At 56.8% G+C, this 57,671-nt stretch carries 45 protein-coding genes and 1 tRNA gene (1 of these 46 running past the window's edge); 16 read left to right on the top strand and 30 right to left on the bottom strand.

What is annotated here, in order from left to right:
• Nucleotides 1–699: 699 nt before the first annotated feature.
• From ACRCYW_RS03970 to rfbB, 14 genes are all read right to left on the bottom strand, one after another.
• Nucleotides 700–1,848, bottom strand: a complete 1,149-nt coding sequence (locus ACRCYW_RS03970; protein WP_438548868.1) for a glycosyltransferase family 4 protein — start codon at nucleotides 1,846–1,848, stop codon at nucleotides 700–702.
• Complete coding sequence (locus ACRCYW_RS03965) at nucleotides 1,845–2,450, bottom strand: acyltransferase (RefSeq protein WP_438548867.1); 606 nt, start codon at nucleotides 2,448–2,450, stop codon at nucleotides 1,845–1,847. Before ACRCYW_RS03965 ends, ACRCYW_RS03970 begins: the two co-directional genes overlap by 4 nt.
• Nucleotide 2,451: 1 nt before the next feature.
• The gene (locus ACRCYW_RS03960; protein WP_438548866.1) at nucleotides 2,452–3,279 is read right to left on the bottom strand and encodes a glycosyltransferase family 2 protein; all 828 of its coding nucleotides are present in this window, start codon (nucleotides 3,277–3,279) and stop codon (nucleotides 2,452–2,454) included.
• Entirely contained in the window at nucleotides 3,276–4,625 is a 1,350-nt protein-coding gene (locus ACRCYW_RS03955) for a hypothetical protein (RefSeq protein WP_438548865.1), read from the bottom strand. The genes ACRCYW_RS03960 and ACRCYW_RS03955 overlap by 4 nt, the downstream gene beginning before the upstream one ends.
• A 533-nt stretch (nucleotides 4,626–5,158) precedes the next feature.
• The gene (locus tag ACRCYW_RS03950) at nucleotides 5,159–6,091 is read right to left on the bottom strand and encodes an NAD-dependent epimerase/dehydratase family protein (RefSeq protein WP_438548864.1); all 933 of its coding nucleotides are present in this window, start codon (nucleotides 6,089–6,091) and stop codon (nucleotides 5,159–5,161) included.
• Nucleotides 6,092–6,093: 2 nt separating this feature from the next.
• Nucleotides 6,094–7,797 carry a thiamine pyrophosphate-binding protein gene (locus tag ACRCYW_RS03945; protein ID WP_438548863.1) on the bottom strand — a complete coding sequence of 568 codons (1,704 nt, stop codon included), beginning with the start codon at nucleotides 7,795–7,797 and terminating at the stop codon, nucleotides 6,094–6,096.
• A 55-nt stretch (nucleotides 7,798–7,852) separates the two neighbouring features.
• Complete coding sequence (gene rfbH, locus ACRCYW_RS03940; protein ID WP_438548862.1) at nucleotides 7,853–9,166, bottom strand: lipopolysaccharide biosynthesis protein RfbH; 1,314 nt, start codon at nucleotides 9,164–9,166, stop codon at nucleotides 7,853–7,855.
• 120 nt (nucleotides 9,167–9,286) lie between these two features.
• A complete protein-coding gene (rfbG, locus tag ACRCYW_RS03935) occupies nucleotides 9,287–10,375 on the bottom strand; it encodes a CDP-glucose 4,6-dehydratase (protein WP_438549024.1) in 1,089 nt (362 codons plus the stop codon).
• A complete protein-coding gene (gene rfbF / locus ACRCYW_RS03930) occupies nucleotides 10,366–11,139 on the bottom strand; it encodes a glucose-1-phosphate cytidylyltransferase (RefSeq protein WP_438548861.1) in 774 nt (257 codons plus the stop codon). The genes rfbG and rfbF overlap by 10 nt, the downstream gene beginning before the upstream one ends.
• Nucleotides 11,140–11,151: 12 nt before the next feature.
• Nucleotides 11,152–12,123 (bottom strand): FAD-binding oxidoreductase, encoded by a 972-nt coding sequence (locus ACRCYW_RS03925; RefSeq protein WP_438548860.1) that lies wholly within the window; start codon nucleotides 12,121–12,123, stop codon nucleotides 11,152–11,154.
• 3 nt (nucleotides 12,124–12,126) lie between these two features.
• Nucleotides 12,127–12,675, bottom strand: a complete 549-nt coding sequence (gene rfbC, locus ACRCYW_RS03920; protein ID WP_438548859.1) for a dTDP-4-dehydrorhamnose 3,5-epimerase — start codon at nucleotides 12,673–12,675, stop codon at nucleotides 12,127–12,129.
• A 35-nt stretch (nucleotides 12,676–12,710) separates the two neighbouring features.
• Complete coding sequence (rfbA, locus tag ACRCYW_RS03915) at nucleotides 12,711–13,592, bottom strand: glucose-1-phosphate thymidylyltransferase RfbA (protein ID WP_438548858.1); 882 nt, start codon at nucleotides 13,590–13,592, stop codon at nucleotides 12,711–12,713.
• Nucleotides 13,593–13,714: 122 nt separating this feature from the next.
• Nucleotides 13,715–14,602 carry a dTDP-4-dehydrorhamnose reductase gene (rfbD, locus tag ACRCYW_RS03910; RefSeq protein ID WP_438548857.1) on the bottom strand — a complete coding sequence of 296 codons (888 nt, stop codon included), beginning with the start codon at nucleotides 14,600–14,602 and terminating at the stop codon, nucleotides 13,715–13,717.
• Nucleotides 14,602–15,687: a dTDP-glucose 4,6-dehydratase gene (gene rfbB / locus ACRCYW_RS03905; protein WP_438548856.1), complete on the bottom strand. Its 1,086-nt coding sequence runs from the start codon at nucleotides 15,685–15,687 to the stop codon at nucleotides 14,602–14,604. Before rfbB ends, rfbD begins: the two co-directional genes overlap by 1 nt.
• Before the next feature lie 831 nt (nucleotides 15,688–16,518).
• On the opposite strand from rfbB, the gene ACRCYW_RS03900 reads away from it, so the two are divergent.
• Nucleotides 16,519–17,193 (top strand): response regulator, encoded by a 675-nt coding sequence (locus ACRCYW_RS03900; RefSeq protein ID WP_438548855.1) that lies wholly within the window; start codon nucleotides 16,519–16,521, stop codon nucleotides 17,191–17,193.
• 37 nt (nucleotides 17,194–17,230) lie between these two features.
• Nucleotides 17,231–18,589, top strand: a complete 1,359-nt coding sequence (locus ACRCYW_RS03895) for an ATP-binding protein (RefSeq protein WP_438548854.1) — start codon at nucleotides 17,231–17,233, stop codon at nucleotides 18,587–18,589.
• A gap of 429 nt (nucleotides 18,590–19,018) precedes the next feature.
• On the opposite strand, the gene glk is transcribed toward ACRCYW_RS03895, so the two are convergent.
• Entirely contained in the window at nucleotides 19,019–19,987 is a 969-nt protein-coding gene (gene glk / locus ACRCYW_RS03890) for a glucokinase (protein ID WP_438548853.1), read from the bottom strand.
• Between the two features lie 348 nt (nucleotides 19,988–20,335).
• Between glk and ACRCYW_RS03885 the strand changes: the two genes are divergently transcribed.
• Complete coding sequence (locus ACRCYW_RS03885; protein WP_349918565.1) at nucleotides 20,336–21,190, top strand: MurR/RpiR family transcriptional regulator; 855 nt, start codon at nucleotides 20,336–20,338, stop codon at nucleotides 21,188–21,190.
• 162 nt (nucleotides 21,191–21,352) lie between these two features.
• Complete coding sequence (gene pyk / locus ACRCYW_RS03880) at nucleotides 21,353–22,792, top strand: pyruvate kinase (protein ID WP_438548852.1); 1,440 nt, start codon at nucleotides 21,353–21,355, stop codon at nucleotides 22,790–22,792.
• Between the two features lie 64 nt (nucleotides 22,793–22,856).
• On the opposite strand, the gene ACRCYW_RS03875 is transcribed toward pyk, so the two are convergent.
• From ACRCYW_RS03875 to ACRCYW_RS03860, 4 genes are all read right to left on the bottom strand, one after another.
• Nucleotides 22,857–23,891, bottom strand: coding sequence for an efflux RND transporter periplasmic adaptor subunit (locus ACRCYW_RS03875; protein WP_438548851.1), 1,035 nt, complete (start codon nucleotides 23,889–23,891; stop codon nucleotides 22,857–22,859).
• A 14-nt stretch (nucleotides 23,892–23,905) separates the two neighbouring features.
• Nucleotides 23,906–26,968 (bottom strand): efflux RND transporter permease subunit, encoded by a 3,063-nt coding sequence (locus ACRCYW_RS03870; protein WP_438548850.1) that lies wholly within the window; start codon nucleotides 26,966–26,968, stop codon nucleotides 23,906–23,908.
• A 162-nt stretch (nucleotides 26,969–27,130) separates the two neighbouring features.
• Nucleotides 27,131–29,455 carry an acyl-CoA dehydrogenase gene (locus ACRCYW_RS03865; RefSeq protein ID WP_438548849.1) on the bottom strand — a complete coding sequence of 775 codons (2,325 nt, stop codon included), beginning with the start codon at nucleotides 29,453–29,455 and terminating at the stop codon, nucleotides 27,131–27,133.
• Nucleotides 29,456–29,502: 47 nt separating this feature from the next.
• Entirely contained in the window at nucleotides 29,503–30,156 is a 654-nt protein-coding gene (locus ACRCYW_RS03860; RefSeq protein WP_438548848.1) for a TetR/AcrR family transcriptional regulator, read from the bottom strand.
• Nucleotides 30,157–30,624: 468 nt separating this feature from the next.
• Here ACRCYW_RS03860 and ACRCYW_RS03855 point away from each other — a divergent pair, with 468 nt between their 5' ends.
• The 3 genes from ACRCYW_RS03855 (at nucleotide 30,625) to ACRCYW_RS03845 (ending at nucleotide 34,465) form a co-directional block, all read left to right on the top strand.
• Nucleotides 30,625–31,365 carry a phosphatase gene (locus ACRCYW_RS03855; RefSeq protein ID WP_438548847.1) on the top strand — a complete coding sequence of 247 codons (741 nt, stop codon included), beginning with the start codon at nucleotides 30,625–30,627 and terminating at the stop codon, nucleotides 31,363–31,365.
• Between the two features lie 82 nt (nucleotides 31,366–31,447).
• Nucleotides 31,448–31,523, top strand: a tRNA-Thr gene (locus ACRCYW_RS03850).
• A 248-nt stretch (nucleotides 31,524–31,771) separates the two neighbouring features.
• Complete coding sequence (locus ACRCYW_RS03845) at nucleotides 31,772–34,465, top strand: AAA domain-containing protein (RefSeq protein ID WP_438548846.1); 2,694 nt, start codon at nucleotides 31,772–31,774, stop codon at nucleotides 34,463–34,465.
• A 397-nt stretch (nucleotides 34,466–34,862) separates the two neighbouring features.
• Here ACRCYW_RS03845 and ACRCYW_RS03840 read toward each other — a convergent pair whose 3' ends face one another.
• The 4 genes from ACRCYW_RS03840 to ACRCYW_RS03825 form a co-directional block, all read right to left on the bottom strand.
• On the bottom strand, nucleotides 34,863–35,858 hold the full coding sequence (locus ACRCYW_RS03840) for a sulfate ABC transporter substrate-binding protein (protein ID WP_438548845.1): 996 nt from the start codon (nucleotides 35,856–35,858) through the stop codon (nucleotides 34,863–34,865).
• Nucleotides 35,859–36,199: 341 nt separating this feature from the next.
• Nucleotides 36,200–37,615 carry an efflux transporter outer membrane subunit gene (locus tag ACRCYW_RS03835; protein ID WP_438548844.1) on the bottom strand — a complete coding sequence of 472 codons (1,416 nt, stop codon included), beginning with the start codon at nucleotides 37,613–37,615 and terminating at the stop codon, nucleotides 36,200–36,202.
• Entirely contained in the window at nucleotides 37,608–40,757 is a 3,150-nt protein-coding gene (locus tag ACRCYW_RS03830) for an efflux RND transporter permease subunit (protein ID WP_438548843.1), read from the bottom strand. Before ACRCYW_RS03830 ends, ACRCYW_RS03835 begins: the two co-directional genes overlap by 8 nt.
• A 17-nt stretch (nucleotides 40,758–40,774) precedes the next feature.
• Nucleotides 40,775–41,968: an efflux RND transporter periplasmic adaptor subunit gene (locus ACRCYW_RS03825; protein ID WP_438548842.1), complete on the bottom strand. Its 1,194-nt coding sequence runs from the start codon at nucleotides 41,966–41,968 to the stop codon at nucleotides 40,775–40,777.
• Nucleotides 41,969–42,123: 155 nt separating this feature from the next.
• Here ACRCYW_RS03825 and ACRCYW_RS03820 point away from each other — a divergent pair, with 155 nt between their 5' ends.
• The 3 genes from ACRCYW_RS03820 (at nucleotide 42,124) to ACRCYW_RS03810 (ending at nucleotide 44,866) form a co-directional block, all read left to right on the top strand.
• The gene (locus ACRCYW_RS03820; RefSeq protein WP_438548841.1) at nucleotides 42,124–42,765 is read left to right on the top strand and encodes a TetR family transcriptional regulator; all 642 of its coding nucleotides are present in this window, start codon (nucleotides 42,124–42,126) and stop codon (nucleotides 42,763–42,765) included.
• 166 nt (nucleotides 42,766–42,931) lie between these two features.
• On the top strand, nucleotides 42,932–43,570 hold the full coding sequence (locus ACRCYW_RS03815; protein WP_438548840.1) for a class I SAM-dependent methyltransferase: 639 nt from the start codon (nucleotides 42,932–42,934) through the stop codon (nucleotides 43,568–43,570).
• A gap of 117 nt (nucleotides 43,571–43,687) precedes the next feature.
• Nucleotides 43,688–44,866, top strand: coding sequence for a dicarboxylate/amino acid:cation symporter (locus ACRCYW_RS03810; protein ID WP_438548839.1), 1,179 nt, complete (start codon nucleotides 43,688–43,690; stop codon nucleotides 44,864–44,866).
• 47 nt (nucleotides 44,867–44,913) lie between these two features.
• On the opposite strand, the gene ACRCYW_RS03805 is transcribed toward ACRCYW_RS03810, so the two are convergent.
• The 7 genes from ACRCYW_RS03805 to rnm all read right to left on the bottom strand — a co-directional run bounded on the left by ACRCYW_RS03805 (nucleotide 44,914) and on the right by rnm (nucleotide 50,592).
• Nucleotides 44,914–45,285, bottom strand: coding sequence for a glyoxalase superfamily protein (locus ACRCYW_RS03805; protein WP_438548838.1), 372 nt, complete (start codon nucleotides 45,283–45,285; stop codon nucleotides 44,914–44,916).
• Between the two features lie 28 nt (nucleotides 45,286–45,313).
• Complete coding sequence (gene tesB / locus ACRCYW_RS03800) at nucleotides 45,314–46,186, bottom strand: acyl-CoA thioesterase II (protein ID WP_438548837.1); 873 nt, start codon at nucleotides 46,184–46,186, stop codon at nucleotides 45,314–45,316.
• A 241-nt stretch (nucleotides 46,187–46,427) separates the two neighbouring features.
• A complete protein-coding gene (gene rluB / locus ACRCYW_RS03795; protein ID WP_349918632.1) occupies nucleotides 46,428–47,351 on the bottom strand; it encodes a 23S rRNA pseudouridine(2605) synthase RluB in 924 nt (307 codons plus the stop codon).
• Between the two features lie 105 nt (nucleotides 47,352–47,456).
• A complete protein-coding gene (scpB, locus tag ACRCYW_RS03790) occupies nucleotides 47,457–48,041 on the bottom strand; it encodes an SMC-Scp complex subunit ScpB (RefSeq protein WP_438548836.1) in 585 nt (194 codons plus the stop codon).
• 35 nt (nucleotides 48,042–48,076) lie between these two features.
• Nucleotides 48,077–48,955 (bottom strand): segregation and condensation protein A, encoded by an 879-nt coding sequence (locus ACRCYW_RS03785; protein WP_438548835.1) that lies wholly within the window; start codon nucleotides 48,953–48,955, stop codon nucleotides 48,077–48,079.
• Nucleotides 48,948–49,568: an L-threonylcarbamoyladenylate synthase gene (locus ACRCYW_RS03780; RefSeq protein ID WP_438548834.1), complete on the bottom strand. Its 621-nt coding sequence runs from the start codon at nucleotides 49,566–49,568 to the stop codon at nucleotides 48,948–48,950. Before ACRCYW_RS03780 ends, ACRCYW_RS03785 begins: the two co-directional genes overlap by 8 nt.
• A 142-nt stretch (nucleotides 49,569–49,710) precedes the next feature.
• Nucleotides 49,711–50,592, bottom strand: a complete 882-nt coding sequence (gene rnm, locus ACRCYW_RS03775; protein WP_438548833.1) for an RNase RNM — start codon at nucleotides 50,590–50,592, stop codon at nucleotides 49,711–49,713.
• 425 nt (nucleotides 50,593–51,017) lie between these two features.
• Between rnm and ACRCYW_RS03770 the strand changes: the two genes are divergently transcribed.
• The 6 genes from ACRCYW_RS03770 to trpA all read left to right on the top strand — a co-directional run.
• Entirely contained in the window at nucleotides 51,018–52,688 is a 1,671-nt protein-coding gene (locus tag ACRCYW_RS03770; protein ID WP_438548832.1) for an anthranilate synthase component 1, read from the top strand.
• A gap of 80 nt (nucleotides 52,689–52,768) precedes the next feature.
• Entirely contained in the window at nucleotides 52,769–53,368 is a 600-nt protein-coding gene (locus ACRCYW_RS03765) for an aminodeoxychorismate/anthranilate synthase component II (RefSeq protein ID WP_349918642.1), read from the top strand.
• Between the two features lie 10 nt (nucleotides 53,369–53,378).
• Entirely contained in the window at nucleotides 53,379–54,392 is a 1,014-nt protein-coding gene (gene trpD / locus ACRCYW_RS03760; RefSeq protein WP_438548831.1) for an anthranilate phosphoribosyltransferase, read from the top strand.
• A gap of 83 nt (nucleotides 54,393–54,475) precedes the next feature.
• Nucleotides 54,476–55,897 carry a bifunctional indole-3-glycerol-phosphate synthase TrpC/phosphoribosylanthranilate isomerase TrpF gene (trpCF, locus tag ACRCYW_RS03755; protein ID WP_438548830.1) on the top strand — a complete coding sequence of 474 codons (1,422 nt, stop codon included), beginning with the start codon at nucleotides 54,476–54,478 and terminating at the stop codon, nucleotides 55,895–55,897.
• Between the two features lie 75 nt (nucleotides 55,898–55,972).
• Nucleotides 55,973–57,166 (top strand): tryptophan synthase subunit beta, encoded by a 1,194-nt coding sequence (trpB, locus tag ACRCYW_RS03750; RefSeq protein ID WP_438548829.1) that lies wholly within the window; start codon nucleotides 55,973–55,975, stop codon nucleotides 57,164–57,166.
• On the top strand, nucleotides 57,163–57,671 hold the 5' portion of the coding sequence (trpA, locus tag ACRCYW_RS03745) for a tryptophan synthase subunit alpha (RefSeq protein WP_438548828.1). It continues 301 nt past the right edge of the window; the window shows 509 of its 810 coding nt (coding positions 1–509); its start codon is at nucleotides 57,163–57,165; the stop codon falls past the right edge of the window. Before trpB ends, trpA begins: the two co-directional genes overlap by 4 nt.

Here is a 57,671-nt window from a genome sequence, read left to right as displayed (position 1 = left end):
AATAATGCTATCAACGAAACAAATAAAATCACATACTTAAAATTATAAACTTTATTGCTAATGGAGCTTTTATACAATAAATATATTAAAAAAACAGATAGAATTGCCGTCTTTGAACCATGTAAGTATATTACAATTAAACTAAGTGAACATGAAATAATAATTATAAACTTGTATCGATTATAGCTATATAGACAAAACAGCAATGACAACAATGCCAATAAATTAGATGTGAAGAATGATAATCCGTAGCCAGTTCTTGTCAGTTCATATATTCGCCTGGGACTTGCCAAATAATCTTTAAATTCAATAATAATTGGCAAATACAATAGAAAACCAAGTAAAGATGACAATACCGCCAATACCATATAACACTGTGACAACCTATAGTCACTATATCGATTCATTATTCTTTGTTGGAATATAATTATTTTATTATTAATAGAGTATATATACCCTAAAACCAGTGCTACAACAGAAAATGAGTATAAAGAAAAAAAATAAAAATAAGCAGATAAATTTAGGTTTTTAGGTGTCAGGTACACATAAATAAACTCGAAAAAATAACACGTAGGAAAAAAAGTAAATAGTGCTGGAGTCATGAAATTGATAGAGTTTCTTTCGACTCGGGATACAATATAATACCCGCCTATCCATAACAAAGCTGAGAATACAATAACAAATAAAACACTTAAATTATTATTGTTCTCTATCACAACTCCCCCCCCCTAAAAATGCACTCAGATCAACTCTGTGCTCATCTTCCGAATGTTTAAATTGTCTACATATGGCTAAATATTGGGGGTCTGTAAGACAATTAAATAGGCACTCAACAATAGCCTCTACATCAAGTTGAAATAGAGCACTCTCATTTAGGTAATCAACCATGCCATCAGCGTTAGAAGCGACTATTGGAATATCTAAAGCTATGGCTTCTAACATTACTAATGGCACCCCTTCAAAATGCGAGGGTATAACCAGCAAGTTAGGCTCAACAGAAACCATCCACCATTTTTCAGCCCAACCATGGAAAATAAATGCATCACTCTCTTCTGTATTGTCATGGATAGATTTCTTAAGCGAATCTAAATCTGGGCCATCACCGACAAAGTGAAATTTCACTTTTTTACCAAAGCAGTTTTTATAATGCTGAAGCAATTTTACAAATGCCTCAGCCGCAATATCCTGGCCTTTTTGTGAAAAAACTACTCGGCCAACCACAAATATATTAAAAGTGTTGCTTTTAATTATACTATTAGACGTGCACTCTATTTCATTAACCCTCTCTGGCGTAATGAAATTCCTACAAATATTTACAACAGCAGTTTTATTATAACAAAGCAATTGCTCCTTAAATACCTCGGAAATGGTTATATAGTTACAGCACATTTTGTAATAAATTTTGGCGATAACTTCTCTAATATAAGAAAACTTTAACTTTAATCGTATAGCTGAATGAGCAAAGGGCATGTATGACACCAGCGATATATTTAACATCCGACTCCAAAAGATAAAATCCGCCCCTAGTTCAATACTTCCTTGAATCAAGTAAACATTTCTATCACTTGAATAAAACGCGGCACGCTGAAGAACATCAATCACAGTGATTGAATTTTTCACATGTAAAAAATGCGTTACAGGCTTCATTTTTGAGGTGTATCCAATATACTCCTCATAATTAATATTTGCTTTAAGCAAAGCATTCTTTAGTGAAATATTATCTTTGTTGATGTAAGCTAAAACAGAAACAGAGTGGCATGTCTTTAAACTATTTATAATTTCCATAGCCATTATTTCATGGCCGCCAAAGTAAACAGAAGGAAAAACGAAAGCAATTTTTTTGCTCATGACAGCACTCTCTCTCGGAGTAGCTTAGCTGGAGCACCAACCACTATCTGATTATCAAGAACATCATGTGTTACAACAGAACCCGCAGCAATGACACACCCTGAGCCAATCGTCACCCCAGGCAATATAATACTGCCAGCACCAATCCATGTATTATCACCTATTGAGACATTCCGTTTAACATTATCCCACTCATGCTCTATCATATTCCCCCCTGAATCTACCACATGGTTTGATGCTACAATGGTGACAAATTGAGCAATCATGCAATGTTTTCCAATATAAATATCCCCTCCCGCAGCACGAATATTAGTGTATTCATTGATTGATGTCCCTTCCCCAATCCGTAGTGACGAAGTAATACCATTCGCGGACTTCTCATCCGAAACAATAATAAGAGAACCATGACCAATACAAACTTTTGGTTCAAGTGTTAACTTATACCATGAGTCGACTTGAATGATTGCTGAGGATGAACAATGACACTTAAGCTCGAAAATTCTTGCCCTTAAGATTGCCGCTTTAAAATATATAATTATAGGTATAGCCAGCTGCACCATAATGTATATAAGTCTTGACACCAATAAAGAAACACTCTTCATATTAAAATACCCTTAACGTATGAAGCCATGACTTTATTTTAAGTATTGAACGCCTAAAAATAAACCTATGCTCTCTGCGATTATCATTGATAAATGTTAGCCACTCATGTGTTTGAAGCCCTTTTTTCCGAGCAATAGTTTCTGTATCAGTATTGGAATGTCGTCTATATAAAAAACCAGGCCGCTCAATATACACAAAATCACCCGCAGATTTTTTCAAAATATCGAACGCAAACTGCAGATCACTTAGCCAGCTAAATTTAGTTAGAAACCGAACCTCTCTAATAGCAATGACTCGAAGCATCGAATTACTTGGTCCACCCAACAAATTCTGAGCCTTTTCCATACATTTAAACATTATAGCCTCAGGGTTTACTCTGAGGACATTTCTTCCTGATTCATTCAAAAACGAATAATGAATTCCACTATTAAGATCTTCATTTGTGATCATCATGGAACAGGATACGATATCGACACTATCATCGCTATATAATATATCGACCTGCTGATTTATTATATTAGGTAGCAAAACATCATCAGATGATAATATTTTCAAGAAATCATAACCAAATTCTATTGCGTATTCTATGCATAAATTATGATTAGGAATAGCCCCAACATTAATATTATTGCAAATTAATGCTACTGATTCATGTTCATTTGCAATAGTTCTTACCACATTTACACTATCATCTGTGGATGCATTATCAAACACAACCACATCAATATTAAACCCAACTGATAGCTGCTGATTCAATGCACTAAAAATGGCATCTTTGATAAATGGTGCGTTATTGAAATTCGGTATCGCAATTAATATCTTTTTCATTTTAAAGCTACACCTTGGCGATATCTAATAAAAGTAAACAATACCCAAGGGAATGATATGAATGTTGTTACTATGCAATAATATAATATTGTCATACTGTCGCTATGCAGGCTGCCAATAAATACCAGCGATGATGTAACAATACCAGAAATCAGTGAGCAATTAACTAATGGCTCCTCTTTAAATGCTCGCATGTATAGTGCCATACAGAAAATCAAGTGGTTTATAATAGTCACGAAAGATAACATAGCAATAATGTCTAATGATGGCAAACGCTGTACTAGTGGAATTTCATGCACCCCTAATAGAATAACACAAAAATCAAACAACATAACCACAATCAAATTTACTAGAGAAGACCTGAAAACTAGTGCTCGGAAAATCTCATTAACAGTTGAAAAATCCTTTTGGGCGATCAATCGACTCATTGTCGGTATTTTGGCATTAACCCAACTCATTGAAATTGACAACATTGTGGAATAAATAGTCAATGCAAGGCCGACCTTTCCCGCGACATCCGCCCCTTGATTTTTGAACAAAAATGGGTTGAACAACTGGAAAATAAGATATCCACTAAACCAACTAATTGCTAACTTTGATTGCAAAGGCCGAATATCACGCCACCACGATACTTTATCAGAAATAAACTTGTGACTACATCGATATGTATAAAATGCTTCAGGATATGATAAAGAACTGAAAGTTCTAATTACCCAAAAGGTGCTAATTAAGGCTGCAATCCCACTGACGAGGGGCAGAGCATAAAGCCCACTATTAAAGAACAACGCAGATATAAATAAAGTATATCCAACTATAGATTGAATTAAACGTATTTTGGCAACTCTGGCAACATAACCGAATCCTTCCATAACAGAAAGATATGGGCTAAGAAAAAGACACACTGCAGTAAAGAAAGTTACAAGCCCCCATACAGGCAACCATTTATATATATCCAGTGCACTATCCCAAAAAAACATTAATCCAAGAGAGAACACAACTATAAAAAAAATGGATGATATATTTATATACCATTTTGGAATTGCTTCAATCAATGAACTAACTTTATATAAAGATTTAAAGTTTCCGTCTAGCGTTAAATTATTACACACCTTAACGCCTGCCATTTCATGACTTATTGTCTGCGTTATTACAAAGTTAAATCCGAGTTCAAAAAACACTTGTAACGCAATGAGGCTAGAGATCGTAAAATAATACCCTTGTTCATCAGGAGAAAGATACGTTGGTATGATGAACAGTAATATTGCGCCAGCCAAAATGGTCCAAACTCGGTATAATAATGTCACTCCGATATCTATATCTACACCCATTTTATTTAGAAGCTTCATCAATAAACCCAGTATTATAATGTAGTGAATTGTAAACAATAGCGATAAACGCACATAATGATGAACTGAATTTAAATGCATCCTATGAAGTTATACTTGATTGTACAATTTTCTATACAACACTATAACTCTTGAAAACACACTTACTCTAGATAAGCTCTATACCCAGATTGCACGTTGATACTATTCAGATAGTGGCAATGCTGAAAATGACCTAAGAGATATCCTCTTTGTCTTGAATAACAACAAACGAAATAACACTTTGACCGCGGCTACGCCAAATACAGTAAGATATAAACAACTTAACAGCTTAATTTAATATGAAAGTACAAAAACTCTTCATAAAAAGAGTCGATTAACATGGCATGACTCAGAAAAAATAACAATAATAGCATAATAAACATATACGAACTTTATTCATATCATTACATCAATACTACACTCCGAGAGATAACTTAATACATAATATATGCCACACAAGAAAATTTACCATTTGATAGCATATATGCGTAAAAATGTAAAAAGTGATATCGCTAGGTGCCCAGTATTGCAGATACTTCCATTACTATATTTTCTAAAGATGTATACTTAGGTATGAATCCAAACTCAACCAATTTATTATTTTTGCTAAAATAGTTAACTTTGTTTCCAGTGGCACAAATTACATCTGGATTGTCTAAAATACAGTATTGCAATCCAAACCTGTTTTTCATTTCTGCAAGCAGGTGGAATTTATCTATTTCACCTGCAGAATAACAGTCTACAGCCAAGTTCACTTTTGGAGAGGACAATATACAATCGATTATCTGCTTGAAATCCTCCGGATGTAAATAGTCTCTGACCATAACCTCTGCGCTAACTTCACATTTTTTATTGCTTTGTATTGCTCTTACCAAGTCAGATAAAAAAAATCTAGTTGATAGGTCTTGATTTCGACTGAAAAAGCTAAAAACTCTGATATCAACAATTGAAAGATAGTGTAAATCTCTGTGTTTTACTTCAGTAATGAATTTTGCGAGACTATATTTCTCGCTACTGACACTAGAGTTTATATTGAAGGTTGCCATTTTACTTGGTGTTGCAGGTTTAGAAAAATCATGACCGTAAACGGCACCACTACTTAAGAATAAGTATTTACAGCTTGGCCTATCCTTTAAGTAGCTAATTACTAAATCATCATAAAAAGATGTTATTGATAATATACTCCCCCCCATTTTCTTGGCCTTCGCAGGGTCTCCCACACCAATGAAGTTAATAATTGCATCATAATCACCATCCATAGGAAATAGATTTAAATCTAATGGAAAAATATCTATTCCTTCATAATTTATCTCATGAATAAACTTATTAACCTTTTCTACATCCCTTGCATAAAGATGGATTTCATGGTTTACCCCACAAATAACCCACTGCCTTAGTAATTCTTGGGCAATAAAACTTGTCGCACCCATTATAGCTATTTTCATCATTAACCTTTTGGTGGAAATTGTTTGTCAATCGGCTGACCAAATGCAAGGCGGGGGCGACACTCTCTCGCATCGCTCATCAATATTTCAATTAACATTGGTTCCGATTGCTCGGCAAACTTAGCTAACAATGTATTTAGCTCATCCATATAGGAAGTAGCAAACGACTTGATGTTGTACGCGCGCCCAATGTTGCAAAATGATGAACTATAACCATTCCAATATGTTGATTCATTTCTACCGTCAAAATACATCTCTTGGAATGCACGCACCATGCCTAATGACTCATTATTAAACACTATGGTTAACACCGGCAGTTGTTCGCGTGAAATAATATCCAGCTCTTGAATATTCATCTGAGCGCCACCATCACCGGTTAACGCAACCACAGGTAAACCATTAGCATAGGTCACACCAATCGCAGTTGGGATGGAAAAACCCATTGAGCCCAAGCCACCCGAGTGATGCAGCGCTTGCTCTTCGCCTAGCAAAATCGAGTGTGCGGCCCACATCTGGTTGTTGCCAACATCGGCAACATAATGAATCGGTTTATTTTTAAATGCACGTTCTAAACTCTTACAAACCTGAAAGGGGCTAACACTCCAATCTTGATACTCATCGACATAATTCTGCTGCCAGTGTTGCTGCAAAGATTCCGACCATGTTTTATCCATCTGTTGAACAGATGCAGGAACATTGATAAATGATGAAAAGAAACTTTCACAATCTGCATGAATATCAATATTTGCCTTCACTCTGTTGGCTAGTTGTTCTGCATCCAAATCAATTTGAATAATCTTGGCATTACGTGCAAAATCTTTAATATCCGCTCCAGTCTGCCGTACATCCATCCGGCTGCCTAACACTACTAACAGATCGCAGTGTTGAATGGCATAATTTGCCGTACGTGTGCCATAACTGCCAATCATGCCAAAGTAATTTGCTAGTGACTGACACTTCTCGCTACCTTTTAAACTTGAGACATGTGGAATCCCAACTTGAGCAACAGCCTTCTGCCAGCGTACAAAGTTATCACAATTAATGGCCCCCCCCCCAATTAAAAACAGCGGCTTTTTCGCTTGGCTCAACGCATCTAACACTGCAGAAAAATATGTTAAGTCAACTTGCTTTCCTACTGTTTCTACTGATTTATTAGTTAAATAATCAATCACATTATCCGGCAACTCGGCGCGCTGTAAATCCATTGGAATGTCTAACAGCACAGGGCCTGGGCGACCACTCTTGGCGATATCAATCGCCTGTTGCAGCATTGGAACAAGCTCATCGGCCGACTTAATTTGATAGGAGAATTTGGTAATGCTTTTTACAATACTAACAATATCTAATTCTTGAAAACCCTGCTGACGAATATTGCGGTCACCCTTCAATTCATTGGTATTAACTTGGCCAGTTAAAAAAATACATGGGTAATTATCCAACCAGCAATCAGCAATACCGGTAATTAAATTCGTCGCTCCTGGACCACTAGTACCCAAAGCCAAACCAATTTGGCTATTATTGGTTGCTCGCGCAACGCCCCCCGCAGCAAATGCCGCAGATTGCTCATGATGCAAAGAGACTAACTTAGTTTCACCAATTAAGTTAATGCTATCAACCAAGTGTGCAATCATGCCACCAATTAATTCAAAGCCATGAGTGACATTATTTGCACCCAGTACATGAGCAACTGCGTCTGATGCTTTCATTCAAAACCTCAAAATTAATAAGAGCCAGCTAATGCTGGCTCTAAAATAATTGCTATTAGAAGCTTACACCAAAAAACTCTTCAAACTTGGCAATCACATAATCCAGATGATCATGGGTCAGCCCCGGATAGATACCGATCCAGAAGGTCTGATTCATAACACGGTCAGTGTTGATCAGCTCGCCAACAACACGATATTCACGACCAGCGAAATAGGGTTGACGGGTCAGGTTGCCAGCAAACAGCAAGCGAGTGCCGATCTTGGCCTCGTCGAGGAACTTAATCAGCTCAACACGGCTGACGCCCGCAGTGTCTTTCAGAGTGATAGGGAAGCCAAACCAAGATGGCTCTGAATTATCGGTGGCTTCTGGCAGTTCGAGGACGTCGACGCAGTTGGCCAAGCCCGCCTTCAAATAGGCAAAGTTTGCCTTACGTTGCTCAACAAACTCTTCTACTCGCTCCAACTGAGCCAAGCCACAAGCCGCCTGCATATCGGTGATCTTGAGATTATACCCCAAATGGGAGTAAGTGTATTTATGATCATATCCTTCTGGCAAGGAACCCAGCTGTTGGCTAAAACGCTTGCCACAGGTGTTGTCACAACCTGGAGCACAGTAGCAGTCACGACCCCAATCTCGGAAGGACTCGATGATCTTCTTCAGTTCGCCTGACTTGGTGAATACCGCCCCACCCTCACCCATGGTGATATGGTGTGCTGGATAAAAGCTGACGGTGCCAATATCACCGAAGGTGCCAACCATTTTTCCATCGTAACGAGTACCTAGGGCATCACAGCAATCTTCAATGAGCCACAGGTTGTATTTATCGGCAATACGACGGACTTCGGCTAGGTTGAACGGGTTTCCCAAGGTATGGGCGACCATGATGGCTTTGGTTTTATCTGTTACAGCGGCTTCAATCAGCGCTGGGTCAATGTTATAGGTCGGGATGTCTACATCCACGAACACTGGGATCATGCCATTCTGGATGGTCGGGTTGACTGTGGTCGGGAAACCAGCAGCAACAGTGATCACTTCATCACCCGGTTTGAGTGCACGTTCACCCAGTTTATGGGAAGTCAGCGCAGTCAGGGCCAGCAGGTTGGCAGAAGAGCCTGAAGTGGTAGTCAGCACATGGGGAACGCCGATGTATTCACCAAGCTTCTTTTCGAAAGCATCGTTGAAACGGCCGGTGGTCAACCAGCCATCCAGCGAAGCCTCAACCATCAACTGCAGTTCACGGGCACCGATCACCTTTCCGGATGGCGGGACGACGCTGCTGCCAGCTACAAATGGCTTGGGAGCCATAGCTTGTTCAGCATACTGAGCTACCAGTTGGGAAATTTGTTCACGCAGAGCTTGTGCACTCATTTATCTCTTCCTGTTAAAAGTCTTGCCAATGCCATGTTCTGGCAATGGATCATTGTTCGTCAATCAAGGGGGCTGGATGTTACCTAGCTAAGTGGGGAAAGTCATCCAGACCGATAGGCATCACTGAGCAGCCATGTAGTCACGGATCTCACGCAAGGTCACCTCACGCATATCCTCACCTGCCAGCCAAGCCTTGTGCCACTTGATGATACGCCCAAGGGTAGTGACCAGATCCCAGCGTGGCTGCCAGCCCATCCGCAGCTTAGCCTTGGAGCAATCGAGCTTTAGGTAATGAGCCTCGTGAGGATGATCGGTACCATCGAGTTGCCAGCTGGCATTGCCGCCCCACAACTGCACCATCTTCTCGACGATAAACTGCACCGGCTGAGCATCGTTGTCATTGGGCCCGAAGTTCCACCCTTCTGCATAGGAACAACCATCGCGATAGAGATGCTGTGCAACCAGCAAATAGCCTGACAAGGGTTCAAGCACATGCTGCCACGGTCGGATTGAATGAGGATTGCGAATAACCACCGGCTGGTCGTTCTGGAAAGAACGTAGGATATCCGGGATCAAACGATCTTTGGCCCAATCACCGCCCCCGATTACATTACCAGCACGTACCGATGCCAAAGCCACGCCATGACGTGCATAGTCCTTCGGATTAAAGAATGAGTTGCGGTACGCAGATGCCACCAGCTCGGCACAGCCTTTGCTGTTGGAATAGGGATCATAACCACCCATGGCCTCATCTTCACGATATCCCCATACCCATTCGCGATTTTCATAACACTTGTCGCTAGTAATATTGACTACAGCCTTGACACCACCGACCGCTTTGATGGCTTCAAGCACATAGACGGTACCCATCACATTGGTGGAGTATGTCTCGATAGGATCATCATAAGAGAGTCGCACCAGAGGCTGGGCTGCCATATGGAATACGATCTCGGGTTTGAAATCGATCATGGCTTCACGCAGATGGAAGAAATCACGAATATCCCCATCTTCCGATAACAACCCCTGCCGAACCTTGGCTACCTCAAAGAGACTGGGTTCAGTAGGGGCAGGAAGGGAGTAGCCACGCACAATGGCCCCCATTTCCTCCAGCCACAACGCCAGCCAGCCGCCTTTAAAACCAGAGTGCCCGGTCATAAAGACCCGTTTGTTTTTCCAGAAATCAGGATCGATCACGGCCATTACTTCCATACTTTCCAAGGTGCTTTACCTTTTTCCCAAAGTCCTTCGAGGTAGTGCTTATCACGTAAGGTATCCATGGGTTGCCAGAAGCCACTGTGCTCATAAGACATCAGTTGTCCCTGTTCTGCCAGTGCCATCAGTGGCTCTTGCTCCCAAGTCGTCGCATCATTTTCAATCAAGTCAATAACTTTGGGACTTAATACAAAGAAGCCCCCATTGATCAAGGCACCATCACCTCTTGGTTTTTCCTTGAATGAGAGTACCTGATTATTCTGGATATCCAGTGCACCAAATCGGCCTGGCGGATAAGTAGCCATAAGTGTCGCCAACTTTCCGTGACTCATATGGAAGTCGATACTCGCTCCAATATCAACATCGGATACGCCATCTCCATAAGTAAACAGGAATGCTTCATCATCTTTCACATATTCAGCAACACGTTTGAGACGACCACCAGTCATGGATGCATCCCCTGTATCAACTAGGGTCACATTCCATGGCTCTGCACGTTTTTCATGCACCTCCATTCGGTTTTCTGCCATATGGAACGTGACATCAGACATGTGAAGGAAGTAGTTGGCAAAGTATTCTTTGATGACATACCCCTTATAACCACAGCAAATGATGAAATCATTGATACCGTGAGCGGAGTACATTTTCATGATATGCCAGAGGATTGGCTTACCACCAATTTCAACCATCGGCTTTGGTTTGACAACAGTTTCTTCACTCAGACGGGTGCCCAAGCCACCGGCAAGAATTACCGCTTTCATGTTTTCTCCCACTTATTTTGATACCGTAAAGGCATCAGAAAAAAATTGTTTCTCTGAAAGCCCAACATTGATGAAATCATTTTTTGCAGCTGTGATCATTTGAGGTGAACCACAAGCATAAACACAGAAATCAGACAAATTACAAAAATCTTGCAATACTGCTTGATGGACAAAGCCTGTTCGTCCATTCCACTCAACATCATTACCGGAGACAACTGGGATGAAGGTAATATTGTCATACTTATCTTCCCACTCAGAGGGAAGCTTTGAATAGAAGTCGATAGATTTATTCATTCCCCAATAGATATTTATATCTCTTTTTGAACTACTACTTATGAGCGCTTCAACCATAGCTTTAACCGGAGCGAATCCGGTACCACCAGCCAAGAAAATGATAGGGCGATCATCCTCTCTGATGAAGAATGTTCCAATCGGACCATCTATTCTCATCAATGTATCCGGCTTGATTCCAGCAAGAAGCAGATTACTCATCGCACCATTATTGATAAGGCGGACATGGAGTTCGATTCCATCTTTACTACTAGCGTTAGCAATGGAATAACTTCGAGTAATTCCTTGATAGCTGAGATTTATATATTGCCCTGGTAAATAATCAAATTTTGCAGTAGGGGGAAGCCTGAATTTCAAAATCAAGAATTCATTATCAATTTCTGCTAATGTCACCTTACATGGCACAGTTTTACGAGAGAGAGAGGCCAACTCAGGGTAGTATTCTGCCTCAATAGTTAGCTTTTCACAGGCGCTCTTACATTGGCACGTCAAAAAATTTTGCCCTGATGAAAATGAGCGGCTTTGCTCATCAATTACTTTACCCTCTATAATTTTTGACTCACACAACCCACAAGAGCCATTCTTACAACTATGTTCCAATATTATGCCAGCGCGAATAGCTGACTCAAGGACTGTTGTATTTTCAATCGCATCAAAATTAATATCTGATGGCTTTATAATAATGGATTTCATAATTCACTCAAAAATGACAGCATCTTTTAAACAGACACCTTGTAAATCTTTGGAGGAAAGCTGTGGTTTAAAATCAAGCGGCCATTCTATAGCAATATCTATATCGTTCCATCTTATGCTAGCTTCGCTTTGAGGGGAGTAATACGCGGTTGTCTTGTATAGAAACTCGGCAGTATCACTCAAGGTTACAAAACCATGAGCAAACCCTTCCGGAATCCAAAATTGACGCTTGTTTTCAGCTGATAAATTCACTCCAACCCACTGACCAAAGGTAGGGGAGCTTTTGCGGATATCAACAGCCACATCAAATACCTCGCCAGTGACACAGCGGACTAGTTTTCCTTGGGCATGTGGGGGTAATTGATAATGAAGCCCACGGAGTACTTCTCGACTAGATTTGGAATGATTATCTTGAACAAAGGTAACAGCTCTACCAACCACTGACTCAAATTGCTGCTGATTAAAGCTCTCGAAAAAAAAACCTCTTTCATCACCAAATACTTTTGGCTCAATGATAAAAAGATCGGGAATTTTTGTTCTAATGATGTTCATTATGTCAATCCAAATAGACAGGTAAACAATACAATTTATGAAATCTTAGTGATTAACTTGAGAAGATACTTTCCATATTCATTCTTTATCAGTGGTGTGGCTAATTTCCGGACTTGATCTGAATTGATAAATTTTTGACGATAAGCAATCTCCTCTGGGCAAGCCACTTTCAACCCCTGACGAGTCTCAATCGTTTGGATAAAATTACTCGCCTCAATCAGGCTTTCATGGGTACCGGTATCCAGCCAAGCGTAACCACGCCCCATCATGGCTACCGACAGATTGCCTTGCTCAAGGTAGATACGATTGACGTCGGTGATTTCCAGCTCGCCACGAGGTGACGGCTTCAGGCTTTTGGCAATCTCAACCACACTGTTATCGTAGAAATAAAGGCCAGTAACAGCATAATTGCTCTTGGGCTCCACTGGCTTTTCTTCCAGAGAAACTGCCGTCCCTGAATTGTCAAATTCCACAACCCCATAACGCTCTGGATCCTGCACATGGTAGGCAAAAACAGTCGCACCACTAGCCTTGATTGCAGCAGCTTCCAGCTGTTTTTGCAGGTCATGACCGTAGAAGATGTTGTCCCCCAGCACCAACGCACAAGAATCTGAACCGATAAACTCTTCCCCTAAAATAAACGCCTGGGCCAGGCCGTCCGGACTCGGCTGCACTTGGTATTGCAAATTCAAGCCCCATTGGCTGCCATCCCCCAACAACTGCTCAAAACGAGGTGTATCTTGCGGTGTGCTGATGATCAGGATATCGCGAATACCCGCCAGCATCAGAGTGCTCAACGGGTAATAGATCATCGGCTTGTCATAGATGGGCAGCAACTGCTTGCTGACTGCCATGGTGACGGGATAGAGACGGGTACCTGACCCACCAGCAAGAATAATGCCTTTACGTTTCGTCATAATGGTTAGTTCTTATATTGAAATTATATAACCCATCGAAATAAGTTTAACCAGCGGCCACTCACCTCGAGTTCATTCTGTTTGTAAGGACAGGGCACAGAACCAGCACCACCCATCTTTTCCTACTTACCGAGAACCTCGGTCAGCATCCGTTCTACACCAACTGTCCAGTCCGGCAGTACTAAGTTAAAGGTGTGCTGAAATTTGCTAGTATCGAGCCGTGAGTTATGGGGACGTTTGGCCGGTGTAGGAAATGCGCTGGTTGGTACGGCATTGACCCGAGTCACAGCCAACTCGATACCGGCGTTTCGAGCCTTGGCAAAAACTAGTTGGGCATAGTCAAACCAGGTGGTGGTGCCGGAGGCGATCAGGTGATATAGACCCGCCACTTCAGGCTTGGTTCGTGCTGTGCGGATCGCATGGGCCGTGCAGTCGGCCAACAACTCCGCGCCAGTCGGCGCACCGAATTGGTCGTTGATGATCGACATTTCGCTACGTTCCTTGCCAAAACGCAGCATGGTCTTGGCAAAGTTGGCACCGCGAGCGGCATACACCCAGCTGGTGCGGAAGATCAGGTGACGAGAGCACTGCATGGCAGCCAGCTCCCCTGCCAACTTGGTCTCGCCGTAGACATTGAGCGGTGCCGTCGCATCGGTTTCAACCCAGGGGCGCTCACCACTGCCATCGAACACATAGTCGGTGGAGTAGTGCACCAGCCAGGCACCCAAGGCCTCAGCTTCCTTGGCAATTGCCGCCACACTGGTGGCATTGAGTAGCTCGGCAAACTCCCGCTCGCTCTCGGCCTTGTCGACGGCGGTGTGGGCCGCAGCATTCACAATCACATCTGGCTTGAGCAGGCGCACCGTTTCCGCCACACCGGCCGGATTGCTGAAATCGCCGCAATAGTCGACGGAATCAAAATCAACCGCGGTAACATGGCCTAACGGGGCGAGTGAGCGCTGCAACTCCCAGCCTACCTGGCCATTCTTACCGAACAACAGGATATGCATCAGGTACGCTCCCCGTAGTTTTGCTCGATCCAGGATTGATAGGCCCCGCTCTTGACGTTGCCCACCCACTGCTGGTTATCCAGATACCACTGCACCGTCTTGCGGATACCCGACTCGAAGGTCTCTTGCGGCTGCCAATCCAGCTCGGCGCTCATCTTGCTGGCATCGATGGCATAGCGGCGGTCATGACCGGGACGGTCGGCCACATAGGTGATCTGATCACGATAGGAGCCGGTTGTCGGCACCATCTCATCGAGCAGATCGCAGATGGTGCGTACCACATCCAGGTTCTGCTTCTCGTTGTGACCGCCAATATTGTAGGTCTCACCGATAACGCCACTGGTTACCACCTTATAGAGTGCGCGAGCATGGTCTTCCACATAGAGCCAGTCGCGGATCTGATCGCCTTTGCCATAGACCGGCAACGGCTTGCCATCCAGTGCGTTCAGGATCACCAGCGGTATCAGCTTCTCGGGGAAGTGGAAAGGACCGTAGTTGTTGGAGCAGTTGGTGACAATTGTCGGCAGGCCGTAGGTACGACGCCAGGCACGCACCAGATGGTCGCTCGATGCCTTGGAGGCAGAATAGGGGCTGCTGGGAGCATAGGGAGTCGTTTCGGTAAAGAGCGGTAATGTTTCACCGGGAGCCACTTCATCCGGATGGGGCAGGTCGCCATACACCTCGTCGGTGGAGATATGGTGGAAGCGGAAGGCCGCCTTTCGCGGCGCGTTTAGGCCGCTCCAGTAGGTGCGAGCCGCCTCCAGCAGCATATAGGTACCGACGATATTGGTCTCGATGAAGTCGGCAGGGCCGGTAATGGAGCGATCAACATGGCTCTCGGCCGCTAGATGCATCACGGCATCGGGCTGATGCGCTGCAAACACCCGATCCAGCTCGGCCCGGTCGCAAATATCTACCTGTTCAAAGACATAACGTTCGTTACCGGACACTGTGGAGAGAGATTCAAGATTGCCCGCGTAAGTGAGCTTGTCGAGATTAATAACAGAGTCGTTGGTATCCCGGATGATATGACGAACAACAGCTGATCCGATAAAGCCGGCTCCACCGGTAACGAGAATTTTCATATTGATAAGTACTCTGACGAGGTAACTGAGTGATATGGGGGATGTAAGATACGCACTATGTGGGCTCTCAAAAGCGATAGAGGCCATACAGCATAGTTGACGAAGGCGAGAAAAGCGTTAGCTACCGCAATGAGTTACAGCTCCCAACATGCTGCTTTTAACCTGATTGTGTGTGCTGTTGGCCATCATCTCCTCCAGCTTCTTGTATTGGTTGATGTGTCACAATGGCATCAAATGACGTTGCGCATCTGAGTATTCCGAGAGCATACATTGTTCACATCTTGGGCAACCAAGGCCCTACACCCGATTTTGGGTCAGATTCTATCTCGTTTAGCCCGAAGTTTAACAGTCAAAACATAGGAAACCATCCATCCTATATGGGATTCAAAGAATTCCTACTACTTCACCCTCTGGAATATACGTTCTCATTGCATGACAATCCTCAATACTCTGCACTTGACCAAGAGGACAGAATAGCTATTTTTTCAAACAATTACAGATGGTTAATGGTCTGACCATAACCGTTTGGGAGCTGTTACAGCCGATGCCCGCAAATAACGGAGCCCCCCAAAATGTATGAAAGCAGACGAAGTCCGTGCGATCAGAATAGTCGCGAAGCTACATCAGGACCGCAGAGTAACTGACTTAGGTATCCATGGAATCCTTCAACCCAGACTCATAAGTATTGCTCCCACAGTAAGGAGGCTGAGGCGGAAATAAAGGGGTATGCGATTCAGTCTCGATACAGGGGGGGCTATGTAGGATCCGGATTGACTCTCTTCCTCTTACCCTCTCTAATTGACAGCCTGGACCCTCATCATCATGCATCTTATGAAAATCCTATTGGTCGAAGACGACAAGCTGCTCAACCACCATCTCACCACGCTGTTGACCGAGGCCCAGAATCAGGTTCACAGCACGGACAAGGCCCAGATTGCGCTGCATTACGCTCGCGACTATCCCATCGACGTGGCCATCATAGACCTCGGCCTGCCGGACATGGATGGCCTGCACCTCATCACCCAGCTGAGAGAGCAGCAGATCCCCTTCCCCATCATAGTGCTGACCGCCCGTGGCAGTTGGCAGGACAAGGTCGAAGGGCTGGAGGCCGGTGCCGACGACTACCTGGTCAAACCGTTCCAGAAAGACGAGTTGCTGGCCCGCCTCAATGCCCTGGTGCGTCGCAGCGCCGGCTTTATCTCTCCCCGGGTGAAGGCCGGTGACTACGAGCTGGATCTCTCCCGCAAGGAGCTGACCATAGCCGGCGAAGTCACAGTGCTCACCAGCTTCGAGTATCTGATCCTGGAGTATCTGATGCGCAACGCCCGCCAGGTGGTCTCCAAGCAGCAGCTGCTGGACCAGCTCTACGGGGATGGCGAGGGGGATCCGAACACCATAGAGGTGATGGTGAGCCGGCTGCGCAAGAAGCTGGATCCGGAAGGGACCATCTCTCCCATCTCCACCATCCGTCGCCAGGGCTACATCTTCAACCTGTCATGCAGCTAAGCACGCCGTTCGCGCAGTGACCGCCATGAGAAGCCCAATGCAACTGATCCGCCGCTCCCTGCACATCAAGCTGATGATGAGCGCCATGCTGGTCATCGCCATCATCATGGCGTTTTCCGTCTATATCCTCTATCTCGGTCACACCGAGGAGCAGGCCCAGAAGGCCAGCACCCGCATGCAGGAGAACCTCTCCAAGCTGTTCTCCTCCAAGCAGCCGGATCCCCACGCCATCACGGATCTCGCCAGCATCACACCGGATGCCATCGACCCCAATCTCGATACCCTCATCTGTCGCTCTGACGGTCAGCTCAGTTGGTCCAGCCTGCACATGCCTGAGGTGATCACCATCAAGGGCACCATCTGTCAGGATCTGATGAAGTACCTGGGGGGCCTGGATCAGGATTACTTCTTCAAGCTGCACACCATCAAAAATGGCGACAGCTACTTCATCTACAGCCTGCGCTTCCTGCGCAATCACGGTGACGGTCCCACCACCTACTACGTGGTCATGGTCGACTCCGCCAAGCGCTATCAGGATCAGACCCGGGAATACCTCTATCAGTGCATCCGCCAGGCGCTGCTCGCCTACTGCCTGCTCGGTGCCCTGCTGCTGCTCACCAGCTTCTGGAGCCTCTCCTCCCTGCGCACCATGGCGCGGCAGATCAACGAGATCCGGGCCGGTCAGCGGGAGGCGCTCTCCAGCGACTATGAACGGGAACTGCTGCCGCTCACCGAGTCGGTCAACCAGCTGCTGGAAAACGAGCGCCAGCAGACCCTGCGCTACCAGCATGCCCTCAACGATCTGGCCCACAGTTTGAAGACCCGGCTGGCCCTCATCCAGATCACGGCTCAGGAGTTCAAGCTAGGCCATCCGGTGCATGACAACATCGATGAACAGATCACCACCATGGATCAGATCATCCAGTACCAGCTGCGCCGTGCCGTCACCGGCCGCAAGCGCCTCGCGAGCAAGGGTACCGAACCCGTTCCCCTCATCGAGAAACTGCTGGCGAGCCTGGCCAAGGTCTATCGCCACAAGAAGCTGCAGACCCAGTTCCAGTTCGACGACGATGTCTTCTTCCACGGTGAACAGGGGGATCTGATGGAGATGATGGGCAACCTGCTCGACAACGCCTGCAAGTTCGCCATCAGCGAGGTAAGGGTGCAGGTGCGCCGCAAGGGCAGCGGCCTGCTCATCCTGGTGGAAGACGACGGCCCCGGTATCCCCCCCGGCAAGTCGGAACAGATCTTCCAGCGCGGTGTGCGAGCCGACAGCTCTCCCGGTCAGGGCATCGGCCTCGCGGTCGTGACCGAGATAGTGCACAGCTATGGCGGCGACATCCGGGTGGATGAGTCTCCCCTTGGCGGCGCCCGCTTCCAGATGACCCTCCCCTGATCCCTCTTTCTCGTCAAGGGAAGGGCCTCTGACGCCCTTCCCTTCTGATTATTCTCAGCCTTCCGTCATCACCTCTTGCAGCGTCTCTCGACGCCTGTGGCTGTCCCGTTTATTCGATATCGATCCATATCTGATGGTGATGACGGATGACAGATGACAGATGACAGATGACAGATGACAGATGACAGATGACAAGGACTATCGGACTGCTTTCACGAGAGACAACAAGTGCGGGTGAGATTACGCAGATAAAAAAACCGGCCGCGAGGGCCGGTGAAACAGTTCAGGCTTGTCAGGTGACAAACGCACCCAGCGGATGAAGACCGGTTTCAATTCCTTATGAAGCCCCGTCCTCTTGAGTACGTGGGATCACTCTACTCCCTGGTCACTGAACCAAGACTTAACCGCCATGAAATCGTTTCCCTGGCCTCAGATCCGGATCCCGAGGGACTGGCGCAGGTAGGCGCCGGCCCCGAGCAGGCCAGGCCCTTCGTGGGTGATGAGGAACACGGGAATGTCTTTGAGATAGGGTTTGAAGCGCCCCTTGTCCTCGAAGGCAACCCGGAAGCCGGAGCCGATGAAGAACTCCTGGAAGCGGGGCACTATGCCACCGGCGATGTAGACGCCGCCGAAGGTGCCCATGTTGAGGGCCAGGTTGCCGGCGAAGCGCCCCATCAGCACGCAAAACAGGCTTAAGGTGCGGCGGCAGTCCAGACAATCCCCCGCCAGTGCTCGCTCCGTGATGTCCTTGGGGGCGAAGGCTTGTGGCTCGCGGCCATCGGACTTCACCAGACCGCGGTAGATGTTGACCAGACCCGGGCCAGACAGCAGCCGCTCCGCCGACACGTGGCCCAGTTCGGCGCGCATCACCTGCAGCACGGCGTCTTCCTCTTCGCTGTTGGCGGCAAAGTCCACGTGACCTCCCTCCCCCGGCAGGCTCAGCCACTGCCCGGCGGCCTGCACCAGGTGGGCGACCCCGAGACCGGTACCGGCGCCGTAGATGGCGATGGGTTTGCCCGCCACGGGGGCCTCGCCGCCGAGCTGGATCCTGTCCCCTTCACTCAGCACGGGCACCGCCATGGAGACGGCGGTAAAGTCGTTGATCACTTGCAGCTCGGCCAGCCCCAGGTTGGCCTGCATCTCGCGAATGGAGAATTCCCAGCTGTGGTTGGTCATGGCGACCCAGTCACCATTGACGGGGCAGGCGATGGCGATGCAGGCCTCGCTCACCCTGGCCTCATGCTCTTCCAGATAGAGGCGGATCACCGCCTCCAGGCTGGGATGAGCCAGGCCGGAGTATGTCTTGGCCTTGGAAATGGTGCCGGTTGCCAGCTCACAGAGGGCCAACCGAGCATTGGTGCCGCCGACATCGCCGACCAGCGCATGGGTATGCTGCATAACAAACTCCTTCGTTACCAACTCGGGGCGGCCCTTACCGTCCCGATCTTATTATTTGGCAGCGATTCTACCCGAGCCCACCCCGAGTCAGAGGGTTTGTTGAGCGCAACTGTGCGCCCGCTCACAGTGTTGTTGCTTTGCAACATCTGTAAGCGTTTTCACGGAGTAAATGGAAGTTTGTAACCAAAATAACGAAATAATTAGACATGAGTCATACTTTCCGGGGCCGAGGTTAGTTTGGATAAGAGCTTGTCTTGTATAGTCCTCGGGTGAATTATAAAGATGCCATGTCGTGAACTTAGTGCAAAGACACTTGAAGCTAAATTACAAAAATGCCTGGTGGTAATGATGAATACCCTCGATAAAATTACGAACAATCTGGAAAGTTTCAGTAAATCAGAGCGTAAGGTGGCTGAAGTGATCCTGGCGTCCCCCCAGACAGCCATCCACTCCAGCATTGCCACCCTCGCCAAGATGGCCGATGTCAGCGAGCCGACCGTCAACCGCTTCTGCCGTCGCCTCGATACCAAGGGCTTCCCTGACTTCAAGCTGCACCTGGCCCAGAGCCTGGCCAACGGCACCCCCTATGTGAATCGCCACGTGGAAGCGGAAGACGGCCCCGACACCTATACCGCCAAGATCTTCGAGTCCACCATGGCCTGTCTGGATGCCGCCAAGAACAGCCTGGACATCTCCGCCATCAATCGCTGCGTCGACATCCTGACCCAATCCAAGAAGATCAGCTTCTTCGGCCTGGGCGCCTCCTCCGCCGTGGCCCGCGATGCCCAGAACAAGTTCTTCCGCTTCAACATCCCTGTGGTGAGTTTCGACGACATCGTCATGATGCGCATGAGCTGCATCAACAGCAGCGAAGGGGACGTGGTGGTGTTGATTTCCCACACCGGCCGTACCAAGGCGCTGGTGGAGATTGCCGCGCTGGCCCGTGAAAACGATGCCACCGTCATCGGCATGACCGCCAAGGATTCCCCCCTGGCCCGGGAGTGCAACCTGGTGCTCTCCATGGACGTGCCGGAAGACACAGACGTCTACATGCCCATGGCCTCCCGCATCGCCCAGCTGGCCCTGGTGGATGTACTGGCTACCGGCTTTACCCTGCGCCGTGGCATGAAATTTCGCGAAAACCTGAAGAAAGTCAAAGAAGGTTTGCGCGAATCCCGCTTTGATACCCCGCACACTTCCTGAAGGCTCGGGGGGTCATCCCCCGGCTGTCTATGCCAACTCGCTTGGTGTAGTATCGTAATTTAATAACATAAGGCCACTCAGAGGGCCTGCAGGCGGGCGCCAACGCCATGCGCTTGACGGGGCAGTATTTCAAGTCATATCAACTTCACATTGGAGTATTTCATGCCAAGACGTACCAAGATTGTAACCACACTGGGTCCGGCTACCGACCGCGACGGCATCCTCGAGGGGATCATCCGCGCCGGTGCCGACATGGTGCGGATGAACTTCTCTCACGGCACTCCTGAAGATCATATCCAGCGCGCCAACCAGGTGCGTGAAATCGCCGCCAAGCTCGGCCGCCACGTCGCCATCATGGGCGATCTGCAAGGCCCCAAGATCCGCGTTTCCACCTTCAAGGATGGCAAGATTTACCTGGCCATCGGTGACAAGTTCGTGCTCGACGCCGCCCTCGGCAAGGGGGAAGGCTGCCAGGAACAGGTCGGCATCGACTACAAGAGCCTGCCAGGGGACGTGGTGCCCGGCGACATCCTGCTGCTGGATGACGGCCGTGTGCAGCTGAAAGTCGAGCAGGTGGAAGGCACCCGCATCCACACCAGCGTCACCGTGGCGGGCCCCCTCTCCAACAACAAGGGCATCAACAAGAAGGGCGGCGGTCTCTCCGCCCCGGCCCTGACCGAGAAAGACAAGGAAGACATCAAGACCGCCGCCCGCATGAACGTGGACTATCTGGCCGTCTCCTTCCCCCGCAACGGCGATGACCTGCGTTACGCCCGCGAACTGGCCCGCGAAGCCGGCTCCAACGCCAAGATAGTGGCCAAGGTCGAGCGCGCCGAGACCGTCGCCAGCGACGAGGCCATGGAAGACATCATCCTCGGCTCAGATGCCGTCATGGTGGCCCGTGGGGACCTGGGCGTCGAGATCGGCGATCCCGAGCTGGTCGGCGTGCAGAAGAAGCTTATTCGTCACTCCCGTCGCCTCAACCGCGTGGTGATCACCGCGACCCAGATGATGGAGTCCATGATCAACGCGCCGCTGCCGACCCGTGCCGAAGTGATGGACGTGGCCAACGCCGTGCTGGACGGCACCGATGCGGTGATGCTCTCCGCCGAGACCGCCGCCGGTCAGTTCCCCATCGAGACGGTCACCTCCATGGCCAGCGTCTGCGTGGGGGCCGAGAAGCACCCGAGCCTGAACGTCTCCAACCACCGCATGAGCTACACCTTCACCTCGGTGGAAGAGGCCGTGGCCATGTCCACCATGTATGCCGCCAACCACCTGGAAGGGGTCAAGGCGATCGTGGCGCTGACCGAGTCTGGCACCACTCCGCTGCTGATGTCCCGCATCAGCTCAGGGCTGCCCATCTTCGCCCTCTCCCCCCACAACAAGACGCTAGCCTGGGCCAACCTCTACCGCGGCGTCACCCCAGTGCTGTTCGACGGTGACGAGACCAAGCCGGTGTACGAGGTGTGCCGCGAGGCGCTGGACGTACTCAAGGCCAAGGGCCTGGTCCAGAGCGGCGACATGGTGCTGCTGACGCACGGTGACAAGATGGAAACCGTGGGCAGTACCAACACCTGCAAGGTGATGATGGTCGAGTAATTCCCCATCGACCTTCACAAAAACGGCTCCCGCGGGAGCCGTTTTTTATGGCGCGTCCCCTGGCTTAGCCACGGAACAGCTCCACCTTGTCACCGTCCTGCAGGCTGCCGGCACCGCGCACCACCACCCTGTCCCCCTGCTTGAGGGCGCCGCTCACCGCCACCTGATCGCTGTCGCCGAACAGTACGGTCACCGGGACTCTGCTGACCTTGAGCTCCTCCCCTATCTGCTTGACCTGGTAGACCACGCTGCCCTCGGTATTGAGCACCAGCGCATCCCTTGGCAGCAGCATGGTCTGCTGCTGGCCGAGGGGCAGGGCCACCCGCACCGGCGAGCCTATGATGAAGCGGCCGGGTTCGGGCTTGAGCCTAAGCTCAATGAGGCGGGACTTGGGATCCGCGCTCGCCGCCCGTTGGTAGTAGCGGGCATGGCTGCTGAGCTGCTCCCCCTCCACCCGCAGCTTGGCCCCCTCCCCCAGTTGCTGAGCCCAGACGATGGGCGCCCGCAACCGGATGTCCGGCACGTCCGGGTTGACCAACTCCAGCGCTTTTTCGCCCGCATCCACGTGCTCCCCCGGCTGGATGAAGTGCTCGTTCACCACCCCGTCGAAGGGGGCGAAGATGTGGGTCCGCCGCAGTTGCTCCTCGATCTGGCGCACCTGTACCCGCGCCAGCCGTTCGGCCAGGGTCGCCTGCTCCACGTCGTAGCGCGCCTTGTCGTACTGGCTCTGGGAGGCACTCTTCTGCTGATGCAACCGTTCTAGGCGCTGGAACTCGGCGCGGGCGAAGCCCAGGTTGCTCTCCTCCCTGGCCTGCTCGGCCTGGGACTGCTCGAGCGACAGCCGCAGCGCGGCACTGTCGAGACGCAGCAGCTCATCCCCCGCCTTGACCCGGCTGCCAAACTCCGCAATCCACTCCACCCGGCCGCTCACCTCGGCACTCAGGGCCGCCTGCTGACGGCTCGCCACCGTGCCGCTGACCCAGATGCTGGCGGCTGCATCCCCCTGGGTCACGCTGGCCAGGGTCACCATCTTGGCCTGGGCCGGCAGACTCAGGCCAAGGGCCAGAGCCAGCATCATCCTTGTCATCACTCGTTTCATCTTGGACTCCTTCCTCAGGCCCGCTGCCGAATGGCCTGTGGCACGTCGACCCGTTCGCCCAGCCGCAGGAAGGCGGGTAACAGGATCAGGGTGAACAGGGTGCTGCAACTCATGCCGCCGACGATGACGGTGGCCAGCCCCCGGTAGATCTCGCTGCCCTCGCTCGGGCTCAGCATCAGGGGCAACATGCCGAAGATGCTGGTCAGGCTGGTCATGGCGATGGGGCGCATCCGGCTTTGCAGCGCATCGGCCACCGCCATGGGACGGCTCATCCCTTCCCGCTCCGCCGTGCGGGTCTGGTGCACCAGCAGGATGGCGTTGTTGACCACCAGCCCCAGCAGGATGACGAAGCCGATGATGGTCAGCAGATCCATCGGCAGCGGCACCAAGAGGCCGCTCAGGCGCAGCGCCAGCACGCCGCCGACGGCGGCAAGGGGCAGGGTCAGCAGTACCAGGATGGCGTCTTTCAGGGAGGCGAACACCCCCCACAGCAGGATGAGCAGGATCAACACCGCAAACAGGAAGATGCTGCCGAGATTATCCAGCGCCTGTTGCAGGCTGTCGGCATTGCCGGCGACCTGCAGCTCCCCGCCGGCCGGCAATATGGGCCGGATGGCGGCGAAGCTCTTGTTCTGCAGGGTCTCCAGCACCTGCTCCATGCTCATACCGTCCGGCGGGGTGATAAAGAGCTGGATGCTGCGCCGGCCGTCTGCACGAAAGATGCTCTCTGGCCCCAGGCTGTGCTCCACCCGCAGCAATTCGCCGAGGGGCACTATGCGCCCGGACGGGGTCGCGAGCGGTACCGCCCTGAGCTCATCCGGATTGGCCGAGCTCTGGCCCATCAGCAGGATGTCCAGCCTGTCCTCCCCGTCGAAATACTCGCCGACCCGCAGGCCATCCCCGAAGGTCTGAATGATGGTGGGCATGGGGGTGCGATCCCAGCCGACCTCCGCCAGCCGCCTGTCTTGCGGCACCAGCCTCAGCTCGGGGGCGGTGAAGTCGAGACCGGGATCCGGCCTTACCTGGGCCCCCGGCAGGTCTTTCTGTACTATGGCCATGCTCTCGCGGGCCGCCCGATAGAGCTCGGGCAGGGTACCCCCCTGAATGAGCAAGGAGATGCTGTTCTCGCTGTCGAAGCCACCAAACAGGGAGCCCTGGCCGCCGAAGGCCCGGGTGTCCGGGATGTTGGCGAGCAACTTGTCCATCAGCAGGCGCTCGAGCACCTTGATCTGGGTCTCGTCCTTGGGGCGCACCCCGATCTGGGCACCGCCCGGGTAGCGCAAGATGTAGTAGTTCTTGAGGGCCGGCTCCTTCTCCCCCTTCATATAGGGATCCAGCCGGGCGATCAGGGTATCTATCACCTCCTCGCGCTGGGCCTTGGGGTTGACCCCTGGGGTGAAGGTCATCCAGACGTCGATGGCATCGCGTTTCACGTCCGGCAGGTAGTTCATCTTGGGCAGCAGCAGCCAGCTCGCTAGCACGGGCCCGCTCATCATCAGGGCGATGATGGTCCAACGCTGGCGAGGTGTCGCCGTCCAGCGGATCACGTGGCGGGTGGTACCCTGCCACAGGTTGTCATAGGGATCGGTCAGGCGCTCGCGCCCCATCCAGCGCGCCGCCACCGCCGGCAAGACGGTCACCGCCACCACCATGGAGACGGTGACCGCACAGGCGATGGTGAGGGCGAGATCCGCAAACAGCTGCCCCTCCACATCGTTGAGCAGCAGCACCGGCAGGAAGATGGCGACCGTGGTCAGGGTCGAGGCCACCAGCGCCGTCCACACCCGGCTGGTCCCCTCCAGCGCCGCCTCCGACTTGCTGATGTCCCCCGACTCGGTGCGGCGGTAGATGCTCTCCAGCACGACGATGGCCGCATCCAGCACCATGCCCACCGCGAAGGCGATGCCGGCGAGGGAGATGACGTTGAGGGTACGCCCCATCACCTTGAGCAGGCAGAAGGTGAGCATGATGCTGATGGGGATGGCGATCGCTATCATCAGGGTCGCCTTCACCTGACGCAGGAAGACCCAGAGGATGGCGCAGGAGAGCAGCACCCCCAGCCCCAGGTTGGCGGTCACCATGCCCACCGCCCGGTTGATGTAGAGGGAGGCGTCAAACGACTGCTCCATATGCAGGCCGACCGGCTCCAACACCTCCCGATTGAGCTCCCCCACCTTGGCCTTGATCCCTTCAAGCGCCGCCAGGGCATTGGCCCCGCTCTCCTTGAAGATCTGGGCCGCGATGGCAGTGTTGCCGTTCTGGATGCGCAGCACAGGGTTCTCCTCCCGGGCCAGCCGTACCTCGGCCACGTCCCTCAGGTAGATGGGCAGGCCGTCGCGCCAGTCCACCACCTTGTCCCCCAGGGTCTCGACGTCGTAGCGACCGGCAAAGCGCAGCTTGTATTCCCAGCGGCCGATGTCGAGGGTGCCGGCAGACACGTCCCAGTCGGTGCTGGCCCGGCTGGCGAGCACCGGGATCACCACCCCGAGCTCGGCGGCGCGGTAAGGGTCGAAGCGTACCTGGATCTGACGCTCGTTGATCCCCTCCACCTCCACGGTGGAGACCCCGGGGATCCGCTCCAGCTCCGGCTTGACCCGCGCCTCGATCAGCGCCTGATGATCGTCGATCAAGCCCTTGGCGCCGGGCAGCTGCTGGATGAAGAAGAAGGTGAGGGTGTCGTTGCTGCTGTAGTTGTTGACGTAGGGGCCGTCGATCCGGTCCGGCAGGCCGGAGACCCGGTTCAGCCGCGAGATGACGTCGAGCTGGGCCCGCTGCATGTCGGTGCCGAGGGCAAACGCCATGTCGATCTCGGTGAAGCCGGGGTAGCTGTTGCTGCCGATGCTTTTCAGCCCCTGCACCCCCTGCATCTCCTGCTCGATGGGGTCGGTTATCTCAGACTCCATCTCCTGGGGCGAGGCGGAGCGCCAGCTCACCGAGATGTTGAGGTGGGGACGATCTATGTCGGGGAACAGCTGGATAGGCAGCCCCCGGATGCTGAGCAGGCCCAGCAGGAAAATAAGCACGACCGAGACCGCCACCCAGATGGGGCGTTCGATCGCCGTTTTGGCGAGGTTCATTCACTCTTCCTGAGTTGTTGTTATCGGCCATTCCGCTGGCCTGGCTTCCTGCCCAAGGGTGAGGGCCATTGCATTAAACTGGAATTAATCGGCATTGTAAATGCCTGGTTAAACAACAAAAAAACCGGCCACATGGGCCGGTTTTTCAATCTTGCGTCAGACTCAGGCGGCGTGCACCGCCGGGGCCGGTTGAGACAGTCCTTCCAGCTCACCCGGGGCGAAGTTGTCCACCTGGATCGCCTCGTAGCGCAGGGCATCGGCGGCCAGCAGCTTGTCCGCCTCATCCTGGCTCAGGATGGACTGGGACAGGGCGGCGGCGACCAGCTCGGACAGGGCCATCTTGCGCGGCAGCTTGCCCTCTTTCTGGGCCTGGACCAGCTTCTTCTCGATGGGCTGGACGGCGACCATGGCCTGGAAGGCGCGCTCCATCTGGCCGACGGGATCCGCCTCATCCTTGCCCACGTAGCAGAGGGCGGTCAGACGGTCGCGGAACTCGCCCGGCTTCATCATGGCCAGACAGATGGCGTGGCAGCGATCGTCCGCCGGCATCTTGTAACCGACCCCGAACGGGAACACCACCCGCTTGAGCACGGCCCCCGCCACCTTGTTCGGGAAGTTCTGGAAGAAGCCCTCGAACGCCTTGCCGATCAGATAGAGGTTGCGCTCCACCGCGTACTGCACGAAGGGCAGATCGGAGACCATGCGGCCCTGATCCTCGTAGTGCTTGAGGGTGGCAGAGGCCAGATAGAGGTGGCTCAGCACGTCGCCGAGGCGAGCGGAGATCATCTCCTTGCGCTTGAGATCCCCACCCAGCATCAGCATGGAGACGTCGGCGCACAGGGCCAGCCCTTTACTCATGCGGGACAGCTGCTTGTAGTAGCGAGCGGTCTCACCGCCCACCGGGGAACCATTGAACTGACCCAGGGTCAGCCCCTGGAACAGGGCGCCGAAGAAGTTGCCGGTACCGAAGGCGATGTGCTTCATCAGCAGGGCGTCGAACTTCTCGAGACCACGCTCCACGTCGGTGTCGGCGGCCGCTTCCAGCTCGGCGAACACGTAAGGGTGGCAACGGGTGGCGCCCTGGCCGAAGATCATCAGGTTGCGGGTCAGTATATTGGCCCCTTCCACCGTGATGGCCACCGGAATACCCATGTAGGCGTAGCCGGTGTAGTTCTTCGGACCGAGCTGGATGGCACGACCGGCGTGGATGTCCATGGAGTCATCCATGATCTGGCGCGCCATCTCGGTCATGTGGTACTTGGAAATCGCCGTGACGATGGCCGGTGCCTGCCCCAGATCCAGGGAGCCTGCGGTCATGCGACGAGCCCCTTCCAGCTGATAGGTCAGGCCGCCGATGCGAGCCAGCGCCTCTTGCACTCCTTCGAACTTGCCGATGGACATGCCGAACTGCTTGCGTACATAGGAGTAGGCACCCACGGTGCGGCTCGCCATGTGACCACAGGCGGTACCGAGCGCCGGCAACGAGATGCCGCGACCGGCGGAGAGGCATTCCACCAGCATGCGCCAGCCACGACCGGCGTATTCAGGGCCGCCGATGATCCAGTCCAGCGGGATGAACACATCCTTGCCGAAGGTCGGACCGTTCAGGAACGCCAGCCCCATGGGGTAGTGGCGATCGCCGACCCGCACACCCGGGTGGTTGGTCGGGATCAGGGCACAGGTGATGCCGATCTCTTCCTTGTCCCCCAGCAGCCTGTCCGGGTCATACATCTTGAACGCCAGGCCCAGCACGGTGGCACGCGGCGCCAGGGTGATGTAGCGCTTGTTCCAGTTCAGGCGAAGCCCGAGCACTTCCTCACCCTTGTACATGCCCTTGCAGACGATCCCCTTGTCCGGGATGGCGCCGGCATCCGAGCCCGCTTCCGGACCGGTCAGGGCGAAGCAGGGTACTTCCTTGCCGTTGGCGAGACCCGGCAGCCAGAAGTCTTTCTGGGCCTGAGTACCGTAGTGCATCAGGAGCTCACCCGGGCCCAGGGAGTTCGGCACCATGACGGTGACCGCCACGCTCAGGCTCTTGGTTGCGATGCGGGTGACGATAGTGGAGTTGGCAATCGCCGAGAACTCGCGACCACCGTAGGATTTCGGGATGATCAGCGCGAAGAAGCCTTCCTTCTTCAGGTAGTCCCACACGGACTCTGGCAGATCCTTGGTCTCGTTGACGATCTTGAAGTCATCCACCATGGCGAGCAGGGTCTCGACCTGGTTGTCGATGAAGGCCTGCTCCTCGGCGCTCAGGGTCGCCTTGCCGTAGCCATGCAGCTTCTTCCAGTCGGGGTTGCCACGGAACAGCTCGCCGTCCCACCAGACGGAGCCGGCCTCCATGGCCTCCCGCTCGGTGGCCGACAGGGGCGGCAGGATTTTTTTGAAGATGCCGAACACCGGACGGGTCACCACCTTTTTACGGATGGCAGGGACGCCGAGCACCACGGCTATCGCCAGCACCAGCAGGACAAGCAATGTGATCATACGAAAGTTCCTTTTATTTCACTGTTTCCGTTGATTATTGTTGGGCACTACACGGCCAGGGAGAGCCTGGTCGACTCCACGGGCGCACCGACACCGGACGCCAGATAGGGAATTACGTTGCGCACCAGCCCCTCCACATCGAGCTGCTGGCCAAAATCGGCCTGGGCGATGTCACGCAGGGCATCGGCGGAGGCCATGGTGAACACGACAGTGCCCAGGGTGAAGTGCAGGCGCCAGAACAGATCCGCCGGCGACAGGGCCGGATTGGCCTTGGAGATCGCCTGGGTGATCCCGTGCAGGGTGGCACCATAGTGGCTGGTGATGAAACGGCGCAGGTGGCCCTGGCTGTCGATGTAGCCGCGACCCAGCAGCTGCATGAAGAGTGCAGGCCCGTTTGAACGCACCTCCACCAGCTTCATCAAGGGGTCGACGAAGCTCTCGAACACCTGCAGCAGGGTCAGTTGCTCCTGCGCCATCAGGGTGTGCAGCCGCGCATCCAGCGCCGGCATGAACAGGCTCAGATAGCGGTCGAGCACCGCCTGGATCAGCTCCTTCTTGGAGCCGAAGTGATAGTTGACCGAAGCCAGGTTCACATCGGCCTCGCTGGTGATCAGACGCAAAGAGGTATCGGCAAACCCCCGCTCGGCAAACAGCACCTCGGCGGCATCGAGAATACGGTTCTTGGTATCGATTTTACTCACAGGACACCTCACTTAAACGAATGTTTAAAAAGTACGTTTCACGCCCAGCCATGTCAAGAGAATGTGAATGAGTGTTGAGGAAATGTTTTTTAATCAAAAAGAGGGAACAAGGCGGGAACTTAGCCGGGAAACGGCACTCTATATCTATGCCACTGCAATTAAACATTAAGTCTCGCCCAACTAACGCCATGTTAGTTGGGCATTTTTTTATCCAGCAAGTAATCGGCCCCAGGGATCCTGGCGAAAAAAAACCGTCGCAGGGGCGACGGTGGGGAAACGGGTCTGACTATCCAGTGTCGACCCATCGATGGGTGTTCAGGCTTGCATCGATGGGGTCATCTTCCCAGCCAAAGTTGGCCAGACTTTGTCAGTCTTGCCGTAATTTGTGACAGAGTATGGCAAGCTGTCTCATGGCCCCTCCCCGCCATTTTTGCTATGCTGGCGCCTCATGCCAGAGGGGGAGAGAAGATGAAGTATACGGTCGATACCCACACGCACACCGTCGCCAGCACCCATGCCTACAGCACCATCCACGACTACCTGCCCATCGCCAGGGCCAAGGGGATCAAGCTGTTCGCCACCACGGATCACGGCCCGGAGATGGCCGATGCTCCCCACGTCTGGCACTTCGTCAATCTGCATGTGCTGCCCAGGGTCGTGGACGGGGTCGGCATACTGCGCGGCATCGAGGCCAACATCAAGAACATCGCCGGCGAAATCGACTTCCCCGAGCGCTATGAATCCCGCCTCGACATGATCATGGCAGGCTTCCACGAGCCAGTATTCCCTCCCTGCGATCAGGCCACCCACACCCAGGCCATGATCAACGCCATCAAGAGCGGCCGGGTCGACATGATAAGCCATCCCGGCAACCCCGCCTTCCCCATCGACATCCCGGCAGTGGTCAGGGCCGCCGCCGAGTATCGGGTGGCCCTGGAGCTCAACAACTCCTCCTTCAGCCACTCCCGTCCCGGCAGCGAGGGCAACTGCCGCGCCATCGTCGAGGCGGCGCGTGATCTGGGCGCCTACCTCACCTTCGGCTCCGACTCCCACGTCGCCTTCAGCCTGGGGGATTTCGAGCACTGCCAACGACTGGTGGAGGTGGCCGGTTTCCCCGAGGAGCGGATCCTGGCCCGCTCCCCCCGCGCCCTGCTCGATTTCCTCGAGAGCCGCGGCCGGGCCCATATTCCGGAGTTTGCAGATTTCTAGATACCCTAACTCCATGAGCGGCCTCATGAAATTTACCAAGGCGCATTGACTCGTGACTCAGTTTTCGGGAATCTAGCTGCACGCCGGTGTAGCTCAGTTGGTAGAGCAGCGCATTCGTAATGCGAAGGTCGCAGGTTCGACTCCTGTTTCCGGCACCATTTAATATCAACGACTTAGGCAATTTTTGTCGCTGCGTGATCTTCTCCTTGTGTCGTTTTTGTGTCGTAAATACCCAAAAGCAGGTCGATCTTGCGGCCGAGTTCAGTGCGAGGTGCGCATACCTCCGGACTATCTCGATGCATTCCCAATATCCCGCATGCAATGATGGCAATATATTCTTCCTTGGAAACCGCTGTATTTGGCGTGAGGCGAAGCCGGACGTAATGCGCCTAGGGATTAAAGGTACATGATATCGATTCTGGTTGATGGTGAGGACAAGACCGCAAAGATCAGCGACTGGGTGATTCGCTGGAGCGAAAAGTACGAAGCACTGGAACTGACCTGTCATTTCCCCTCCAGTAAAAAATACACCCGCCCGCTCAGTAACTGCCGAGTGTCACCTTCCCGCGAGTTGAGCAATGTACTGCTGACCAAACCTGGCAGCACGATCGTCAAACCCATCGACAAAGCAGTGATCTACGGCGAGCGATATGCCGTGGTGCACTATCCGGGCGGCACCAGGCCCTATGTCCACAAGATGGACGGCATCGTCTTCACCGCCCCTACCTCGATCAAGGACACGCCGGTCTTCGGTTATTTCACTGCGGTCGCGAGTGCCCGACACGCTCAAGCACAGTCGAAGGCTGATCGTGACATAGCCAGCAATGTCGTAACTCAGCTTGGAAAACTGCCCGCCATCGCCAGCACGGCCTTGCAAGCCTATTGCACCGGGCACAACGGCACGCTCGCCCCAGGTCAGGGGCTCATTTATCCGTTCGGACTGAACGAAAGCCAGTACCAGGCCGTCGAGCGGGCATTCAGCGCGCAAGTCAGCGTGATCGAAGGCCCACCGGGAACCGGCAAGACCCAGACCATCCTCAACATCCTCGCCAATATCCTGTTGCGCGGGCAGACAGTGGCGGTGCTGTCCAACAACAATGCGGCCGTGGCAAACGTCTATGAAAAGCTGGAGAAATGCGGCCTGGGATACCTGGTCGCCAAGCTTGGCAACAAGAAAAACCGCGAAGCCTTCTTCGACGACCTGCCTGCATGGCCCTCCAGCGCACCCGTACCGGCACCGTCCCTGGAAGAGGTCCAGGGCTTGCTGACCCGCCTGAAGCAGCACCTGCAAGACCACAATCGGGCGGCACAACTGCAGATCGAACTGGACGAGCTAGTCATCGAGCGGCGCTACCTGCAACAGTGGCAGGCAGAAAACGGTGTGCAGGCCACGTCGTTGGACAAGTACAGGCTGACCCCACGCAAGACTGCCGACCTCATGGCCTACCTGGCGCACCTGGGCGAGCACCGCGTGAGGCTCAAGGACCGCATCGAGCTGCTGTTCCAATTCAGAGTCTTTCGCACCAAGCCGTTCGCCGAAGGCGAGGCGCGCATGGCCGCGTTCCATGCCCTACAGATGCATTACTACGACAAGTCACTGCAGGATAAGGAAACAGAGCTGCGGGCGTGCCGTGAATCCTTGGCGCGCGCAAATTTCACGGCGTTGCTCAAAGAGCTGACAACCGCATCGATGCACCATCTGAAGCAGCATCTGCAAGGCCAGGTTCCGCCGCGAGACAGCTTCGATGTCAAAACCTACCGCAGGGACTTTGATGCCTTCATGCGGCGCTTCCCTATCCTGGGCAGCGGCACGCACTCCATCGTCAACTCGATCGCACCGGGTGCGATCCTCGACTACGTGATCATCGATGAAGCTTCTTTGCAGGACATAGTACCGGGCATCCTGCCGCTGGGCTGTGCCAAGAACCTGATCGTCGTCGGCGACAACCGCCAGTTGCCGCACATCCCCGTGAAACTGGGGCTGCAGGCGCCGGCCGAGGCTTACGATTGCGAGCGCTACAGCTTGCTGGATTCGTGCATTGCCGTGTTCCAGGACGCACTGCCAAGAACGCTGTTGAAGGAGCATTACCGCTGCCACCCCAGGATCATCCAGTTCTGTAACCAGCAGTTCTATGGCAACGCACTGGTGCCGATGACTGTGGATAACGGCGAGGAACCCCTGCGTCTGGTGGTGACCGCCAAGGGCAACCACGCACGTAAGAATACCAACCTTCGGGAGTTGGATTCCTTGCTGAAGGTGCTCGAAGACGAGGGGCAGCCCGTCGCAGTGAATGATGAAGGCCGCGGTTACATCGCCCCGTTTCGGGCACAGGTCAGCCTCTCCGACAAGCACCTGCCGGCGGACTTCGTCAATGACACAGTGCACAAGTTCCAGGGGCGCGAGTGCGACGAGATCGTCTTTTCTACCGTGCTGGACAAGAAGCGCTACAACCAGGCGCAAGGACGCCTGGATTTCGTCGACGACCCGCGCATGATCAACGTGGCAGTGTCGCGGGCCAAACATCGCTTCACCCTGGTGACCGGTGACGAGGTGTTCACCAACAACAATGGCCACATCGCTGCACTGATCCGCTATATCAGCTATTACGCGCAGGACGAGCAGATCGTGCGTGCGCCAGTGGTGTCCGCATTCGACTTGTTGTACCGCGAGTACGACCAGTCCCTGGCACGCCTGAATGCCCGTCTGCGGCCCGAGGACTCACGCTACAAGTCCGAGCAGATCGTGGCGCAGTTGCTGCGCGAAGCGCTGTCGGCCCCTGCGTGCCAGGCGTTGCAATACCACATGCAGATCCGACTGGACAAGCTCGCATCGCCGACTAACACCGACTGGACGGAAACTCAGCGGGCGTTCATGAGGCGCGCCAGTTGCGATTTCGTGATCTATTTCAAAGTGGGTAAGACACCGATAGGGGTGATCGAGGTCGATGGCGGGTATCACGACCACCCAGTACAGGCGGCTCGAGATGTCATGAAGAATGAGATTTTGAATAAATGCCACATTCCCATTTTACGACTGCGGACAGTTGATAGTGGTATTAAGCAGAGAATCGACAACTTTATTGGTCTGTGGGCTAAATAGCAGTTCCTAATAGTAGAACGCAGGAGGAAGAAAACTCAGTCCAGCCTGCGTGACTTGATTAGTTGCCAAACGACATAAGCTACAAACCAACAATGGAATCATTCGTTTCGTAATGTGCTGGTCGCAGGTTCGACTCCTGTTTCCGGCACCAGATAAAAAAAAGGGTTAGCCTCGTGACGCGGCTAAACCTTTGTGCTTTTGTCATTTGGACCCGGCAAGGGAACCCGGATTGACAACGCTGGCACCCAATCCATCCCCTTCTCATACCTGCCATGGCCTGCTCTGCCATGCACTCCCTAACGCGCCACCTTGCATGCATGAGGAGCCAAGCGTCTGGCCCCTACAGGTGAATAGTCCCGGCATGAGACAGCCGGGATGGCTTTATCCAAGACGCCCCTTACTGCACCGCATAGACCTGGTCGAACACGCCCCCTTCCTTGAAGTGAGTGCTCTGAATAACCGGCCACTCGCCGAAGGTCTTCACCACGTTGAAGAAGGTGACTTGTGGGAAGCGATCGGAGAATTCGGCGAGGATCGCCGGATTGCGCGGGCGCAGGTAGTTGTTGGCGGCGATGCGCTGGCCTTCGTCAGACCACAGGTACTTCAGATAGGCTTCGGCCTCCTTGCGGGTGCCCTGCTTGTCGACGACCTTGTCCACCACGGCCACCGGGAGCTCGGCCACGGCGGTGACGCTGGGGTAGATCACCTCGAAGTTGCCACGACCAAACTCGCGGGCGATCATCTCGGCTTCGTTTTCGAAGGTGATCAGCACGTCACCTATCCGGTTCTGAATGAAGGTGGTGGTGGCGGCGCGGCCACCGGTGTCGAGCACGGGGGCTTGCTTGAACAGCTTGCCGACGAACTCCTTGGCCGCCTTCTCATCACCCCCCTTCTCCAGTACATAACCCCAGGCCGACAGATAGGTGTAGCGGCCATTCCCCGAGGTCTTGGGGTTCGGCACTATGACCTTCACCCCCTCTTTGAGCAGATCGGGCCAGTCCTTCAGCCCCTTGGGGTTGCCCTTGCGCACGATAAACACGGTGGCCGAGGTGAAGGGGGCGCTGTTGTCCGGCAGGAGAGTCGCCCAATCCTTCGGCACCAGGCCGCCATGTTCGGCGAGGGCGTTGATATCGGTGGCCATGTTCATGGTGATCACGTCGGCGGGCAGGCCGTCGATGACTGCGCGCGCCTGCTTGCTCGAGCCGCCGTGGGACATATTGATCTGCAGCGGCTGGCCGCCTTCTGCCTGCCAGTGTTTCTGGAACACTGGGTTGTAGTCCTTGTAGAAATCGCGCATCACGTCGTAGGAGGCGTTGAGCAGGGTGGCAGCCTGGGCCAGCGGGGCGAGGGCCAGTCCTGCGGCGAGCAGGGTGGCGGGTAGCAGTCGTTTCATTGCACGTCCTTGGAATGAGAGTCGAGTGACCAACTATAAGAGCCCCCCATTTATTCTTTGAAAGAATAATTAGTTCGCAGCTTATGCGATTTATAGCATGACTCTGACTGAGCTCAGCGGACGAGATGGATGGCGGCAGTGATTTGGCCATCGGTTTTCGCAGGGAGATGAAGACTGGAAGAGGCTGACGCATATCATAAATATCGCTTGTGCTGGCTAATCCTTATATTCGCCGAGCAAGCCTCTATTTAGTCCATATTTGTTGGTGCTATCGAATATAAAAACAGGGCGAACCCAGCGGTTCGCCCTATGACTGTCATGGCGCAGTGCTTGCGAGAGCGTTAGCCCTGCCCCTCCGGGGTAGTTGCTGCGGACGCTTCTGCCTGCCAACCGCCGCCGACCGCCTTGTAGAGGGCGACCTGGTTGCTGAGCTGGGCCAGACGGGTGCTGATGAGCCCCTGGCGCGCACTGAACAGGGAGCGCTGGGCATCGAGGCGGGTCAGATAGCTGTCCACCCCCTGTTCGTAGCGGAACTCAGCCAGCCTGAAGTAGGTCTGATTTGCTTCCACCAGATCCCGCTGGGCCTGCAGCTGCTGCTCATAGTCCGCCTGGGCACCCAGGGTATCGGCAACCTCTTTGAAGGCGGTCTGGATGCTCTTCTCGTAGCTCGCCACCGCCTGCTTGGCACCCACTTCCGCCACATCCAGATCCGCAATGCGCTTGCCACCGTCGAAGATGGGCAGGCTTATCTGGGGCATGAAGGTCCAGGTGCCGGTGCCGCCGTCAAACAACCCGCTCAGCTGGCTGCTGGCGGTCCCCGCCGTCGCGGTCAGCGAGATGGTCGGGAAAAAGGCGGCACGGGCCGCACCGATATTGGCGTTGGCCCCCTTCAGGCTGTGCTCCGCCGCCAGGATATCCGGGCGTTGTTGCAGCAGACTGGAAGGCGCCCCCACCGGGATAGCCGCCAAGCGCACCTCCTCCAGGGTCTTGGGTTGCCCCTCCAGCACCGGAACCTCGGTGCCGAGCAGCAGGGCCAGACCGTTCCTGTCCTGTTTCACCTGGCGCTGATATTGCGCCTGGCTGACCCGGGCGTTCTCGAGCGCCGTGCGCCCCTGCGCCAACTCCATCTCGGAGGCGGCCCCCAGCCGGTATTTGTGCTGGGTCAGGGCGTAACTCTCCTGCTCGGTGGCCAGGGTCGCCTGGCTCAGCGCCAGCAGCTCCTGATCCGCCAGCAGGATGAAGTAGGCGTTCGCCACCGAGGCGACCAGGGCAATCTGGGTGCTGCGCTGGGTCTCGATTTGCGCCAGATAGTTTTCCAGCGCCTGATCTTTCAGGCTCTGGATCCGGCCAAACAGGTCCAGCTCATAGGCGGTGATGCCGATGTTCGCGCCGTACTGGCTGCTGATGGAGCCCTGCCCCGTGCTGCTGAGATCGTCGGACCCCTGCTGGCGGGTGCCGCTGCCATCGGCGGCCAGGGTCGGCAACTGCGCCGCCCGCTGGATCCGATATCTGGCCTCATAGGCCTCGACATTGAGGGCCGCGAGGCGCAGGTCCCGGTTGTTGTCGAGCGCCGTGCCGATCAATTTTTGCAGGGCCGGATCCAGGAACTGCTGGCGCCAGGGGGCAAGTTCCCCCTTGGCGGCCAGGTTGTCTTGCCAGGAGGCGCCTTGGGGCAGCTCGGGGCGCTGGTAATCGGGGGCCATGGAGCAGGCCCCCAGCAGCAGGGTCACGCTCAGGGCGATCAGGGTCTTAGTCATGTTTGATCTCCTTGGCGTGGGCGATGCGCTCCTCGGCGCTGTGGTGCTCGGTGAAGTAACGCATCACCAGCACGAAGAACAGCGGCACGAAGAAGATGGCCAGCACGGTGGCGGTGATCATGCCCCCCATCACGCCGGTACCGATGGCATTACGGCTGCTGGCGCCGGCGCCGGTACTGATCACCAGCGGCAGTACGCCGAGGATGAAGGCGAGGGAGGTCATCAGGATCGGGCGCAGACGCTGGCGCGACGCCTCGACCACGGCTTCCCCGAGTTTCATCCCCTTGTCGTGCAGCTCCTTGGCAAATTCCACGATCAGGATGGCGTTCTTGGCCGACAGCCCGATCGTGGTGAGCAGGCCCACCTGGAAGTAGACGTCGTTCTCGAGGCCGCGCAGGGTCGCCGCCAGGATGGCACCCAGTACCCCGAGCGGCACCACCAGCATGACCGAGAACGGAATGCTCCAGCTCTCGTAGAGCGCCGCCAGACAGAGGAACACCACCAGCAGGGAGATGGCGTACAGGGCCGGCGCCTGGGAGCCTGCCTGCCGCTCCTGGAAGGAGAGACCGGTCCACTCGATGCCGATGCCTTCCGGCAGCTGCTTCACCATCTGCTCGATGGCTGCCATGGCATCACCCGTACTCTTGCCAGGCGCCGCTTCACCGACTATCTCCATGGCGGAGACACCGTTGTAACGTTCCAGACGGGGTGAGCCGAAGCTCCAGTCCGTGGTGGCGAAGGCGGAGAAGGGCACCATCTGACCCGCGCTGTTGCGCACGTACCACAGCTTGAGATCTTCCGGGTTCATCCGGAACGGTGCATCAGCCTGCAGGTAGACCTTCTTGACCCGGCCTCTGTCGACGAAGTCGTTCACATAGGAGGAACCCCAGGCCGCCGACAAGGTGTTGTTGATGTCGGTGATGGAGAGCCCCTGAGCCAGCGCCTTCTCGTAGTCGATCTTGATGTCGAGCTGGGGGGTGTCTTCCATCCCGTTCGGGCGTACCCGCACCAGGTTGGGATCCTGCGCCATCATGCCGAGCAGCTGGTTACGGGCCGCCATCAATTTCTCGTGCCCCAGTTCACCACGGTCTTGCAGGAAGAAGTCAAAACCTGTGGCCGTGCCGAGCTCCGGGATGGGAGGCAGGTTGAAAGCGAACACCTTGGCTTCCTTGATGCTGGACAGGTAGCCCATGGCGCGACCTATGATGGCGTTGGCGCTGCGCTCCTCGCCCTGTCGTTCACTCCAGTCCTTCAGCTTGATGAAGGCCATGCCCGTATTCTGTCCGTTACCGGCGAAGCTGAAGCCCGCCACCGTCAGCACGGAGTCCACATTGTCCTTCTCGGTCTCGAGGAAGTAGTCGCGCATCTCGGCGAGCACTACCTCGGTGCGCTCCTTGGTGGCACCGACCGGCAGTTGCACCAAGGACATGATGACCCCCTGATCCTCTTCCGGTAGGAAGGAATCAGGAAGGCGCACAAACAGCAGCGCCAGCACCGCCAGCATGGCCAGATAGATGATGCTGTAGCGGGTACCCTGCTTGATCACCTTGCGCACGCCGTTCTGGTAACGGTTGGCGTTGGTGTCGAAGAAGCGGTTGAACCAGCCGAAGAAGCCGCGCTGGGTGCCGTGCTCACCCTGCTTGATGGGCTTGAGCAGGGTGGCACACAGGGCCGGGGTCAGGATCAGGGCCACCAGCACAGAGAGCACCATGGCCGAGACTATGGTCAGGGAGAACTGGCGATAGATGGCACCGGTGGAGCCGCCGAAGAAGGCCATGGGCACGAACACGGCGGACAGCACCAGGGCGATCCCCACCAGGGCGCCGGTGATCTGGGTCATGGACTTGCGGGTCGCCTCCAGCGGGGAGAGACCCTCCTCGCTCATCAGACGCTCCACGTTCTCCACCACCACGATGGCATCATCCACCAAGAGGCCGATGGCCAGCACCAGACCGAACATGGTCAGGGTGTTGATGGAGAAGCCGAACGCCGCCATGACACCGAAGGTACCGAGCAGCACCACGGGCACCGCTATGGTCGGGATCAGGGTCGCCCGGAAGTTCTGCAAGAACAGATACATGACGCAGAACACCAGGAAGATGGCTTCCACCAGGGTCTGCACCACCTCCTCGATGGAGATCTTCACGAACGGCGTGGTGTCGTAGGGGTAGACGATCTTCATGTTGGCCGGGAAGTACTCGGCGAGTTCATCCAGCTTGCCACGCACGTGATCGGCGGTGTCCAGGGCGTTGGCCCCGGTGGCGAGCTTGATGGCGAGCGCCGCTGTGGCCTGACCGTTGTAGAGCGCGGAGGCGTCATAGCTTTCGCCGGCAAGTTCCACACGCGCCACGTCCTTGAGCAGCACCTTGGAGCCATCCTGGTTCACCCGCAGCAGGATATTGTTGAACTCCTCCGGGGTGGACAGACGGGTCTGCCCCATGATGGTGGCGGTGAATTGCTGATCGCTCACCGCCGGGGTGCCGCCGAGTTTGCCGAACGCGACCTGGGCGTTCTGGGCCTTGATGGCGGCCTGGATGTCACCCGGGGTCATCTGTACCCGGTTCAACTTATTCGGATCCAGCCAGACCCGCATGGAGTACTGGCTACCGAACAGGGTGATGTCACCCACACCGTCCAGACGGCTCAGGGGCTCCTTGATGTTACTCACCACATAGTCGGCGAGGTCATCGTTGGTCATGCTGCCATCGGTGGAGATGAAGGCGGCCACCATCAGGAAGCTGCTGGAGGTCTTCTGAACGCGAACCCCCTGCTGTTGTACTTCCTGCGGCAACAGCGACATCGCCTGTTGCAGCTTGTTTTGCACCTGCACCTGGGCGATATCGGGATCCGTGCCCGGGTTGAAGGTGAGGGTCACGTTGACGTTGCCGGAGGAATCAGATTGAGCCGACATGTAGAGCAGGTGATCCAGCCCCGTCATGTTCTGCTCGATGATCTGGGTCACCGAGTCTTCCACGGTTTTCGCGGAGGCGCCCGGGTAGCTGGCGGAGATACCAACCGCCGGCGGGGCTATGGTCGGGTATTGGGCGACCGGCAGGCCTATGATGGCCATGACCCCGGCCAGCATGATCACCAGGGCGATCACCCAGGCGAAAATGGGTCTATCTATAAAAAATCGTGCCATGAGGCGACTACTCCATCCTACTGCTTGGTGACCTGGGTCTGCTCAATCTGTGCGGTGTCCGTCTTGCTGACGCGCTCCGCCGGGGCCACCTCGGCACCGGGTTTGACTTTCTGCAGACCGGCGACGATCACTCGCTCACCCGCCTTGAGACCGGACTCCACCACCCAGCTCTCGCCGGACATGCGGCCGAGCTGGACGTCACGCAATTCCACCTTGTTGTCCGCGGTCACCACCATGACGTTGGCACCGCCCTTGGGGGTGCGGGTCACGGCGGTCTGCGGCACCAGCAGGCCTTCGGGACGCTCGCCCTCCTGCAGGGTGGCGCGCATGAACATGCCGGGCAGCAGCAGATCCTGCGGGTTCGGGACTATCACCCTCAGGGTCACCATGCCGGTGGTCTCGTCCACGGTCACGTCGGAGAACTGCAATGAGCCCTGCTCCCCATAGGTGCTGCCATCTTCCAGCTGGAAGCTGACCTTGGCGCCGTCCTTCTGACCATTGGTCAGCTGACCGGCGGCCACCTCACGCTTGAGGCGCAGCAAGTCGGCGGTGGACTGGCGCACGTCCACATACATGGGATCGAGCTGCTGGATGGAAGTGAGGCTGTTCGCCTGCTGGGCGGTCACCAGGGCCCCCTCGGTCACCGAGGAGAGGCCGATGCGACCGCTGATGGGGGCTGTGATGCGGGTATAGGCCAGGTTGATGTTGGCGCTCTGCAGCGCGGCCTTAGCGGCCCCGATCTCGGCAACCTGCTGTTTCCAGGCCGCGTCGGCGTCGTCATACTCCTGACGGCTGATGGCCTTGACCTTCACCAGCTCGGCGTAACGCTGGGCCTTGAGACGGGCGCTGCGCTCGTTGGCCTCGGCCTTGGCGAGGTTCGCCTTGGCACTGGCCACGGCGGCCTGATAGACAGCGGGGTCGATCTGGTACAAGAGCTGGCCGGCCTTGACGTCGCTGCCTTCGGTGAACAGGCGCTTGAGGATGATGCCGTTCACCTGGGGACGCACCTCGGCCACCCGGCGGGGGGCGGTGCGGCCGGTCAGTTCGGACATGAGTTGCAAGGGCGCGGTCTGGAGGGTCACCACGTCCACGGCGGCGGGGGGCATAGCACCCATGGCCTGCTGGGCCTCTCCTTTATCACCACAACCAGCCAGCAGGCCACTTGCCAGCAAGGCAAGGCCGACCGAACGTGCGAGAATATGTTTGTGCATGAATTTTCTGAGCCTCTGTTTCAAACAACAAAAAACAACAAAACCACAGGGTTTATGGGGCCCCTGTTGGTAAATCCGCGAAGATGAGGCAATATACATACATTCATAAATGTATGTAAGTAACTTTTTTACCCTTTTAGACAGGTACGGATCCCATGGCCAGACGAACCAAAGAAGAGGCGCAGCAGACCCGCTGCCACATCATGAGCACGGCCCTGACTCTGTTCTGCCAACAGGGGCTGGCCAAGACCAGCCTGACCGACATTGCCAATGCCGCCGGGCTGACCCGGGGGGCCATCTATTGGCACTTCAAGAACAAGGAGGAGCTCTTCATCTCCCTGTGGGAGGAGCTCTGCTCCCCCCTCTCCCATCAGCTCGACGCCTGCGTCGACGAACAGGAGCCGGATCCCCTCGGCAAGCTGCGGGTCTTCCTCAAGGAGGTGATGGTCAAGATCAGCACCGAGCCCGCCCACCAGCAGATGTTCACCATCATGTTCAACCTGGAGTCCCTGGAAGGAGAGGCCAGCGCCCTGCGCGAGCACATGCGTGCCCAGTCCCTCAACTTCTTCCGGGATCTGGAGCTCACCCTCGCCAATGCGGTGCGCCTGGGCCAATTGCCGGCGGCTCTGGATCTGCGCCGGGGCGCCACCCTGATGCACTGCACCCTGGATGGCTACATCATCAACTGGCTGCACTTCCCGGAGCGCATCAACCTGATCCGGGACGCCGACTTCCTGCTGGACACCCTGTTCGCCCTCATCGCCCAGCCCCAGGGACCCGCGGTGCGCCGTGGCTAAGCGGCGCGGATAGCCAAGGGGCTGGCCAGTGTTCTGGCCCGCCCCTCAAAACCCTCATCGTCGACACGACCCGGGATCCATGCCCGGCACAGACCGGGCTCGATAGTCAACGCCGCGACAAAATCTGCTAGAATGGCCGCCCCCGAATCGAGGTGATCCCCTGTCCATGTCCGCCCAATCCCCATCCCGCCAGCCCATGTCCCTGGCCCATGACCGTTTCCTGACCCTGCTGCCCCAGGGCGCCCACCTGCTGGAGGCAGGCTGCGGTGCGGGGGAGGATCTGCGTTATTTTCGTGAGCAGGGCTATGTGGTCACCGCCTTCGATGCCAGCCTGACCCAGGCCAAAGCGGCCTCGCGTCTGTGCGGTCAGCCGGTACGGGTGTGCCGTTTCGAGCAGATGCACAACGTGCTGCCCTTCGACGGCATCTGGGCCAGCGCCTCCCTGCCCTGCCTTGAGGAGGCCGAGCTCGCCCCCGTGCTGACTCACCTCGCCGGCCTGCTCAGGCCAGAGGGGCCGCTCTACTGCTCCTTTCCTCTCCTGGGTGGGCAGCAGCCCCATGACCCGTCGGCACAAGGCGACACGGGCGAGGAGTATCCCCTGCGCACCCCGCTCGATGAGGCGCGTCTGACCGCGCTCATCGCCCCCCTGCCTTTTGAGCTGCATGCGTGCTGGCACAGCGATGACGGCGCGCAGGGTCGCTGGCTGCATGCCCTGCTGATCCGCGGCCCCAATCCCGCCACAATTAATCAATATCGCGGTCGTCGCTCCAAACAGGGTGCCCGGCGCGATTTCGCATCCAGATAACAATATTTAACTCCGAGTTAACCAGGCATTGGCAGACAAGATGCGGAATTTGTGTTAAAAATCGGCATCAAAATCAAGATTAAATAACAAAACAGACACCAACATCTGGATTAACCCATGAAACTTGTCCTTAAACTGATCGCCGGCATACTCGCCGGTCTCCTGCTCGGTCTCTACGCCCCGGAATGGGTCGCACGCGTGCTGTTTACGGCCAAGACGGTCATCGGTCAGCTGATCACCTTCACCATCCCCCTCATCATCCTGTTCTTCATCATGAGCGGCATCGCCAGCCTGCCGAAGAACTCCGGCAAGCTGCTGGGCAAGACGGTGGCGCTCTCCTACTGCTCCACCATACTGGCGGGCCTGTTCGCCTTCACGGTGGCCAGCAACCTGATCCCGCGCCTGACCACGGCCGCCGAGCCCACCGCCGAGGCGGCCATCAAGCTCAGCTCCTACATCAATCTGGAGATACCGCCGCTGTTCGGGGTCATGTCGGCCCTGGCCGCCGCCTTCGTGTTCGGCATCGGCATCAGCGCCACCCAGGCCACGGATCTGCGCCGGGTCGCGGATCAGGGCCGTGACATCATCGACCGCCTGCTGGCCAGGGTGATCATCCCGCTGCTGCCCTTCTACATCGCCGGCGTCTTCGTCGAGATGACGGTGGAAGGCACCGTCTTCGCCACCCTGAAGACCTTCGGCGTGGTGCTGGTGATGGCCATCGCCATGCACTGGCTCTGGCTCTCAGTGCTGTTCGTCGGCACCGGCCTGGCGCTGGGTCGCTCCCCGGCCATGCTGATCAAGAACATGCTGCCGGCCTACTTCACCGCCCTGGGCACCATGTCCAGCGCCGCCACCATCCCGGTAGCCCTCAAGGCCAGCAAGAACAACGGGGTGAGCGAGGGCATCGCCAACTTTACCGTGCCCCTGTGCGCCACCATCCACCTGTGCGGCTCCACCATCACCCTGGTGACCTGCGCCACCGCCGTCATGTTCCTCTCCGAGCACCTGGCCATCCCCGGGCTCTCCACCATGCTGCCCTTCATCATGATGCTGGGCGTCATCATGATTGCGGCCCCCGGTGCCCCGGGTGGCGGCGTCATGTCGGCGCTGGGTCTGCTCACCTCCATGCTGGGTTTCGGTGAGGCCTCCATCGCCCTGATGATCGCCCTCTACCTGGCGCAGGACAGCTTTGGCACCGCCTGCAACGTCACCGGTGACGGCGTCATCGCCCTCTGGGCCGACCGCTTCGCCAAGGGCGAGGAGAGCCTACCGGCCGCCGAACAGGAAGCGGCCTGACAGTTCAAGTCAGCCAATAAAAAACGGGAGCCAGTGGCTCCCGTTTTTTATGAGACGAGTTCTGCCGGCGGCAGGGGCTCGGTAAAGACCAGTCGATTCCCGAAGGGATCCCGCACCGTGAGCTCCCTACAACCCCAGGGCATGGTCTCGATGGCGGGCCTGGCGTTGGGATACCCCTTGGCCCGCCACTCCGCAAACAGGGCGTCGAGCTGGTCGGTGGAGAGGCGCAGGGCCGCCCCAGGGCAGGCATCTCCGTGGTGCTCGGAGAGATGGATGACCCAGTCCCCCCGGGAGATCTGCAGGTAGAGCGGCATGTCCGGGCCGAACCTGTGCTCCCAGTCGATGACAAACCCCAGATAGTCGAGGTAGAAACTTCTGAGTTTGCCCTCATCGAAGCTGCGCAAGATGGGCACTATCACAAGATTACCCCCTGGCCGCCTGGCCTTGTCATGCGCCAGTGCCCCGGCGGCGGATCACCCCTTCCTGCATGGTGCTGGCCACCAGCACACCGTCACGGGTGAAGAACTGGCCGCGCACCAGACCGCGGCCACCGCTGGCGCTCGGGCTGTCCACCACGTAGAGCAGCCAGTCATCCAGCCGGAACTCCCGGTGGAACCACATGGAGTGATCTATGGTCGCCACCTGCATGTCCGGCTCCCAGTAGGAGACGCCGTGGGGCTGCAGGGCGGCGAACAGGAAGTGGAAGTCGGAGGCGTAAGCCAGCAGGTAGTTGTGCACCCGCTGATCGTCCGGCACGGGGCCGTTGGCCTTGAACCAAGTGTAGCGCAGGGGCTCGTGCACATCCGGACGTATGGGGTCGACCAGGGTCACCGGGCGGATCTCGATGGGCTTCTCGCACAGGATCTTGTCCCGCAGGGCCGGGGGGATCACCTGCTCGTAGGGGCGCACCAGCTCCAGCTCGCTCTTGAGCTGCTCCGGGGGCGTGATGCCCTCGGGCATCCTGGCCTGGTGTTCGAAGCCCGCGGCCTCCACCTGGAACGAGGCGTTGAGATAGAAGATGGGCTTGCCGCCCTGGATGGCCTTGACCCGGCGGGTGGAGACGGTCTGACCGTCGCGGATGTTCTCCACGTCGTAGACGATGGGCTTGTTGGCATCCCCAGGGCGCAGGAAGTAGGAGTGACAGCTATGCACCTGGCGATCGCTCGCCACCGTCTGCTTGGCGGCTGACAAGGCCTGCCCCATCACCTGTCCGCCGAACACGGCCCGCAGACCGAGATCCTGGCTCTGGCCCCGAAACAGGCCCTCCTCGATTTTCTCGAGCGCCAGCAGTGCCAGCAGCTCATCCAATACCTTGCTCATTCTTCTCTCCTGTGTCAGTGCGGGAAAGGCTAACAAGCCAGCCCTGGCAGAGCAACCGCTCCCTCATATGGCGCAACGTGATAGAGAAACTCATCAACATCAGAATCCATTGGCGCCGTGAATGAAAATGGCGCTGACCGTAGGGGATCTGCCCTGCCCGGCCGGGCGTTGCCAGCAGCAATAGAAAAGCCCACACCGAGAGGTGCGGGCTTTTGAAGGGACGGGGTCACCCAGGGCGAGCTTACTTGCTGCCGGTACCCGAGTTGCGGGTGGAGGAGGTCGGCTTGCGACGGGCTGTGGTGCTGCGGGCGCGCGGCTCCTTGCCCTGCATCTCCTTGTGGCGCTTGACGGCGCGGCGGATCTGGGCGGCCTGCTTGTGGCGACCGGCCTTGCCGTCCTGCTGCAGATCGACCTTGGACTCGGTCTCGTTGGGCAGATTCACCAGGCCGCGCAGGTAGTTCACCTCTGGGAGTTTCAGCTCCTGCCAGCCACCGCGGGGGATGCCGCGATCCAGGGTGACGTCGCCGTAGCGGATGCGCATCAGACGGCTCACCTGCACTTCCTGGGATTCCCACAGGCGGCGCACCTCGCGGTTGCGGCCCTCGGTCAGGGTGACGTTGAACCACTGGTTCAGGCCCTCACCGCCGGCCGGCTTGATCTTGTTGAACTTGGCCATGCCGTCTTCCAGCTGCACGCCCTTGCGCAGGCGCTGCAGCATGGCTTCGGTGATCTCGCCAAACACGCGCACCGCGTATTCCCGCTCCACTTCGTGGCTCGGGTGCATCAGCCGGTTGGCCAGCTCGCCGTCGGTGGTGAACAGCAGCAGGCCGGAGGTGTTGACGTCCAGACGACCCACCGCAATCCAGCGGGCGCCGTCCATCTTGGGCAGGCGATCAAACACGGTGGGGCGCCCTTCCGGATCGTGACGGGTACACATCTCCCCTTCGGGCTTGTGGTACGCCAGCACGCGGCAGATCTGCTCTTCCGCCGCACGGGTCTTGACCTGGTGACCATCCACCCGGATCACGGCGTTCACTTCGACGCGATCCCCCAGCGTGGCGACCTTGCCATCCACGCTGACCCGACCTGCGGTGATCAGGGCCTCCATCTCACGACGGGAGCCTTGACCCGCGCGGGCCAATACTTTTTGCAGTTTTTCACTCATCGGGTTTACCTGATTGTTGATCGCTGCCCGTTTGATACAGGGCAACGGTGACTTACTGTGGCGGCACCCGCTCGGGTTCGCCGCCACCGCTTGATACTCATCTTGCTAGGACGGCACGCTCTGACCGCCGCTCCCCTCACCCAGCATACCGGACAAGGGGGACTGCAGTTCGGGATCCAGCTCGGGAAGCTGTTCCAGACTGCGCAGGTTGAAATAATCCAGAAACTCCCGGGTGGTGGCGAGCAGCTCGGGGCGCCCCACCACCTCCTTGTGGCCTATGCTGCGCACCCAGCCACGCTCCTTCAGGGTATTGACGATCTGGCTCGACACCGCCACCCCGCGAATGGCCTCGATCTCGGCCCGGGTGATGGGCTGGCGATAGGCGATCAGCGTCAGCGTCTCCATCACTGCCCGCGAATAGCGCGGCGCCCGCTCGCTCCAGAGCCTCGAGAGCTCCTCGGCATACTCCTGGCGGGCCTGGAAGCGCCAGCCGGAGGCGACCTCTTTGAGCTCCACCCCCCGCGTCTCATAGTCTTTCCTGAGCTCCGCCAGCAGCAGCTGGACGTAGCGACCGGTGACCGGGTAGTCCGAGAGCACCCCGGCCTTGAGCTCGCTCACCGAGAGCGGACGACCGGCGACGAAGAGCGCCGCCTCGATCAGGCTCTTGAGCCGCTCAGCAGGCAATGCCATGACGCCCCTCCCCCGGTTTCAGGGTCTTCGACCGCTCAATGGGTAACGCCATGGTTGCCCTCCTCGGACGCACTGGCCAGTGCAAAGTGGATGGGACCGAGGGGCTCGGCCTGCAGGATCCAGATTAGGGACTCCTTGCACAGCTCAAGCAGCGCCAGAAACGTCACCAGCACCCCCATGCGCCCCTCTTCGGCCTTGACCACCTGATCGAGGCGCAGGGTCTGCCCCAGGGACAACATGGCCAGGATCTCCGCCATGCGCACCCGGGTCGGGATCTGTTCCCGGCGGATCTGGTGATGCTCAAAATGAGTCGCGCGTTTTACCACACTTTGCATGTAAAGGGCGAGCTCAACCAGCGAAACATCGGGAGCGAGCGGCTTCAGGGAGCCGAAATCCGGCGGCAAGGCGCTCGCCACATAGATCTCCCGCTCCAGCCGGGGCTGGGCGTCCAGCCGTTCGGCACCCAGCTTGTAGCGCTCGTACTCCTGCAGCCGGCGAATGAGGGTGACCCGGGGATCCTCCCCCTCCTCCTCATCTTCCAGCTCCGGAGCCTTGGGCAGCAACAGGCGTGATTTGATCTCGGCGAGCCAGGCCGCCATCAGCAGGTATTCCGCGGCGAGTTCCAGGTTCAGCCCCTGCATCAGCTCCACGTACTCCATGTACTGGGCGGTGATCTGCAGGATCGGCAGGTTCAGGATGTCCAGCTGCTGGCGACGGATGAGGTAGAGCAGCAGATCGAGAGGCCCCTCGAAGGTGTCGAGGAAGACTTCCAGCGCATCCGGCGGAATAAACAGATCCTGGGGCAGCTCATGATAGGGCTGCCCCAGGACGGTGGCGATGGGCGGCGCAGGGATGGGCGGGGGTTGGTCTCCCTCACCCTGGGCCTGGGTCGCCGTGTCGGCGGCCTTATTCAAACGGCGTGGGATCCCCGGCGCCGCGACGACGCAGCACGGGCTCGTCGTCGGAGAAGTCCACGACCGTGGTGGGCTGCTCGCCGAGATAGCCGCCGTTGACCACCAGATCCAGCTGCTTGCCGAGCTTGTCGGCGATCTCTTCCGGGTCGAACTCCGCCATCTCGGAGCCCGGCAGGATCAGGGTGGTGGAGAGCAGGGGCTCGCCGAGCTCCTCCAGCAGTGCGAGGGCGATGTTGTTGGCGGGCACCCGGATGCCGATGGTCTTCTTCTTCTCGTTCATCAGGCGGCGCGGCACTTCCTTGGTCGCCTTGAAGATGAAGGTGTAGGGGCCCGGAGTGTTGTTCTTGATCAGGCGAAACGCGCTGTTGTCCACCTTGGCGTAGGTGGCGATTTCGGAGAGATCCCGGCACACCAAGGTGAAATCGTGGTTCGGCTCGATGCGGCGGATGCGGCAGATGCGTTCCAGGGCATCCTTGTTGCCCATCTGGCAGCCAAGGGCATAACCGGAGTCGGTGGGATAGACGATGACGCCGCCGTTTTGCAGGATCTGCACCGCCTGGCCGATGAGGCGGGCCTGGGGATTATCGGGATGTACGTAAAAATGCTGACTCATATGCTGTTCTCGCGATGGGGGCACTGCGTGTGCCCGCTTCATGGTCGAGGGCCTGCGCCCATGACACTACCTTAACGCCTTTGGCGCAGACTCGCTCGCGCCAAAAGTTAAAATGGGCCCCATTGGCCTGCCGAACCGCGTCTCAGCGGGCGGCCAGCAGGCTGGCATGCTCCTCGGGGCTGAGGCCGAAGTGGCCGGGATAGCCCAGCCAGAGCGGCATCCCCTCCTTGGGCAACCAGAGATGGCGGCCGAGCTCGGTCCAGCTGGAAGGGAAATGGAAGTCCGATCCCACCGAGATGTAGAGATCGTGATCCTTGGCCCACTGACCGAGATTGGCCCGCTCCTGGGGGCTCTGCTGGGGCAGGGAGACCTCCATGGCATCCCCCCCGGCGGACTTGAAGGCCACCAGCAGCCGCTTGATCCACTTGGCGGTGAGATCGTAGCGGCTCGGATGGGCCAGCACTGCCAGGCCACCTGCGCCGTGGATGGCCTCGATGGCCACCGCCATCTCGGGCCACTCGGCGGGGACATAGCCCTTGTTGCCCCGGCTCAGGTACTTCTTGAAGACCTTCTGCATGTTGTCCGCCACCCCGCGGGCCATCAGCACCCGGGCAAAATGGGCTCGGGTCACGGCGGCCTCGCCGGCTAGGGCCTTGGCCTCTTCATAGGTGCCGGGCAGCTGGCACTTCTCCAGACGGCGCCCTATCTCCTCGGCACGGGCCTCCCGACGAGCCAGCTGGGCGGCCAGGAAGGCGGTGAGCCCCGGGTTTTGTTCATCCACCCCGAGCGCCACAATGTGAATTTCGTGATGCTCCCAACCGGTGGAGATCTCGACCCCGCTCACCAGTCGCAGCGGCAACTGCTCGGATGCGATCGTTGCACGAACTTCATCAAGGCCGGCGAGGGTGTCGTGGTCAGTGACCGCTAACACCTCGACCCCTTTTTCGGCGGCGCGGCGCACCAGGTCGGAGGGCGAAAGCACCCCATCCGAGGCCGTGGTATGACAGTGAAGATCGAATCTCATCGGCTTGTTTCGCTCTCGTTGACTGATCCGCTTGGCAAAAAGCGGCAAAAAAGCGACTTGACTTGGCCGCGGCTTTAGCGTTTTCTGTAGACACTTCAAGTGCAAACAGATCGATACAGGATTTTATCATGCAAACGACAATCACCCTGACCCATAGCTGGTGGTGGCACATTCCCTGACATGCGGGCGTGTGGTCGTTGCTGTACCTGAAATCTGACAGCAAATTAAGAACCCAGAGAAAAAGCCCGCTGACCCCAGCGGGCTTTTTTATTATCCGGCAAATGGACATCTGATGAAACCGAGAATTCTGATCAGCGTACAAGCAGGGCGATGGCGGGCCCACTGAGGCAACCCCATCCATCCATTTTCAAGAGACTCAACATCATGAACATCGGTTACACAGAACAGCTGCAAGGGAACGCATCATGACAGGCAACAAGACCCGGTTACCCCTGGGCGAATTCGATACCATCCGGCTCAACGCCCCCTATGTGACGGATCCGCTGGCGCTCTACAGCCAGCTCTGTCAGGGCCGCCCCAACAACCTGCTGCTGGAATCCGTGGAGATCGACTCCAAGGCCGGTACCCAGAGCCTGCTGCTGGTGGACGCTTGCCTGCGCATCGAGTGCCGCGGCCGCACCGTGCGGGTACGCGCCCTCAACGACAACGGCGAGCGGCTGCAAGCCCTGCTTGATGAGCGCCTGCCCGCTCTCATCGCTCGCACCCAGGACAACGGCGAGCTCAGCCTCGCCTTCCCGGCCTCCGATCGGGAGCTCGACGAAGACAGCCGCCTCAAGGGGATCAGCGTGCTGGACGTGCTGCGCACCCTGCAACGGGAGCTGCAATGCCAGCTCGGCCCTCTTGACGCTAGCGCGAACAAGCAGGCGCTCTTTATGGGGGGCAGCTTCGCCTACGACCTCATCGCCTCCTTCGAGGATCTGCCCGAGGTGCCGGAAGGCAGCAACGACTGCCCCGACTACTGCTTCTACGTGGCCGAGACCCTGATCACAATCGATCACATCAAGCAGAGCACCCAGCTGCTGGCCTGTCTCTTCGGCGGCGGTGAAGAAGATGACAGCCAGCTCGACGAGCGCTATGCCCGTTTGACCGCCCGTCTCGAGACCTTCAAGCTGGCCTGTCAGCAGCCGCAGCCCAGGCAACAGGCGACCCAACCCCTGACCGGGGCGCTGGCGGTCGACAAGAACGACAAGCAGTTCTGCGCAGAGGTGGAGAAGCTCAAGGGCTTTATCCGCCGTGGCGACATCTTCCAGGTGGTACCGTCCCGCAGCTTCTCCCTGCCCTGCCCCGAGCCCGTCGCCGCCTACCGTCGCCTCAAGCAGACCAACCCCAGCCCCTACATGTTCTACGTGCAGGACGAGGGCTTCACCCTGTTTGGCGCCTCCCCGGAGAGCGCGGTCAAGTTCGAGGCGGGCAGCCGCCAGGTGGAGATGTATCCCATCGCCGGCACCCGCCGTCGTGGCCTCAACCCGGACGGCAGCATCAATCTGGACCTGGATGGCCGCATCGAGCTGGAGCTGCGCCAGGACGAGAAAGAGGTCGCCGAGCACCTGATGCTGGTGGATCTGGGTCGCAACGACATCGCCCGCATCTCCGAGCCCGGCACCCGCTACGTCAAAGACTTGCTGAAAGTGGATCGCTACAGCCACGTGATGCACCTGGTCTCCCGGGTGGTCGGCACCCTGCGCACCGATCTCGATGCCCTGCACGCTTATCAGGCCTGCATGAACATGGGCACCCTGACCGGCGCCCCCAAGCTGCGCGCCAGCGAGCTCATCCGCATGGTGGAAGGCAAGCGCCGTGGTAGCTACGGCGGCGCCGTGGGCTATCTCAACGGTGAGGGGGAAATGGATACCTGCATCGTCATCCGCTCCGCCTTCGTGAAAGACGGCGTTGCCCATGTCCAGGCCGGTGCCGGCGTCGTCTATGACTCCAAACCCCAAGCCGAAGCGGACGAGACCCGCGCCAAGGCCGCCGCCGTGCTGGCCGCCATCGCCGCCAGCCATGGCACCTCCCTGCAGGCCCTGAGCCTGCAGGAGCACCAGTCAGAGAAGCACAAGGAAGCGCGCCATGACTAACATCTTCCTGCTCGATAACTTCGACTCGTTCACTTACTGCCAGGTTGCCGATCAGTTCCGCCCTTCGAAGGAGCAGTATCATGACTAATATTTTCCTGCTCGATAACTTCGATTCGTTTACCTACAACCTGGTGGATCAGTTCCGCACCCTTGGCTATCCGGTGCGCATCTACCGCAACAGCCTGCCGGCCAGCCGCATCATGAATGAGATCGAAGCCGCCGGTGGCGACGCCGTGCTGGTGCTCTCGCCGGGCCCAGGTGCCCCCCACGAGGCGGGTTGCCTGATCGAGCTCATCAAGCTGGCCCGTGGCCGGGTGCCCATCATCGGCATCTGCCTCGGTCATCAGGCCCTGTGTGAAGCTTATGGCGGCACAGTCGGGGCGGCGGGGGAAATCGTCCACGGCAAGCGCTCCCTCATCGAGCACAACGGCCACGGCGCCTTCGCCGGTCTGCCGAGCCCGCTGCCGGTGGCCCGCTACCACTCTCTGGTCGCGACCTATGTGCCGGAAGAGCTGCAGGTGATTGCCCACTATCAGGGCATGCCCATGGCTGTCGAGCAGAGCGGCGAGCGCGTGCTCGGCTTCCAGTTCCACCCAGAATCCATCATGACAAGCGAAGGGGCCCGCCTGCTCACCCAGGCCCTCGCCCACGTGACGCGTCCCGAAAGTACGGTGCGGTAAGGAGACTCCCATGCATCAACATCTCAATACCCTCTATCAGGGGCTGTCTCTGTCGCGCGATGAAGCGCGCGATGCCTTCGGTCAGGTCGTGCGCGGCGAAGTGGATCCCATCGTGCTCTCGAGCCTGCTCACCGCCCTCAAACTCAAGGGAGAGACCCCGGAGGAGATCGCCGGCGCCGCCGATGCGCTCCTGGCCGAGGCCCGCGACTTCCCGCGCCCGGATTATGCCTTCTGCGATATCGTCGGCACCGGCGGCGATGGCCTCAACACCATCAACGTCTCCACCACCTCGGCTCTGGTGGCCGCGGCCTGCGGCCTCAAGGTCGCCAAGCACGGCAACCGCTCCGTCTCGAGCAAGTCCGGCTCGAGCGACCTGCTCGACAAGATGGGGATCAAGCTCGACATGAGCCCAGAGCAGGCCCGCCGTTGCCTCGACGAGCTCGGCATCTGCTTCCTGTTCGCCCCCCAGTACCACGCCGGGGTGCGCCACGCCATGCCGGTGCGTCAGGCCCTCAAGACCCGCACCCTGTTCAACGTGCTCGGGCCCCTTATTAACCCGGCCCGTCCCACTTATCAGCTGATGGGAGTCTATGCGCCGGAACTGGTGCGTCCCATCGCCGAAACCCTGCTGGCGCTGGGTCTGAAAACCGGTATGGTGGTACACGGCGCGGGGCTGGACGAGATCGCCATCCACGGCCCGACCCAGGTCGCCGAGATCCGGGACGGCGAGATCCGCGAGTACCTCATTACCCCGGCGGACTTTGGCCTCGCCACCTACCCGGTCAGCGCCATCCAGGGCGGTGAGCCGGAGGAGAACCGCGCCATCACCGCCGCCATTTTGGCAGGCGAAGGCAGCCCGGCCCACAACGCCGCCATCGCCGCCAACGTGGCGCCCCTGCTGGTGATGGCGGGCAAGGCGCCGGACTTCAAGCAGGCTGCCGCCCTGGTGCTGACCAAGCTCGCGAGCGGCGAGTGCAGCGCCCTCGCGAAGGCGCTGGCCACCCTGAGCCATCAGGAGGCATGATGTCAGCCACGATCAAAGAGAGCCCACAAGGCACTCACTCAGAACGCCCGAAGGGCAGTTCACAGCTTCGCAAGGATAACGAGATGTCAGACGTCATTGCCCCCCATGCTTTCTTGAACATGGCCTCCATCAACCAGACCATTCTCGGCAAGATAGTGGCCGCCAAGCAGGGCTGGATTGAAGCCCGCAAGGAAGCCCAGCCGTTCGAGAGCTTCAAGGCCGCGCTGGTGCCAAGCGACCGGGACTTCGAGGGGCAACTGCGGGCAGGCTCTACCCGCTTCATTCTCGAGTGCAAGAAGGCTTCTCCCTCCAAGGGCCTGATCCGCAATGACTTCAGCCCCGAGGCCATCGCCGATGTCTATGGCAAATACGCCACCGCCATCTCCGTGCTGACCGACGAGAAGTTCTTCCAGGGGGATTTCGCGTTTCTGCCACGGGTGCGCTCCCGGGTTCAGCAGCCCGTGCTGTGCAAGGACTTCATGATCGACCCCTATCAGGTCTATCTGGCCCGCCACTATCAGGCGGACGCCATCCTGCTGATGCTCTCCGTGCTCACCGACGAGGGCTATAACGCCCTGTTCGCGGTGGCGAAAGAGCTGGGTCTCGGCGTGCTGACCGAGGTAAGCAACGAAGAAGAGCTGGAGCGCGCCATCGCGCTGGGCGCCCCTGTCATCGGCATCAATAACCGCGACCTGCGGGATCTCAGCGTCGATATCGCGCGCACCGGTCAGCTGGCCGCCCGCATTCCCGCGGATCGGGTTGTCATCAGCGAGTCCGGTATCCGCAACCGCGCCCAGGTGGCCGAGCTGCGCCAGCATGCCAAGGGCTTTTTGGTGGGATCGTCCCTGATGGAAGAGAACGATCTCGAGGCTGCGGTGCGCAAGCTCACCCTGGGCCAGAACAAGGTGTGCGGCCTGACCAAGCCTGAGGACGCCGCCGCCGCCCATCAGGCTGGCGCCGTCTTCGGTGGCCTCATCTTCGTCGCCAAGAGCCCGCGCTACGTGGACATCCCCGCCGCCCGCGCCGTGATGGCGGGCGCGCCGCTTTCCTACGTCGGGGTGTTTCGCAACGCCCAGGCCGCCACCATCGCCAAGACGGTGGATGCCCTGAACCTCGCCGCCGTGCAACTGCACGGGGATGAGGATGCCGCCTATATCGAGAGCCTGCGCCCCCTGCTGCCCCCAGGCTGCGAGATCTGGAAAGCCGTCGGCATCACGAGTGGCGAGCCCCTGCCCACCCTCGACTTCCCGGCGGATCGCCTGCTGCTGGACACGAAAGTGGGCAGCCAGAGCGGTGGCACCGGCCAGGCCTTCGACTGGTCCCTGCTGGCGGGGCTCGATAAATCCCGGCTGATGCTGGCCGGCGGCCTGAACGCCGACAACGCATTGCAAGCCGCTCAAGTGGGCTGTCTGGGCCTTGATTTCAACTCCGGGGTGGAGAGTGCGCCGGGCCAGAAGGATCCCCAGAAGCTCGCTGCGGCCTTTGGCGCCCTGCGTCAACTGTGAGAGCGCCCAGCACGCCCTGTGAACATGCACCCAATTGATGAATCGCTTTCGCCTATAAATACAAGGAATAGTCCCATGACTCTGCTCAATCCATTCTTCGGGGAATTTGGCGGTATGTATGTACCCCAGATCCTCGTCCCCGCCCTGCTCCAGCTGGAGAAGGCCTTCGTCGATGCCAAGGAGGATCCGGCCTTCATCGCCGAGTTTGAGGAATTGCTGACCGAGTACGCCGGTCGCCCGACCCCCCTCACCCTGACTCGCAACCTCACCAAGGGCACCCAGACCAGGTTGTATCTGAAGCGGGAAGATCTGCTGCACGGCGGCGCTCACAAGACTAACCAGGTGCTGGGTCAGGCCCTGCTCGCCAAGCGCATGGGCAAGACCGAGATCATCGCCGAGACCGGCGCCGGTCAGCACGGGGTCGCCACAGCCCTGGCCTGCGCCCTGCTTGGCCTCAAATGTCGGGTCTACATGGGCGCCAAGGATTGCGAGCGCCAGAAGCCGAACGTGTTTCGCATGAAGTTGATGGGCGCCACCGTGATACCGGTGCATTCCGGCTCATCCACTCTGAAGGATGCCTGCAACGAGGCGCTACGGGACTGGGCCGCGAACTATGAGAGCGCCCACTACCTGCTCGGCACCGCCGCCGGCCCCCACCCCTTCCCCACTATCGTGCGGGAATTCCAGAAGATGATCGGGGAAGAGGCCAAGGCCCAGTGCTTCGAGAAGGAAGAGCGTCTGCCCGATGCGGTGATCGCCTGCGTCGGCGGCGGCTCCAACGCCATCGGCATGTTCGCCGATTTTATCGACAACCCTGAAGTGCGCCTGATCGGCGTCGAGCCGGGCGGTCACGGCATCGAGAGCGGCGAGCACGGTGCGCCGCTGGGTCACGGCAGCAAGGGGGTCTTCTTTGGCATGCACTCCTACCTGATGCAAGACAGCCAGGGCCAAATTCAAGAGTCCTACTCCGTCTCGGCGGGGCTCGATTTCCCCTCCGTCGGCCCCCAGCACGCCCATCTGGCCGCCATCGGCCGGGCAGAGTATGTCTCCATCACGGACAAAGAGGCGCTGGATGCGTTCCAGGAACTGGCCCAATCGGAGGGGATTATTCCGGCGCTGGAATCCTCCCACGCCCTGGCCCATGCCCTGAAACTCGCCCGCAGCGAGCCTGAGAAAGAGCAGGTGCTGATCGTCAACCTCTCCGGCCGTGGCGACAAGGACATCTTCACCGTCGCCGACATCTTCGAAAAAGAAGGAACCCTGTCATGAATCGCTACGCACAACTCTTCTCCCGGTTAGCACAAGCCAAACAGGGCGCCTTCGTCCCCTTCGTGATGCTGGGGGATCCGACCCCCGAACTGTCGCTGGCCATCGTCGATGCCCTGGTCGAAGGGGGCGCCGATGCCCTGGAACTCGGCATTCCCTTCTCGGATCCGGTGGCGGACGGCCCCACCATCCAAGGCGCGGCCCTGCGGGCGTTTGCGAGCCACACCACCCCGGATGACTGCTTCGGGCTGCTCACCAAGATCCGCGCCAAGTACCCTGAGCTGCCCATTGGCCTGCTGGTCTACGCGAACCTGGTCTATGTGCGCAAGATTGACGGCTTCTACGAGAAGTGTCTGCAGGCGGGCGTGGATTCCGTGCTGGTAGCGGACGTGCCGGTGCAGATGTGCGAGCCCTACAAGGCCGCCGCCGACAAGTACGGCATCGACAGCATCTTTATCGCCCCGCCGAACGGCGACGCCGAGACGCTCAAAGCCGTGGCTGAACTGGG

Origin of the sequence: Aeromonas sp., assembly GCF_051657805.1 — a bacterium.
Taxonomy (GTDB): domain Bacteria; phylum Pseudomonadota; class Gammaproteobacteria; order Enterobacterales; family Aeromonadaceae; genus Aeromonas.
Note: the sequence above shows the minus strand (reverse complement) of the source record. Positions and strands in the feature narration are given on the sequence as shown.

Excerpts from the sequence above, each read along its gene's own strand:
- ACRCYW_RS03830 (WP_438548843.1), bottom strand. The coding sequence starts at position 40,757 with ATGGCACGATTTTTTATAGATAGACCCATTTTCGCCTGGGTGATCGCC.
- ACRCYW_RS03845 (WP_438548846.1), top strand. The coding sequence starts at position 31,772 with ATGATATCGATTCTGGTTGATGGTGAGGACAAGACCGCAAAGATCAGC.
- ACRCYW_RS03765 (WP_349918642.1), top strand. The coding sequence starts at position 52,769 with ATGACTAATATTTTCCTGCTCGATAACTTCGATTCGTTTACCTACAAC.
- glk (WP_438548853.1), bottom strand. The coding sequence starts at position 19,987 with ATGCAGCATACCCATGCGCTGGTCGGCGATGTCGGCGGCACCAATGCT.
- trpD (WP_438548831.1), top strand. The coding sequence starts at position 53,379 with ATGCATCAACATCTCAATACCCTCTATCAGGGGCTGTCTCTGTCGCGC.
- rfbG (WP_438549024.1), bottom strand. The coding sequence starts at position 10,375 with ATGGAAGTAATGGCCGTGATCGATCCTGATTTCTGGAAAAACAAACGG.
- ACRCYW_RS03855 (WP_438548847.1), top strand. The coding sequence starts at position 30,625 with ATGAAGTATACGGTCGATACCCACACGCACACCGTCGCCAGCACCCAT.
- ACRCYW_RS03780 (WP_438548834.1), bottom strand. The coding sequence starts at position 49,568 with ATGAGTCAGCATTTTTACGTACATCCCGATAATCCCCAGGCCCGCCTC.
- ACRCYW_RS03970 (WP_438548868.1), bottom strand. The coding sequence starts at position 1,848 with ATGAGCAAAAAAATTGCTTTCGTTTTTCCTTCTGTTTACTTTGGCGGC.
- rnm (WP_438548833.1), bottom strand. The coding sequence starts at position 50,592 with ATGAGATTCGATCTTCACTGTCATACCACGGCCTCGGATGGGGTGCTT.
- ACRCYW_RS03895 (WP_438548854.1), top strand. The coding sequence starts at position 17,231 with ATGCAACTGATCCGCCGCTCCCTGCACATCAAGCTGATGATGAGCGCC.
- ACRCYW_RS03870 (WP_438548850.1), bottom strand. The coding sequence starts at position 26,968 with ATGAACCTCGCCAAAACGGCGATCGAACGCCCCATCTGGGTGGCGGTC.
- ACRCYW_RS03815 (WP_438548840.1), top strand. The coding sequence starts at position 42,932 with ATGTCCGCCCAATCCCCATCCCGCCAGCCCATGTCCCTGGCCCATGAC.
- rluB (WP_349918632.1), bottom strand. The coding sequence starts at position 47,351 with ATGAGTGAAAAACTGCAAAAAGTATTGGCCCGCGCGGGTCAAGGCTCC.
- ACRCYW_RS03950 (WP_438548864.1), bottom strand. The coding sequence starts at position 6,091 with ATGAAAATAGCTATAATGGGTGCGACAAGTTTTATTGCCCAAGAATTA.
- ACRCYW_RS03825 (WP_438548842.1), bottom strand. The coding sequence starts at position 41,968 with ATGCACAAACATATTCTCGCACGTTCGGTCGGCCTTGCCTTGCTGGCA.
- ACRCYW_RS03955 (WP_438548865.1), bottom strand. The coding sequence starts at position 4,625 with ATGAAGCTTCTAAATAAAATGGGTGTAGATATAGATATCGGAGTGACA.
- ACRCYW_RS03925 (WP_438548860.1), bottom strand. The coding sequence starts at position 12,123 with ATGAAATCCATTATTATAAAGCCATCAGATATTAATTTTGATGCGATT.
- ACRCYW_RS03835 (WP_438548844.1), bottom strand. The coding sequence starts at position 37,615 with ATGACTAAGACCCTGATCGCCCTGAGCGTGACCCTGCTGCTGGGGGCC.
- ACRCYW_RS03965 (WP_438548867.1), bottom strand. The coding sequence starts at position 2,450 with ATGAAGAGTGTTTCTTTATTGGTGTCAAGACTTATATACATTATGGTG.
- ACRCYW_RS03865 (WP_438548849.1), bottom strand. The coding sequence starts at position 29,455 with ATGATCACATTGCTTGTCCTGCTGGTGCTGGCGATAGCCGTGGTGCTC.
- ACRCYW_RS03770 (WP_438548832.1), top strand. The coding sequence starts at position 51,018 with ATGACAGGCAACAAGACCCGGTTACCCCTGGGCGAATTCGATACCATC.
- tesB (WP_438548837.1), bottom strand. The coding sequence starts at position 46,186 with ATGAGCAAGGTATTGGATGAGCTGCTGGCACTGCTGGCGCTCGAGAAA.
- rfbD (WP_438548857.1), bottom strand. The coding sequence starts at position 14,602 with ATGCATATCCTGTTGTTCGGTAAGAATGGCCAGGTAGGCTGGGAGTTG.
- ACRCYW_RS03900 (WP_438548855.1), top strand. The coding sequence starts at position 16,519 with ATGAAAATCCTATTGGTCGAAGACGACAAGCTGCTCAACCACCATCTC.
- ACRCYW_RS03875 (WP_438548851.1), bottom strand. The coding sequence starts at position 23,891 with ATGAAACGAGTGATGACAAGGATGATGCTGGCTCTGGCCCTTGGCCTG.
- trpCF (WP_438548830.1), top strand. The coding sequence starts at position 54,476 with ATGTCAGACGTCATTGCCCCCCATGCTTTCTTGAACATGGCCTCCATC.
- ACRCYW_RS03820 (WP_438548841.1), top strand. The coding sequence starts at position 42,124 with ATGGCCAGACGAACCAAAGAAGAGGCGCAGCAGACCCGCTGCCACATC.
- scpB (WP_438548836.1), bottom strand. The coding sequence starts at position 48,041 with ATGGCATTGCCTGCTGAGCGGCTCAAGAGCCTGATCGAGGCGGCGCTC.
- ACRCYW_RS03945 (WP_438548863.1), bottom strand. The coding sequence starts at position 7,797 with ATGAAAGCATCAGACGCAGTTGCTCATGTACTGGGTGCAAATAATGTC.
- trpB (WP_438548829.1), top strand. The coding sequence starts at position 55,973 with ATGACTCTGCTCAATCCATTCTTCGGGGAATTTGGCGGTATGTATGTA.
- ACRCYW_RS03885 (WP_349918565.1), top strand. The coding sequence starts at position 20,336 with ATGAATACCCTCGATAAAATTACGAACAATCTGGAAAGTTTCAGTAAA.
- ACRCYW_RS03810 (WP_438548839.1), top strand. The coding sequence starts at position 43,688 with ATGAAACTTGTCCTTAAACTGATCGCCGGCATACTCGCCGGTCTCCTG.
- rfbF (WP_438548861.1), bottom strand. The coding sequence starts at position 11,139 with ATGAAAGCGGTAATTCTTGCCGGTGGCTTGGGCACCCGTCTGAGTGAA.
- rfbC (WP_438548859.1), bottom strand. The coding sequence starts at position 12,675 with ATGAACATCATTAGAACAAAAATTCCCGATCTTTTTATCATTGAGCCA.
- rfbA (WP_438548858.1), bottom strand. The coding sequence starts at position 13,592 with ATGACGAAACGTAAAGGCATTATTCTTGCTGGTGGGTCAGGTACCCGT.
- pyk (WP_438548852.1), top strand. The coding sequence starts at position 21,353 with ATGCCAAGACGTACCAAGATTGTAACCACACTGGGTCCGGCTACCGAC.
- rfbB (WP_438548856.1), bottom strand. The coding sequence starts at position 15,687 with ATGAAAATTCTCGTTACCGGTGGAGCCGGCTTTATCGGATCAGCTGTT.
- rfbH (WP_438548862.1), bottom strand. The coding sequence starts at position 9,166 with ATGAGTGCACAAGCTCTGCGTGAACAAATTTCCCAACTGGTAGCTCAG.
- ACRCYW_RS03960 (WP_438548866.1), bottom strand. The coding sequence starts at position 3,279 with ATGAAAAAGATATTAATTGCGATACCGAATTTCAATAACGCACCATTT.
- ACRCYW_RS03840 (WP_438548845.1), bottom strand. The coding sequence starts at position 35,858 with ATGAAACGACTGCTACCCGCCACCCTGCTCGCCGCAGGACTGGCCCTC.